The 55,166-nt window shown below is 64.1% G+C and carries 54 protein-coding genes, 4 tRNA genes, 1 pseudogene and 1 riboswitch (2 of these 60 cut by a window edge); of the genes and pseudogenes, 29 read left to right on the top strand and 30 right to left on the bottom strand.

Annotated elements, in window-relative coordinates; all coding sequences use genetic code 11:
• The 4 genes from modC to ALVIN_RS04400 form a co-directional block, all read right to left on the bottom strand.
• Positions 1-619: the 5' portion of a molybdenum ABC transporter ATP-binding protein gene (gene modC / locus ALVIN_RS04385; protein WP_012970107.1), read on the bottom strand. It extends 467 nt beyond the left edge of the window; 619 of the gene's 1,086 nt are visible here — the first part of the coding sequence; it begins with the start codon at positions 617-619; its stop codon lies off the left edge, out of view.
• A 4-nt stretch (positions 620-623) separates the two neighbouring features.
• Positions 624-1,301 carry a molybdate ABC transporter permease subunit gene (modB, locus tag ALVIN_RS04390; RefSeq protein WP_012970108.1) on the bottom strand — a complete coding sequence of 226 codons (678 nt, stop codon included), beginning with the start codon at positions 1,299-1,301 and terminating at the stop codon, positions 624-626.
• Between the two features lie 15 nt (positions 1,302-1,316).
• Positions 1,317-2,069, bottom strand: a complete 753-nt coding sequence (gene modA / locus ALVIN_RS04395; RefSeq protein ID WP_012970109.1) for a molybdate ABC transporter substrate-binding protein — start codon at positions 2,067-2,069, stop codon at positions 1,317-1,319.
• A 102-nt stretch (positions 2,070-2,171) separates the two neighbouring features.
• A complete protein-coding gene (locus ALVIN_RS04400) occupies positions 2,172-2,984 on the bottom strand; it encodes a TOBE domain-containing protein (protein WP_012970110.1) in 813 nt (270 codons plus the stop codon).
• A gap of 254 nt (positions 2,985-3,238) precedes the next feature.
• On the opposite strand from ALVIN_RS04400, the gene orn reads away from it, so the two are divergent.
• Entirely contained in the window at positions 3,239-3,787 is a 549-nt protein-coding gene (orn, locus tag ALVIN_RS04405) for an oligoribonuclease (protein WP_043795517.1), read from the top strand.
• Here the strand turns inward: orn and lnt are convergent.
• Entirely contained in the window at positions 3,757-5,301 is a 1,545-nt protein-coding gene (gene lnt / locus ALVIN_RS04410; protein ID WP_223295262.1) for an apolipoprotein N-acyltransferase, read from the bottom strand. The genes orn and lnt overlap by 31 nt on opposite strands.
• 112 nt (positions 5,302-5,413) lie before the next feature.
• A tRNA-Met gene (locus ALVIN_RS04415) sits at positions 5,414-5,495 on the bottom strand.
• A 153-nt stretch (positions 5,496-5,648) separates the two neighbouring features.
• On the opposite strand from ALVIN_RS04415, the gene ALVIN_RS04420 reads away from it, so the two are divergent.
• From ALVIN_RS04420 to ALVIN_RS16530, 12 genes are all read left to right on the top strand, one after another.
• Positions 5,649-6,734 (top strand): tyrosine-type recombinase/integrase, encoded by a 1,086-nt coding sequence (locus ALVIN_RS04420; protein WP_012970113.1) that lies wholly within the window; start codon positions 5,649-5,651, stop codon positions 6,732-6,734.
• A complete protein-coding gene (locus ALVIN_RS17515; protein ID WP_012970114.1) occupies positions 6,731-7,357 on the top strand; it encodes a hypothetical protein in 627 nt (208 codons plus the stop codon). Before ALVIN_RS04420 ends, ALVIN_RS17515 begins: the two co-directional genes overlap by 4 nt.
• A gap of 110 nt (positions 7,358-7,467) precedes the next feature.
• On the top strand, positions 7,468-7,728 hold the full coding sequence (locus tag ALVIN_RS04430) for a hypothetical protein (RefSeq protein ID WP_012970115.1): 261 nt from the start codon (positions 7,468-7,470) through the stop codon (positions 7,726-7,728).
• Positions 7,729-8,061: 333 nt separating this feature from the next.
• Positions 8,062-8,658, top strand: a complete 597-nt coding sequence (locus ALVIN_RS04435; protein WP_012970116.1) for a hypothetical protein — start codon at positions 8,062-8,064, stop codon at positions 8,656-8,658.
• A complete protein-coding gene (locus ALVIN_RS16525) occupies positions 8,658-11,630 on the top strand; it encodes a YfjI family protein (protein WP_012970117.1) in 2,973 nt (990 codons plus the stop codon). The genes ALVIN_RS04435 and ALVIN_RS16525 overlap by 1 nt, the downstream gene beginning before the upstream one ends.
• A 280-nt stretch (positions 11,631-11,910) precedes the next feature.
• Entirely contained in the window at positions 11,911-12,351 is a 441-nt protein-coding gene (locus tag ALVIN_RS04445; RefSeq protein WP_043795520.1) for a hypothetical protein, read from the top strand.
• Entirely contained in the window at positions 12,345-12,770 is a 426-nt protein-coding gene (locus ALVIN_RS04450; RefSeq protein WP_012970119.1) for a single-stranded DNA-binding protein, read from the top strand. The genes ALVIN_RS04445 and ALVIN_RS04450 overlap by 7 nt, the downstream gene beginning before the upstream one ends.
• Positions 12,751-12,951 carry a hypothetical protein gene (locus ALVIN_RS16970; RefSeq protein WP_148217457.1) on the top strand — a complete coding sequence of 67 codons (201 nt, stop codon included), beginning with the start codon at positions 12,751-12,753 and terminating at the stop codon, positions 12,949-12,951. Before ALVIN_RS04450 ends, ALVIN_RS16970 begins: the two co-directional genes overlap by 20 nt.
• A gap of 293 nt (positions 12,952-13,244) precedes the next feature.
• Positions 13,245-13,550: an HGGxSTG domain-containing protein gene (locus tag ALVIN_RS18275; protein WP_081442710.1), complete on the top strand. Its 306-nt coding sequence runs from the start codon at positions 13,245-13,247 to the stop codon at positions 13,548-13,550.
• A 398-nt stretch (positions 13,551-13,948) separates the two neighbouring features.
• Positions 13,949-14,143 (top strand): hypothetical protein, encoded by a 195-nt coding sequence (locus ALVIN_RS17520; protein WP_012970121.1) that lies wholly within the window; start codon positions 13,949-13,951, stop codon positions 14,141-14,143.
• The gene (locus tag ALVIN_RS04455) at positions 14,119-14,715 is read left to right on the top strand and encodes a hypothetical protein (protein WP_012970122.1); all 597 of its coding nucleotides are present in this window, start codon (positions 14,119-14,121) and stop codon (positions 14,713-14,715) included. Before ALVIN_RS17520 ends, ALVIN_RS04455 begins: the two co-directional genes overlap by 25 nt.
• Before the next feature lie 456 nt (positions 14,716-15,171).
• Positions 15,172-15,771 (top strand): hypothetical protein, encoded by a 600-nt coding sequence (locus tag ALVIN_RS16530; protein ID WP_012970123.1) that lies wholly within the window; start codon positions 15,172-15,174, stop codon positions 15,769-15,771.
• Between the two features lie 366 nt (positions 15,772-16,137).
• Here ALVIN_RS16530 and ALVIN_RS04465 read toward each other — a convergent pair.
• Positions 16,138-16,214: transfer RNA gene (locus ALVIN_RS04465), tRNA-Met, on the bottom strand.
• 247 nt (positions 16,215-16,461) lie between these two features.
• Between ALVIN_RS04465 and nifE the strand changes: the two genes are divergently transcribed.
• The 6 genes from nifE (at position 16,462) to fdxB (ending at position 20,955) form a co-directional block, all read left to right on the top strand.
• Entirely contained in the window at positions 16,462-17,916 is a 1,455-nt protein-coding gene (gene nifE / locus ALVIN_RS04470) for a nitrogenase iron-molybdenum cofactor biosynthesis protein NifE (protein ID WP_012970124.1), read from the top strand.
• The gene (gene nifN, locus ALVIN_RS04475) at positions 17,909-19,309 is read left to right on the top strand and encodes a nitrogenase iron-molybdenum cofactor biosynthesis protein NifN (protein WP_012970125.1); all 1,401 of its coding nucleotides are present in this window, start codon (positions 17,909-17,911) and stop codon (positions 19,307-19,309) included. Before nifE ends, nifN begins: the two co-directional genes overlap by 8 nt.
• Positions 19,310-19,343: 34 nt before the next feature.
• A complete protein-coding gene (locus tag ALVIN_RS04480) occupies positions 19,344-19,829 on the top strand; it encodes a NifB/NifX family molybdenum-iron cluster-binding protein (RefSeq protein ID WP_012970126.1) in 486 nt (161 codons plus the stop codon).
• 66 nt (positions 19,830-19,895) lie between these two features.
• Positions 19,896-20,363, top strand: coding sequence for a NifX-associated nitrogen fixation protein (locus ALVIN_RS04485; protein ID WP_012970127.1), 468 nt, complete (start codon positions 19,896-19,898; stop codon positions 20,361-20,363).
• A 16-nt stretch (positions 20,364-20,379) separates the two neighbouring features.
• Positions 20,380-20,589, top strand: a complete 210-nt coding sequence (locus tag ALVIN_RS04490) for a CCE_0567 family metalloprotein (RefSeq protein WP_012970128.1) — start codon at positions 20,380-20,382, stop codon at positions 20,587-20,589.
• Positions 20,590-20,646: 57 nt separating this feature from the next.
• The gene (gene fdxB / locus ALVIN_RS04495; RefSeq protein ID WP_012970129.1) at positions 20,647-20,955 is read left to right on the top strand and encodes a ferredoxin III, nif-specific; all 309 of its coding nucleotides are present in this window, start codon (positions 20,647-20,649) and stop codon (positions 20,953-20,955) included.
• 111 nt (positions 20,956-21,066) lie between these two features.
• Here the strand turns inward: fdxB and ALVIN_RS04500 are convergent.
• Both ALVIN_RS04500 and ALVIN_RS04505 read right to left on the bottom strand, forming a co-directional pair.
• Positions 21,067-21,142, bottom strand: a tRNA-Glu gene (locus ALVIN_RS04500).
• Positions 21,143-21,200: 58 nt separating this feature from the next.
• Positions 21,201-21,276, bottom strand: a tRNA-Ala gene (locus tag ALVIN_RS04505).
• A 181-nt stretch (positions 21,277-21,457) separates the two neighbouring features.
• Here ALVIN_RS04505 and htpX point away from each other — a divergent pair.
• Positions 21,458-22,342, top strand: coding sequence for a protease HtpX (htpX, locus tag ALVIN_RS04510; RefSeq protein ID WP_012970130.1), 885 nt, complete (start codon positions 21,458-21,460; stop codon positions 22,340-22,342).
• A 6-nt stretch (positions 22,343-22,348) separates the two neighbouring features.
• On the opposite strand, the gene ALVIN_RS04515 is transcribed toward htpX, so the two are convergent.
• The 7 genes from ALVIN_RS04515 to ALVIN_RS04545 all read right to left on the bottom strand — a co-directional run bounded on the left by ALVIN_RS04515 (position 22,349) and on the right by ALVIN_RS04545 (position 28,675).
• Positions 22,349-22,720 carry a diacylglycerol kinase gene (locus tag ALVIN_RS04515; RefSeq protein ID WP_012970131.1) on the bottom strand — a complete coding sequence of 124 codons (372 nt, stop codon included), beginning with the start codon at positions 22,718-22,720 and terminating at the stop codon, positions 22,349-22,351.
• Positions 22,713-24,182: an aminomethyl-transferring glycine dehydrogenase subunit GcvPB gene (gene gcvPB, locus ALVIN_RS04520; RefSeq protein WP_012970132.1), complete on the bottom strand. Its 1,470-nt coding sequence runs from the start codon at positions 24,180-24,182 to the stop codon at positions 22,713-22,715. Before gcvPB ends, ALVIN_RS04515 begins: the two co-directional genes overlap by 8 nt.
• A gap of 62 nt (positions 24,183-24,244) precedes the next feature.
• On the bottom strand, positions 24,245-24,742 hold the full coding sequence (gene tpx, locus ALVIN_RS04525; RefSeq protein WP_012970133.1) for a thiol peroxidase: 498 nt from the start codon (positions 24,740-24,742) through the stop codon (positions 24,245-24,247).
• Positions 24,743-24,799: 57 nt separating this feature from the next.
• Positions 24,800-26,179 carry an aminomethyl-transferring glycine dehydrogenase subunit GcvPA gene (gcvPA, locus tag ALVIN_RS04530; protein WP_012970134.1) on the bottom strand — a complete coding sequence of 460 codons (1,380 nt, stop codon included), beginning with the start codon at positions 26,177-26,179 and terminating at the stop codon, positions 24,800-24,802.
• Positions 26,180-26,227: 48 nt separating this feature from the next.
• Positions 26,228-26,620, bottom strand: a complete 393-nt coding sequence (gene gcvH, locus ALVIN_RS04535) for a glycine cleavage system protein GcvH (protein WP_012970135.1) — start codon at positions 26,618-26,620, stop codon at positions 26,228-26,230.
• A gap of 33 nt (positions 26,621-26,653) precedes the next feature.
• A complete protein-coding gene (gene gcvT / locus ALVIN_RS04540) occupies positions 26,654-27,748 on the bottom strand; it encodes a glycine cleavage system aminomethyltransferase GcvT (protein ID WP_012970136.1) in 1,095 nt (364 codons plus the stop codon).
• A gap of 192 nt (positions 27,749-27,940) precedes the next feature.
• A riboswitch (glycine riboswitch) is annotated at positions 27,941-28,031 on the bottom strand.
• A gap of 113 nt (positions 28,032-28,144) precedes the next feature.
• Positions 28,145-28,675, bottom strand: coding sequence for a zinc ribbon-containing protein (locus tag ALVIN_RS04545; RefSeq protein WP_012970137.1), 531 nt, complete (start codon positions 28,673-28,675; stop codon positions 28,145-28,147).
• A gap of 166 nt (positions 28,676-28,841) precedes the next feature.
• On the opposite strand from ALVIN_RS04545, the gene leuS reads away from it, so the two are divergent.
• Both leuS and ALVIN_RS04555 read left to right on the top strand, forming a co-directional pair.
• Complete coding sequence (gene leuS / locus ALVIN_RS04550) at positions 28,842-31,397, top strand: leucine--tRNA ligase (RefSeq protein WP_012970138.1); 2,556 nt, start codon at positions 28,842-28,844, stop codon at positions 31,395-31,397.
• A 25-nt stretch (positions 31,398-31,422) separates the two neighbouring features.
• Entirely contained in the window at positions 31,423-31,923 is a 501-nt protein-coding gene (locus ALVIN_RS04555; RefSeq protein ID WP_012970139.1) for an LPS-assembly lipoprotein LptE, read from the top strand.
• Here the strand turns inward: ALVIN_RS04555 and ALVIN_RS04560 are convergent.
• Entirely contained in the window at positions 31,920-32,732 is an 813-nt protein-coding gene (locus ALVIN_RS04560) for an inositol monophosphatase family protein (protein ID WP_012970140.1), read from the bottom strand. The two genes, ALVIN_RS04555 and ALVIN_RS04560, sit on opposite strands and share 4 nt — an antisense overlap.
• A gap of 101 nt (positions 32,733-32,833) precedes the next feature.
• On the opposite strand from ALVIN_RS04560, the gene ALVIN_RS04565 reads away from it, so the two are divergent.
• Both ALVIN_RS04565 and ychF read left to right on the top strand, forming a co-directional pair.
• Positions 32,834-34,354: a mannose-1-phosphate guanylyltransferase/mannose-6-phosphate isomerase gene (locus tag ALVIN_RS04565; protein WP_012970141.1), complete on the top strand. Its 1,521-nt coding sequence runs from the start codon at positions 32,834-32,836 to the stop codon at positions 34,352-34,354.
• A gap of 52 nt (positions 34,355-34,406) precedes the next feature.
• Positions 34,407-35,498 (top strand): redox-regulated ATPase YchF, encoded by a 1,092-nt coding sequence (ychF, locus tag ALVIN_RS04570; RefSeq protein ID WP_012970142.1) that lies wholly within the window; start codon positions 34,407-34,409, stop codon positions 35,496-35,498.
• A 58-nt stretch (positions 35,499-35,556) separates the two neighbouring features.
• Here the strand turns inward: ychF and ALVIN_RS04575 are convergent.
• Positions 35,557-36,303: pseudogene (locus tag ALVIN_RS04575) on the bottom strand (DesA family fatty acid desaturase); the annotation flags it as partial.
• Between the two features lie 228 nt (positions 36,304-36,531).
• Between ALVIN_RS04575 and ALVIN_RS04580 the strand changes: the two are divergent.
• Positions 36,532-36,798, top strand: coding sequence for a hypothetical protein (locus ALVIN_RS04580; RefSeq protein ID WP_012970144.1), 267 nt, complete (start codon positions 36,532-36,534; stop codon positions 36,796-36,798).
• Between the two features lie 64 nt (positions 36,799-36,862).
• On the opposite strand, the gene ALVIN_RS04585 is transcribed toward ALVIN_RS04580, so the two are convergent.
• The 3 genes from ALVIN_RS04585 to ALVIN_RS04595 form a co-directional block, all read right to left on the bottom strand.
• Complete coding sequence (locus ALVIN_RS04585) at positions 36,863-38,353, bottom strand: mechanosensitive ion channel family protein (protein WP_012970145.1); 1,491 nt, start codon at positions 38,351-38,353, stop codon at positions 36,863-36,865.
• Positions 38,354-38,411: 58 nt separating this feature from the next.
• A complete protein-coding gene (locus ALVIN_RS04590) occupies positions 38,412-38,996 on the bottom strand; it encodes a type 1 glutamine amidotransferase family protein (RefSeq protein ID WP_148217458.1) in 585 nt (194 codons plus the stop codon).
• Positions 38,997-39,110: 114 nt separating this feature from the next.
• Complete coding sequence (locus tag ALVIN_RS04595; protein ID WP_012970146.1) at positions 39,111-39,548, bottom strand: PRC-barrel domain-containing protein; 438 nt, start codon at positions 39,546-39,548, stop codon at positions 39,111-39,113.
• Between the two features lie 389 nt (positions 39,549-39,937).
• Between ALVIN_RS04595 and ALVIN_RS04600 the strand changes: the two genes are divergently transcribed.
• Together ALVIN_RS04600 and ALVIN_RS04605 are read left to right on the top strand one after the other, a co-directional pair.
• The gene (locus ALVIN_RS04600) at positions 39,938-40,570 is read left to right on the top strand and encodes a CBS domain-containing protein (protein WP_012970147.1); all 633 of its coding nucleotides are present in this window, start codon (positions 39,938-39,940) and stop codon (positions 40,568-40,570) included.
• Positions 40,567-41,115, top strand: coding sequence for an HPP family protein (locus tag ALVIN_RS04605; RefSeq protein ID WP_012970148.1), 549 nt, complete (start codon positions 40,567-40,569; stop codon positions 41,113-41,115). Before ALVIN_RS04600 ends, ALVIN_RS04605 begins: the two co-directional genes overlap by 4 nt.
• 1,188 nt (positions 41,116-42,303) lie before the next feature.
• Here ALVIN_RS04605 and ALVIN_RS04620 read toward each other — a convergent pair.
• Positions 42,304-44,559 carry a nitric-oxide reductase large subunit gene (locus ALVIN_RS04620; RefSeq protein WP_223295263.1) on the bottom strand — a complete coding sequence of 752 codons (2,256 nt, stop codon included), beginning with the start codon at positions 44,557-44,559 and terminating at the stop codon, positions 42,304-42,306.
• Between the two features lie 279 nt (positions 44,560-44,838).
• On the opposite strand from ALVIN_RS04620, the gene ALVIN_RS16980 reads away from it, so the two are divergent.
• Positions 44,839-45,000, top strand: a complete 162-nt coding sequence (locus ALVIN_RS16980) for a P-loop NTPase family protein (RefSeq protein WP_223295264.1) — start codon at positions 44,839-44,841, stop codon at positions 44,998-45,000.
• 80 nt (positions 45,001-45,080) lie between these two features.
• Complete coding sequence (locus tag ALVIN_RS04625) at positions 45,081-46,253, top strand: NnrS family protein (protein WP_012970152.1); 1,173 nt, start codon at positions 45,081-45,083, stop codon at positions 46,251-46,253.
• 68 nt (positions 46,254-46,321) lie between these two features.
• On the opposite strand, the gene ALVIN_RS04630 is transcribed toward ALVIN_RS04625, so the two are convergent.
• The 8 genes from ALVIN_RS04630 to ALVIN_RS04665 all read right to left on the bottom strand — a co-directional run.
• Positions 46,322-46,921, bottom strand: a complete 600-nt coding sequence (locus ALVIN_RS04630; RefSeq protein ID WP_012970153.1) for a chemotaxis protein CheB — start codon at positions 46,919-46,921, stop codon at positions 46,322-46,324.
• Between the two features lie 16 nt (positions 46,922-46,937).
• The gene (locus ALVIN_RS04635; protein ID WP_012970154.1) at positions 46,938-48,518 is read right to left on the bottom strand and encodes an HD domain-containing phosphohydrolase; all 1,581 of its coding nucleotides are present in this window, start codon (positions 48,516-48,518) and stop codon (positions 46,938-46,940) included.
• Positions 48,519-48,585: 67 nt separating this feature from the next.
• Positions 48,586-50,625: an Hsp70 family protein gene (locus ALVIN_RS04640; protein WP_012970155.1), complete on the bottom strand. Its 2,040-nt coding sequence runs from the start codon at positions 50,623-50,625 to the stop codon at positions 48,586-48,588.
• Positions 50,606-51,697, bottom strand: coding sequence for a hypothetical protein (locus ALVIN_RS04645; protein WP_012970156.1), 1,092 nt, complete (start codon positions 51,695-51,697; stop codon positions 50,606-50,608). The genes ALVIN_RS04640 and ALVIN_RS04645 overlap by 20 nt, the downstream gene beginning before the upstream one ends.
• Positions 51,698-51,859: 162 nt before the next feature.
• Positions 51,860-52,471 carry a hypothetical protein gene (locus ALVIN_RS04650; RefSeq protein ID WP_012970157.1) on the bottom strand — a complete coding sequence of 204 codons (612 nt, stop codon included), beginning with the start codon at positions 52,469-52,471 and terminating at the stop codon, positions 51,860-51,862.
• A gap of 225 nt (positions 52,472-52,696) precedes the next feature.
• Positions 52,697-53,446, bottom strand: a complete 750-nt coding sequence (locus ALVIN_RS04655) for an MBL fold metallo-hydrolase (RefSeq protein WP_012970158.1) — start codon at positions 53,444-53,446, stop codon at positions 52,697-52,699.
• A 12-nt stretch (positions 53,447-53,458) separates the two neighbouring features.
• The gene (locus ALVIN_RS04660; protein ID WP_012970159.1) at positions 53,459-54,667 is read right to left on the bottom strand and encodes a class I SAM-dependent methyltransferase; all 1,209 of its coding nucleotides are present in this window, start codon (positions 54,665-54,667) and stop codon (positions 53,459-53,461) included.
• Positions 54,668-54,857: 190 nt separating this feature from the next.
• Positions 54,858-55,166 carry the 3' portion of a hypothetical protein gene (locus ALVIN_RS04665; RefSeq protein ID WP_043795527.1) on the bottom strand. It continues 3 nt past the right edge of the window, so 309 of the gene's 312 nt are visible here — the last part of the coding sequence; its start codon lies beyond the right edge, outside the window; the stop codon is at positions 54,858-54,860.

A 55,166-nucleotide genomic window follows, 5' to 3' on the forward strand; every position in this document is an offset into this window, starting at 1 on the left:
ACACCACGGTATCGGCCAGCCGCGCGACCTCGTCGGGCGAGTGGCTGACATAGAGCACCGGGATCTCCAGCGCGTCGTGCAGCCGCTCCAGATAGGGCAGGATCTCCTGCTTGCGCTTGAGATCGAGTGCGGCCAGCGGCTCGTCCATCAGCAGCAGTCGCGGCTGGACCGCCAGGGCGCGCGCGATGGCCACACGCTGGCGCTCGCCGCCCGAGAGCTGATGCGGGCGCCGGTCGAGCAGATGACCGATGCCGAGCAGCGCGACGGCCTGCTCCAGCGCCGCGCCGTCCATGGCGTTGCCGACGCGCTTCATGCCGTATTCCAGATTGCCGCGCGCAGTCAGATGCGGGAAGAGACTCGCCTCCTGGAACACATAGCCCAGCGGGCGCTTGTGGGTCGGCAGAAAGATCCGGTCATCCTGCCAGACCTCGCCATTGACGCTCAGACGGCCATCCTGGATCCGGATCAGCCCGGCGATCAGACGCAGCAGGGTCGTCTTGCCCGAACCGGAATGCCCGAACAGAGCCGTGACCCCGCGTCCCGGCAGTTCGAGATCCACGTTCAGCGTGAATTCCGGATAGTCGAGCTGGAAGCGGGCCTGGATGTGATCGGTCTTCATGGGGTCAGAAACGGCGTTGGTTGGGTTTGATGGTATAGAGTGCCAGCAGCACCAGGAACGAGAAGATCACCATGCTACCGGCCAGCCAGTGCGCCTGACCGTACTCCATGGCCTCGACATAGTCGTAGATCTGCACCGAGACCACGCGCGTGGCGCCCGGTATGTTGCCGCCGATCATGAGCACCACGCCGAATTCGCCGACCGTGTGGGCGAACCCCAGGACGGCGGCGGTCATGAACCCAGGCCGCGCCAGGGGCACCACGACGCTGAAGAAGCGATCCCAGGGACCGGCGCGCAGGGTCGCGGCCACCTCCAGCGGGCGCTCGCCGAGCGCCTCGATGGCATTCTGGATCGGCTGCACCACGAAGGGCATCGAATAAAACACCGAGGCGATCACCAGCCCCCAGAAGGTGAAGGGCAGCAGGCCGATCCCGATCGCCTGGGTGAGCTGGCCCACGGGACCATTCGGCCCCATGGCCAGCAGCAGATAGAAGCCGAGCACCGTGGGCGGCAGCACCAGGGGCAGTGCCACCACGGCGCCGACCGGCCCCTTCCAGCGCGAGCGGGTGCGCGCCAGCCACCAGGCGATGGGCGTGCCGATGAGCAGCAGCAGGAGTGTGGTCAGGCCGGCCAGACGGAATGTCAGCCAGATCGCCTGGATGTCGGCATCAGAGAAGCCCATGGCGCGCCCGTCCGGTCAGATCTCGTAGCCGAAGGAGCGGATGATGGCCTTGACCTTGTCGCTCTTCAGATAGTCCATCAGGGCGCTCGCCGCTGCATTGCCCTCACCGGTCTTGAGGATCACCGCGTCCTGACGGATCGGCTCATGCATCTCGGCCGGGACGACCCAGCCCGAACCCCCGATGATCTTGCCGTCTTTGAACACCTGTGACAGGGCGACGAAGCCCAGCTCGGCGTTGCCGGTGCTGACGAACTGGTAGGTCTGAGCGATGTTCTCGCCTTGGACCAGTTTGGGCGCGAGCATCTGATCGACCTGGAGTCCCTTCATGACCTCGACGGCGGCGGCGCCATAGGGCGCGGTCTTGGGGTTAGCGATGGCGAGCTTGCGGAACTTGTTACGACCCAGCACCTTGGCGCCATCTTTGATGAGCGCGGGATCGGCACTCCACAGCACCAGGGTGCCCGTGGCATAGGTGAAACGGGTTCCGGGTAGCGTCATGCCCTCGTCTTCCAGTTTGGCGGGCGTGGTGTCATCGGCTGCCAGGAACGCTTGGAAGGGGGCGCCGTTCGTGATCTGGGCGTAGAACTTGCCTGTCGAGCCGTAGGCGGCCTCGGCCTTGTGGCCGGTGTCCTGAGCGAAGGCCTCGGCGATGACCTTCATGGGGGCGGTGAAATTGGCCGCGACCGCGACCTGAACGGTCTCGGCCTGCGCGGTACAGGCGCCGGCGAGCAGGGCTAGGGCGGTGAGTGTCTTGGGTATGGTTTTCATGCGGGTTCTCCTGATCTGCAATCTTTTGACACGGATGAAGGGACGGCTATATCAATAAAGATATAACGGCTGGCGCAACAACGAATCGTTACAGCCAACCGCTCAATCCTTGACGGCCAGGATGACGTGCGGCGCCTTGATCAGGGCGCAGGCACGCTCGCCCACCATCAGTCCCAGATCGGTGGTGCTCTCATTGGTGATCATGGCTGTGAGTCGGGTTCCGCCATCGAGTGCCAGCACCACCTCGGTGTTGACCGCCCCCGTGACGATGTGCTCGATGACGCCGCACAGCCGGTTGCGGGCCGAGGTCTTGAGTCCGCCGTCCTCGGTGGCGAGGATGACGAAGGACGCCTTGATGAGGGCGAAGGCCTCGGTGCCGACTGCCAGGCCCAGCGCGGCGACGCTATCGTTGGTGATGATGGCGACCAGTGGATCACCATTGATGTCGAGCGTGACCTCGGCATTGACCGCGCCGAGCTTGATCGCAGAGACGACCCCGCGCAGATGGTTGCGTGTGCTGACTTTCATGCTCAATGTTCCCAAAAGTGCGTGAAAACGATCGAAATCCTGAATGCCCGTGCTCAGGCGCTCCAGGAAGCGCCGGTGCTCGCGCTCGGCGGCCTCGTAGACCGCGATCAGGCGTCGTCCCTCCTCGGTGAGCTCGGTCCCGCCGCCATGCCGCCCGCCGACCTGACGCCGTACCAGCGGCTGGGGCGAGAGATTGTTCATGGCGTCGACCGCGTCCCAGGCCTGTTTGTAGGACATGCCCAGTGACTTGGCCGCGCGCGAGATCGAGCCGGTTTCCGCGATGCGGCGTAACAGATCGATTCGGCCATGGCCGGCGAAGCGCTGCTGATTCAGATCCAGTCGCAGCGCGCCGCTGGTCTCCAGACTCTGTTCGAGGCTGTGCGTCATGATGGTCGATCTCCGAGTGGGGTGTTATATCAGAGACAATATAACGCAGATCGTTGAGCAAGTTTGAGGCCAAGGTCAACGAGGCTTCGAGGGTATCGCGGAGTTCGGTCCCTTGGGGCGGCTTTCTGGGCCGGCGAGGCGTGTTGCGCGGGCCGTCGATGTTCGAACATGGTGCGCGCGGCACGTAGCTTGACCGACAATGATGCGACAATGTGCCGGACATCGAACCGAACCATCGCATGGGCCCGAAACATATGAGCAAGAGCGAGCACAACCTGATCTGGATCGACCTGGAGATGACCGGGCTGGACCCCGACCACGATCGCATCCTGGAGATCGCGACCCTGATCACCGACAGTCAGCTCCGGGTGCTGGCCGAGGGGCCGGTGATCGCGATCCATCAGGACGAGGCAATTCTGGCTGGTTTGGACGACTGGAATCGCGAGCATCACGGCGCCTCGGGGCTGCTCGATCGCGTCCGCGTCAGTGCGCAGCGTGAGGCTGAGGCCGAGGCGGCCACGCTCGCCTTTCTTGCAGAGTACGTTCCGGCCGGCGCTTCGCCGCTGTGCGGCAACAGCATCTGTCAGGATCGGCGCTTCCTGGCGCGCTGGATGCCGCGTCTGGAAGCCTATTGCCACTACCGCAATCTGGACGTGAGCACGCTCAAGATCCTCGCCCAGCGCTGGGCGCCTGAGGTGGCGAGCGGTTTCAAGAAGGCCTCACGGCATCTGGCGCTCGACGACATCCGCGAATCCGTCGACGAGCTGCGTCACTATCGCGCCCATTTGCTGAAGATCGACTGAAGCAGACGGCGAATGTTGTGCCGGCCGCCGAGCAGCAGCAGGGCCAGGGCCAGCCCGACTGCCGGCGCGTTACCGAACCGGCTGAAAGGCGTAGCACCCTGGCGCGGCTGGATCTCGGCCGTGACCGCACCGCGCACGAAGGCCGGCAGGGTGTCGATCAGGCGACCGCGATGGTCGATGATGGCCGAGATCCCGGTATTGGTGGCGCGCAGCAGATCGCGCCCGGTCTCCAGCGCCCGCATCCGTGCAATCTCCAGATGCTGCGGCGGGGCGAGTGAGTCGCCGAACCAGGCATCGTTGCTGACGTTGATCAGATAGGCGGCCTCGGGCAGCGCTTCGATCACCTCGGCCGGAAAGACATCCTCGTAGCAGATCGACACCCCGGCCCGGTGTGCGCCCACGCTCAGCAGCGGGCGGCGGTCGTCGCCGGGGCTGAAGTCCGACATCGGGATCTCGAACAGCCGCACCAGCGGCCCGAGCCAGGACTTGAAGGGCAGAAACTCACCGAACGGCACCAGATGACGCTTGGCGTAGAGATCCTCCTGACTCCCGATCGCCAGCAGTCCATTGAAATAGCGTCCGCTCTCCAGATCCATCACCGGCAACCCGAGCACGAGTTCAGCGCCCTCGGCGCGCACCTGCTCGGTGAGCGGGTCGAGCAGGGGTGCGCGAACTTGGTGCAGAAAATCGGGCAGGGCGGTCTCGGGCCAGACGATCAGATCCGAGTCCAGGTGCTCCAGGGTCAGATCGACATAGGTCTCGCCGATCATCAGGCTCGCCTCGGGGTCCCATTTGATCGCCTGCGGAATGTTGGCCTGGAGCACGCTGGCGCGCAGCGGCGGGCCGGACGGCTCGGTCCAGTCGACAGCGCTCAGTCCGGCCCCACCGATCCAGATGGCCGCCAGCGCGATCCCGGCGCCGATCCGCGCGCGGTGACGCCAGCGGATCGCACACCACAGCAGCCCGCCCGAGAGTGCGACCAGCAGGCTGAGGCCATGCACGCCTAGGATCGGCGCATAGCCGGCCAGCGGTCCGGCGATCTGACCATAACCCAGACTGAGCCAGGGGAAGCCGGTGAACAGCCAGCCGCGCACCCATTCGAGCAGGACTGTGCTCCCTGGGAGCAGGATCAGCGGAGCGACCCAGGCCGGCCCTGGGTCCAGGCGCCGGACCAGCCAGCCGGCCGCGCCGCTGTAGAGCGCCATGACCGCGATGAACAGCGCCGTGAGCAGATGCGCGACCCAGGCGTCCATGTTGCCGAATTCATTGAGGCTGATCCGGATCCAGAACACGCCGAAGCCGAACAGGCCCGCGCCGAACAGCCAGCCGCGCCAGAAGGCGCTTCGTGGACTGGCGGTGACGAGCGACTGATGGAAAATCGCCATGGCCAACATGGCGACCGGAAACAGCGAGAAGGGTGCGAAGCTGAGCACCATCAGCACGCCTGCGCCGAGCGCCAGCATGGCGGGCGGGATCGGGAGGCGTGCGAGACCCGCCTTGGGTAGAGACATCATGGGGATCGCCATCGGACGGATTTGGAGGCGCCGTTTCTATCAGTCGCGCGTCCGATGGTCAAACGAAAGAGCCGATATTAACGCTTGCTGATATCGGCTTTTATGAATTCGATGGTGGCTATGCCCTGACTCGAACAGGGGACCCTCGCATTATGAGTGCGATGCTCTGCCAGCAAAAAAGCGACTTGAGAGCCTGTTTTATCTTCTAGGTACCAATTCAGGTACCAGTGCACTGTAACGTGTGCTAATGTTTGGCCATGCGTAACCACGCCAGTTGACGCACAAACGAAACCCCGAAGGGATGCAGCCCACCGGGGTTCCTGCCGCCAACAGCTATCGGGGTAGCCATGGCCACGATCACCAAACTACAGCGCCCGTCCGGGACTGTCTACAAGGCTCGCGTCCGCCTGATCGGGCAGGACGGGGAAACCTCCCGCACCTTCAAGACCCGCACCGCCGCCGAACGATGGGCGCGGAAGTTCGAGGCCGCTGCCCTGGAGGATCGCGCGGGGCTTATCATGGAAGGGCAGAAACACACCCTCAAAGACGCGATCAAGCGTTACCGAACCGAGATCCTGCCTGACCATACTGCCACCACGCGCCCCACATATGCGCAACGCCTGGATTACTGGTGCGCTGAGCTGGGGCACCTTCGCCTATCCGATGTAACGCCTGCCAAGATTGCCGGATGTCGGGATGAATTGCTGACCTCCAAGGCGCCAGCAACCGTGCATGGCTATCTCGCCGTCCTGGCGTCTGTACTCACGACCTGCGTCAAGCGTTGGCATTGGGTCAAAGAGTCACCGATGGCCCATGTGGATAAGCCGTCAGTGGCCAATGGCCGGACGCGGTTTCTCTCTCAGGACGAACTGAGCCGCTTGCTCGAAGCCTGTCGAGCGTCTGAGAGTCCCGACCTGTACTTGGCTGTGGTGCTGGCCATCACCACCGGGGCGCGTCGAGGCGAGTTGCTGGGACTGCGCTGGCGTGATGTGGATCTGGTCAAGGACGTGCTGTATCTGCGCGTGGACAACGAGACCACCACCAAGGGCGGGGTTCGTGCCGTGCGCATTGCGTCCCAAGTCAAGCCGATCCTGGAGGCCCGGCAAGCCGGGTATCGGCGGGGCAAGGTTGCCGACATCACCGGGGCTGCCCTGGTGTTCCCAAGTCGAGTCAGCACGCGCCAGCCGGTAGACCTTCGGACGCCGTTCAGGACCGCCTTGAGGCGAGCCGGTATCGAGGGGTTTCGTTGGCATGATCTCAGGCATTCGGCCGCGTCCTTCATGGCGGCGCATGGCGCCAGTCTCGTCGAGATTGGCGCGGTTTTGGGGCATCGATCCGCGCAGACCACGAAGCGATACGCACACCTTGCCGAGCAAGCCGCCCATGAGCTTGTCCAGGGGACGGCGGATAAGGTGTTGGGGGGGATGGAATGAGCAAGATCCCCGAAGAATACCGAGACCTGTCTTGGTATTGGGCAGGTACAGCCGCCAAGATCGCCGCTGCACTCTGCCATGGTATGCCTTTCAAACGGCGTAATAGCCTATTGTTGGAACCGGGCTACGTCGATGAATGGTTAGATATTAAAACTGAACTGCACAGAGAAATTATAGCTACGGGTAAGACAAGACTAGATGAAACTGGAACATCAATAGAGGACTGGATTAGCGGTCACGATTTATCCGAATTCCTCGCGCAGAAAGGCGCATCGGAGAGAATAGGGGGAAATTTTGAGCGTCCTCCTCCTCCCTATGAGCACCCAAGCTGGTGTCCGTTGGGGCTAGGCGACGATCCCCTGAATGAAGCTGATACTGAAGAAACCCCTAAACCGCGTCCAGGCCGCGCACCTGAAATAGCCATGCTCGAAGCTGAATGCACCGCTTGGGCATGGTTTCACAAGAACTACGAAGCGATACAAGCAAGGGAGAAAACCGAAGCGCAAGGTATCGAGTTCGCTATTCAAAAGCATTACCCTGAAGCTAACCGAGACAAACAGGGCGCAAAACGGGAAACCTTGAAGCGCCGTATCTCGGAGCGTAGAAAGCAATTGAATCAATGACTTGTGCGGGGCGAATCGTCGCGGTATTTCTGCCCGTCGCGCCCCTGATTTCGTCTCGCTAATCTCGCAACCACGCCAATCAAGGCGCATCCAACCATGTGAGGTTAGCCATGCCAGCCATCGCGCACCGCGATACCACCGCATCCGCCAATTCATCCACCGCCCCAAGTCAATGGCGCTCAATCGGTGCCTTGGCTGAACGGTTGAATGCTGGCGCCAAGCGTCCAACCTTCACCGAGTATTCACTTCGCCATTACATCCGCAACGCGCACCGTAATGGGCTGGCGCCAGCCGTCAAGCGGCTGGGGCGAAAGATCCTGGTCAATGAAGACGCCTTCATTGCATGGCTCAATTCGCGCGAAGCCGCCTGACAGGGAGTCGTCACGATGTCGAGAAGATCGCAGAAGATCCGCGCCGAGCGGCGCATGAAGGAGGCCCGGAAGTGGGCCATAAACAGCAACGCCCGAGCGGGGACCAGTCGCTCGGGCATTGCAAAGGGATCTGAAATCGGCGTAGAGTTTAAACCGTCCGTCAGGCGGGTCTCAAGCGCCTGACGGCAAAGCTCCGACTGCTGTAACAGCCTGAGCACCGGCAGGACAAGTATATCCCAAGGCCCAAGGCCCGCGCACGTCTGCGCGTCCCCGTGCCTGCCGTTTGCCCGCCTGTACGCAGTTGGTCATCCATCCTTTTCGGAGACCAACAGCATGAAACCGCAAGACCACACCCACGGCGAACAGCTCGCCACCACCGCCACCACCTTCTACTCACTCCCTGTCTGCGGAAGTGACCTGTTCAGCGTCGCGCCCGGCGTGCCTGCTGAGATTGCACTCGAACACGCTGCCAGCGTGCTTGATGCCGCGATCGATACGTTCAGCGAGGCGCTGTGCAACATGCCAGCCTGTGACGAGAGCGCCAAGCTCTGGAGCGCGTTCTACAACCTCCCCGCTGTGCTGGGTCTGGTGCAGTCGGTCCTGCCGCTCAGTTCGTGCGCCACGGCGCCTGCTGACGGGTTCGGCTACTACATCGCGCCCGCCGACCACAAGGCACCGGGACCGTTTACTTGGTTCGTGGTGAACCACGCCAACGAATGCGTCGTCGAGTACGGCACCGCTGACACCTGGAGTGATGCCGATCAGATCGCGTGCAACACGATCGAGCGTCTGGAGCAGGAGCCAGCTCCCGAACCCGCCAAGGCCGACCCCGAGACGCTGCGCCGCGTCTGGATCGACATGGCCAAGATGGCGGCTGATGAGCTGGCCAAGCTGGACCGCGCTGGCGAGACCGGGGAGGGCGAGCAGTAATGACCCACGCGCCCCCCAGTGGGGCGCCTTCGGGCGCTCCCCACATCACCCCCGCCAACCTGCCGCCTGAGGTCCGTGCTTCGATCGAGGCCCAGGCGCCCGGCGAGCTGGTGGAACTGACCGATGAGCTGGCCGCGCCGGTCGTAGCCAAGGTCCAAGCTGAGAATGCCGCGAAGCGCCAGCGTCGCGGTATTCGGCTGAAGACCGACGAGCCAGCCCCGTTCGAGATCACCGACGCCACCAACGAAGCCGCTGAGGTCGCCGCCGATCTGGCCATCATGGCGGAAGCCGAGCAGGAGCGCGAAGGCGGCGATCTGGCGTGCTTCTCCCCCGACGAGGGGGAAACCGCCAACGGCGGGTATTCCAACGACATACCCATCGCCGAGGGAGTCACGACCGATGTGACCCCGCCCGAGTCGATTCGGGATCGACTTGGCGAAGAACCGGCCCGCTTCCCAATCGCGCTGGCCGATACCGTCACCGGCCCCATCACCCGCCGTCGCGAAGTGACCTGGAGCGAACTGGCCAAGCGGCTCAAGAGCGTCGAGGTCGGGGCCAAGGATGGTCCGCTGTGGCTCGCTGGCGACCATGCCCCCGGCCCGCGCGGCAATGAGCACGTCCGCTCAGTCTCCGTGCTGGCGCTGGATGTGGAGGCCAAGACCGCGCGGAACCCCGAGACCGGCATCAAGACCGTCATCGGCCCGGAGCCGCCCACGCTTCAGGAAATGGCCGCCGAGATCGAGCTGTGCGGTTGGCGCGCGATCCTGCACACGACGCACAGCCACCTGGACCCCGGCATCCAACCGCCCGGCGTGGCCCATCATCGATACCGGCTGGTGCTGGCATTGGATCGCCCGCTCCAGCCCGGCGAGCTGGATGTGTTCGGGCGCCATGTGGCCAGTGTGCTGGGGATCAGTGATTGCTTCGATCCTTCGACACTGAAGCCGAGCCAACCGCTCTATCTTCCCCGCGCTCCCCAAGAGCGGCTGATCTATTTTGGGCATGTCGCCATCGAGGGCGACCCGCTGCCCGTCGAGTCCCTGCTGAATGCGGCGCGCGCCGCACAGGACGCCCTCCGCGCCGCTGCCGGTAAACGCCAAGGCCCACAGACCGCCAGCGTCATCGATACCTTCAACGCGGCCCACGATGTCCGGGAGCTGCTGCGTCATCACGGGTACATCCCGAAGCGCGGCAACCGCTGGATGCACCCGGAATCCACCACCGGCATGGCTGGCGTGCGGCTGCTGCCCGAGTCAGACCCGCCGCGCGTCTTCTCCAGTCACGGCTGCTGTCCGCTCAATGATGGCCATGCACACGATGCCTTCTCGGTCTGGTGCATCCTGGCGCATGGTGGCGACACCAAGGCCGCTGTTCGAGAGGCCGCCCGGCTGCTGGGGATGGAGGGCGAACGTCAGACAAGCGAGCGCCAGCGTCAAGAAAACCGCGAACCGGGCGGGGCTGCTAATCCTGCTAATTCTGCGAATCGCCCGGCGGCGCAATGGCCGGAGCCGGAGCCGCTGCGCGCACCGATGGCCGAGGCCGAGCCGTACCCGGTCAATGCGCTGGGTGACGTGCTCGGAACGGCGGCAATCGCTCTACATGAAAGCGTCAAGGCACCGCTGGCGCTGTGCGCGCAGAGCGTCTTGGCCGCTGCCTCGTTCGCGGCGCAAGCGCATTTCGATGCTCACATGCCGTGGGGCGAAATCAAGCCGCTCTCGCTGGCCATGCTGACCGTTGGCGAATCCGGCGAACGCAAGTCTGGTGTCGATGACTTGGTTCTCGGAGCGGCCAAGGCCCAAGAGCGTGCGGAGATGTCGGCGTATGAAGCCGACATGGAGAGCTTCGAGTCTGAAATGGCGGCCTGGAAAGCCGCATCCGAGCAGGCCAAGAAACGCGCGTCGGGCAAGGACAAGGGCAATCTCGAAGACTTCCGCCGCGCGGCGGCTGAGGTTGGCGCGCAACCCGTCGCGCCCGTGCTGCCGCTGCGCTTCGTCACCGATCCAACGGTCGAGGGACTGTACAAGCTGCTGGCCATCGGACAACCCAGCGTGGCGCTGTTTTCCGATGAGGGCGGATTGCTGATCGGCGGTCATGCGCTCAACTCCGACAACGCGCTCAAGACGCTGGCGCGCTGGTGCAAGCTGTGGGATGGCTCGCCCTTCGACCGCGTTCGGGCTGGCGATGGGTCCGGCATCCTCTACGGGCGGCGCATGGCTCTGCACCAACTGGCCCAACCGGACATCATGAGCACGCTTCTGAGCGACCCGACCGCCAACGGACAGGGGTTCCTGGCGCGCTGTCTGGTCGCCTGGCCGCAATCGACGATCGGCACCCGGCATATCGAGCAGTACGAATGGGCTGGGGATCGACCCGAGATCCGGCGTCTGTTCGGCAAGCTCAAGACGCTGTTCGAGACGCCTCCGCGCACCAAGGACCAGCGCGGGCAGGTTCTCGACCCGCAACCGTTGCCGCTGTCACCGGACGCCAAGGCGATGGCCGTTCAAGCGGGTAATCAGTTCGAGTCGCTGATGGCGCCCGGAGCGCCGCTGTGTGAGATCCGCGACCGTGGGTCGAAGGCGATGGACAACGCCATCCGCATCGCGGGCGTGCTGACCGTCATCGAGCAGGGATTGGCCGCGCGCGAAATCTCAGCCGACCACTTCGCCCGCGCCTTGACGCTCATTCAGTGGTACTTGGCTGAAGCTCTGCGCATTCGCGGCGCGGCTGCCATCCCCCAGGCCGTGACGGACGCCGAGGCGCTGTTGGCGTGGATCAGGGAACGAAGGATCAGTCTGTTCCGGTCGGCGCCTGTGTTGACCCGTGGCCCGGCCCAACTGCGAAACAAGGTCCGGTTCACGGCGGCTGTCGCCGAGCTGGTCGGCAACGGCTATCTGGTCGAGGCACCGCCCGGAACCGAGGTCGAGGGCGTCAAGGCCAAGCTGGCGTGGAGGGTCCATCCCCATGTTCTTTGATCCGGCCGCCTTGCTGCCCTCTGCTAATTCTGCGAATCCTGCTAATCCGGCACCGCAACCCGTAATCGCAAACACGATTACAGCGCCCGCAATTAGCAGATTTGCAGGATTAGCAGGGGAGTCTGCCGCCGATGGCGCACTCACGATTAGCAGATTCGCAGAATTAGCAGCCACCACTGCCGCCAACGATGATCCTGATCGTCATAGCCGCTGGATCGTCCGGCACCCGGACGGGCGGCGCGAATCGATCTGGTATGACCCGCCCAAGACTGCCGCCGAGGTGATAGCCATCTATCCGGGAGCCGAGATCGAGCGCGAGCCGGACCCTGGACCGGCCCCGAGTCTGCCTCCTGACGTGCTCGAAGTCGTTTACGCCTATCTGCGCGCAGTCGGCGAGACGGATCTTGCAGCCGGACAGGCGTTCATCGAGGCCGTGGCGCGCGACCCGGAGCAACTGCGCGGACTCTATGAGGACGTGGTGAAGATGGGACTGGCCGACTGGCCGGACGATCAGGCCACGGAGCCGGACAGCGGCATCGAGATCACCGCCCAGGCTGTCTGTGCCCGCTGTGCCCACTGGACGCCAGACCGGATCAATCCCCCTGGTGGTCTCGGACACTGCACCATCGCCGCGCCTGCCTCCAAGCGCCCCGGGTCACTCTGGCCGTGGCCCGATGCCGAAATTCACTGCACCCGTTTTCAGGAGATCACCCCATGCTGATCAGCAACATCTACGGCAGGTTGGCTGCCGATCCGACCGAGAAGACCACGCGCACCGGAAATCCTATGGCCCTGGCGTCCGTGGCTGTGGATGTCACTGGCCAGCGTACCGAGGATGGCGACTCGGAAACGCTGTGGGTCTCACTGATGGCCTTCGGGCACCAGTGCGAGGCGCTGCTGAGAGCCGAGAAGGGGCAGATGGTCGCCGCCATCGGCAAGCTGACCCGAGGCCGGTACACCGGCAAGGACGGTACCGAACGCGAGTCCTGGACCTTGCTGGCCGAATCGGTCGTGACCGCCAAGAGTGCGCGCCCTGGTGGTGGTCGCCAGCGTCCGAATGGGGATGACCGCCAACGCGATCAGGCACCGACCCAGCGCCAGCCACCGGCCCATGACTTCCATGACTCCATCCCATTCTGAGCCGGACACCGAGGCGACAAATCACGATGCGCGGCTGGAAGCCTTCGAGGAACGCGCCGCGATCCTGGAGTTCGACGCCGGACTGACCCGCACCGAAGCTGAGCGACGCGCGCGAGCCGCCTATGGGCTGGCGCCCGATCCCAACCATTCCCGACCCAGTGACCGGAGAACACGCCGATGATTGACCGCCCGGACTGGAGCAGCGAGGGGCGCTTGAGATCGCCTTGCAGCGACGCACACGGATCAGGCAGGCACTCGCACAGGCCAAGGCGCGCGGATTCGCTGTAGAGCATCTGAGGTCGGATCTCACCGCTATCGAGGGCGAGGTGAGGGCGCTTCAGGCACGCCAACCCCGTGAGACGATGGAAAAAGCTACAGCGCCGAGGCCGACACCAAGTCCGTGAGAACAACAAGATCAGGGCAAGGTTTCGCACCAAGCCCATGAGCGGTTAGGAATTGATAAGGGCGCAGCGAATGACGACAGACAGAGAAATCTGCGGCGCTAGAACCCGAGCGGGCGGACGATGCAAGCGGCGCGATCTCTACGCTTCCGGCCGATGCGCCTTGCATGGCGGCAAGTCCACCGGCCCGAGGACGCCCGAGGGCAAGGACGCGGCTCGCGAGAACCTGAAGAAAGCACGGGCAGCCCTGGCCAGTCCCGAGCACTATGCAACCAGATCGCGGCGCAGCGCCAAGGCCAATCGTCGCCGTCCTCTGGCGTGGCTGGATCGACGGATCTCGGATGATGATTTCGAGCGAGACCCGTCACGAAGCCCATAACGCGCGCGCGAAGCGTTGGGGGTATTATCTCGGCTTTTCGCGGCATTATTGAGACGCACTCCGCGCGCGCGAAGCGTTGGGCTTTTCATTGCGTCTTCCAGGCGCGCTAAGGCCGCCGTTTGAAACGCGACCTCTGACGGTAAAGCGAAAACCGCGCCATGATCAAAACCCTGAACGCTGCCGCCAAACTTATCTAAAGGGGGTGCTACCGGGCCACGGATGGAGCCTGCCCCCCGCTTGCGTTTCCGCCGCTCTGGACCTAATCTTTGCCGTGAAACAAAAAAATCAACTGTTGTCAAGTTGTCAACCGCTATATGTTGTGTGTTGCCGACCAGCAACGCACTATGGAGATCGCGCCGCGAGTGTCGCGTGCCAACCCTACACGCGCGAGGCCCATCATGAACCGTTCAGAAGCCGCCCAAAACATCCTGGAGATGCGCCGATTTAAGCGCGAGGTCACCGCCTCACCCGAAGCAGCCCGCCAAGCCCTAAAAGAGGCCGGGATCATGACTGAAGACGGACGCATCGCCGATCCATACAAATCCCTGTTTAAACGTCGATCCACCGGATGTACGGAAGAAGTCCAGGTCTAGTGTTCGGGTTTCATGCCACGAAGGCTGAAACCGCTAAGGCGCTCGTCGAGACCTCCGGCAGCGCCTTCAAGCCCAGCGCAAACAACTACGACTGGCTTGGGCATGGCATGTATTTTTGGGAGAATAGCCCGCACCGAGCCGAGCGTTTTGCGCGGGATCGCCGCATTCCCAATGCTGTTGTGATTGGTGCGGTGCTGGACTTGGGACATTGCCTCGATCTGACCGACAGCGAATCCCTGTCCTATCTGTCGACAGCTTATCACGCCCTCAAGGCGACCCTGGAAGCTGCCGGTGAGCCACTCCCCAATAACACCTCGCCCAAGTTTTGCTGTAGCCATGATCTGCTAATTCGTGAGCTGGATTGTGCCGTGATCAATTTTCTTCACGCTCAGCGTCGGCGTGACATGAAGAAAAAGCAGCAAGCTTACGATTCTGTGCGCGGTGTCTTCTGGGAAGGTGAGGATCTGTATCCTGGCGCTGGCTTCAAGGAAAAGAATCACATTCAGCTCTGCATCCGCAACCCGAATTGCATCAAGGGGTTCTTCTATCCTAGGCAGCAAGTGCCTTGGTAAAGGTGCCTGCAAGTAGACGCCACAATCCCGACTGCGCCTTTGAGCAGATCACCTAATCGGCTCAATTTCATGTTTTTTGAGCCGTCCCTCTGGCCACTCTGACCCCAGGCCACGCCTGCGCCCTGCTTGATGCCCTGCCGGCTGGCGACATTAGTGCCCGGCAAGCGGCACTGCAAAATACAGCACCCGAACCCGAGAAAACCTGAGATCGCGCCGAGAAGCACCGCGCTCGGCGCTTACCAAAACTCACTTTCGGCTGCGCATGTCCAAGGTACTTCCGAGGCGAACCCCGCGCGGGGACGTTTCGCACCCCGCTGTTCGGCTGTTTTCGCGCTCGCCTAGGGTTGTTTATTCGGTTGGGCTGCAAACCGCGCCGTGGCTGGCTTTCGCTCGATTGGGCAAGTAGTCACCCGGTAAACTTCACAAGGGATTTAGGCAAACCGTGACGAGGTGAACATGGGCGGATTCGGTTCAGGATTCCGGGGTACGGCCAAGGCGACGACCCGAGACCGGCACCGCCTGAGTGTCAAGGACTGGGGGAATCTGCCCCCTGGTGCGCGGGCGATCTGGAACATCACACGCGGCGGCTGGCAGGACTTGGGATCTGTCCATGTGTGCGTGGAGGCGGACGCCCTGGCGTTGACCTACACCCCGCCGAACGGTAGTCCCATCGAGCAATGGATAGACATCGAGCGCGCCCCCTGTCGGTTCAGCGGTTCGCGTCCGTGGTTCCTGTGCCCCTGGTGCGGGCGGCGCTGTGGGGCGCTCTACCGAGGACGCGGCGGGTTCTACTGTCGGGAGTGCGCGGGACTGAACTACCAAAGCACGCGCGAACCCCCCGATACGCGAGCGGTTCACAAGGCCGACCGTATCCGAGCGCGGCTTGGCTGGCCAGCCGGTATCGCATTCGGCCATGGCCCCAAGCCCAAGGGGATGCACTGGCGGACCTTCTGGCGACTAGTGGCGGAGCACGACCGACACGCCCACGCCTTCATGGAGGGAAGCATGGCGCGACTGGACAAGGCCCATGAGCGGCTGTTGCGGTGCGGCAGGTGATGACATGAGCCGGAAGAAAGCCGGTCCCCTGTCTGTGGCGCTGTTCGCGTGGTGACATCGAAAAGCAGCGAGCGCCAGCGACCCGATGGACGGATCGGACGGAAGCCGCTTGAGGTATCCAGGTACCACAAGGTACCAGTTCCGCCGCCGTGTTGGATCGGCTGGCGCTTGTGGATACTTCGAGAGCAGGATGGGTCGGGCAGGCACCATGCGGTACCAGTCGCAAGCCTGGACCGGCTGCAACGCCAGCAATGACGCGGACTAGATCAAAGGGGTAGGTACCAAATGAGGTACCACTACAGGACGAAATTGAGGCGTTTCGAGGCGACTTGACGCGCATCCATGCGCCGTAAGTCTTTGAATTTATGGTGGCTATGCCCTGACTCGAACAGGGGACCCTCGCATTATGAGTGCGATGCTCTAACCAACTGAGCTACATAGCCAGATGAGACGCGCAATGATAGCGGCCATCGGGCCGTTCGTCAAACAGGATCGAAGCGCGGCCGATGTCGTGGTTGCGACAAGGCGGCCGATTGTCGCGACCCCGACAGCCGGCGTCGCCCGGCTGCGACGGCTGTAACAGTCGTCTCGGTGCCGTCACCCCAATCGAATCAAGCCTCTAACGGCTCCTGTCATGCAAGGCATGATTCGTGCTTTAAGGCTCTCGTAACGCCTCATTGGGAGCCACGCATGAAGCCAAAAGACCTCTCCGCCCTGCTCGACGAGCCGGCCTGCGCGCACAACGCCAAGTCTAAATCGGGCTGCGCCAAGCCCAAGCCGGGCGCGACGGCGGGTGGCTGCGCCTTCGATGGGGCGCAGATCGCCATGCTGCCGATCGGGGATGTCGCCCATATCGTCCATGGCTCCATCGCCTGTGCCGGCAATTCCTGGGACAACCGCGGCACGCGCTCCAGCGGTCCACGGCTCTACAAGATCGGTATGACCACGGATCTGACCGAGCAGGACATCATCATGGGGCGCGGTGAGAAGCGCCTGTTCCACTCGATCAAGCAGGCGGTCGACAGCTATCAGCCAGCCGCCGTCTTCGTCTACAACACCTGTGTTCCGGCCCTGACCGGCGACGACGTCGAGGCTGTCTGCCGGGCCGCCGAGCAGCGCTGGGGCACGCCCGTGATCCCGATCGATGCCGCCGGCTTCTATGGAGCCAAGAATCTCGGCAGCCGCATCTCGGGCGAGACCATGGTCAAGCGTGTCTGCGGCGGACGCGAACCCGATCCCATCCCCGAAGGCATCGAACGTCCCGGCTTCAAGGTCCACGACATCTGTCTGATCGGCGAGTACAACATTGCCGGTGAACTCTGGCATGTGCTGCCGCTGTTCGACGAACTGGGCCTGCGCGTGCTCTGCACCCTTTCGGGCGACGCACGCTTCCGCGAGGTGCAGACCATGCACCGCTCCGAGGTCAACATGATGGTCTGCTCGCGCGCCCTGGTGAATGTGGCGCGGCGGCTCAAGGAGACCTATGGCACGCCCTGGTTTGAGGGTAGTTTCTATGGGGTGCGCGATGTGTCGCAGGCGTTGCGCGATTTCGCCCGGATCATCGACGACCCGGATCTGACCGCCCGCACCGAGGTCGTGATCGCGCGCGAAGAGGCCAAGGCCGAGGCCGCGCTCGCCCCTTGGCGTGAGCGGCTCCAGGGTCGCAAGGTGCTGCTCTATACCGGCGGGGTCAAATCCTGGTCGGTGATCTCGGCGCTCCAGGATCTGGGCATGACCGTGGTGGCGAGCGGGACGCGCAAGTCGACCGAGGAGGACAAGGCGCGCATCCGCGAACTCATGGGCGAAGACGCGGTGATGATCGAGGAGGGCAACCCGCGCACCCTGATCGACATGGTGCACGATCAGGGCGTCGACATTCTGATCGCCGGTGGCCGCAATCTCTACACGGCGCTCAAGGCGCGTCTTCCCTTCCTGGACATCAATCAGGAGCGCGAATTCGGCTATGCCGGTTACGCGGGCATGGAGGAACTGGCGCGCCAGCTCTGTCTGACCATCGAGAGTCCGATCTGGGAGGCCGTGCGTCGTCCGCCGCCCTGGGCGCGGTCGGCGGCGACGACGCGATCGCCTGCCGTCACGACCCCCATGGTTTCCGAATCCACCGCGCTGGAGGTGCGTCATGCCTGAGATCGTCAAACGCAGCAAGGCGCTCTGTGTCAGTCCGCTCAAGGCCAGCTCGACCGTGGGCGCGGCGCTCGCCTTCCTCGGCTTCGACCGCACCATCCCGATGATGCACGGCTCGCAGGGCTGCACCGCCTTCGGCAAGATCTTCTTCGTGCGTCACTTCCGCGAGCCGATCCCGCTCCAGACCACGGCCATCGACCATGTGAGCGCGGTCATGGGCAGTCAGGAGCTGGTGGTCGAGGGTTTGCGCACCCTGTGCGAGAAGCATCGGCCCGACCTGATCGGACTGCCGACCACCGGACTGGTCGAGACCCAGGGCGCCGATATCCGCATGGCGGTCAACGCCTTTCGCGAGGCGCATCCCGAATTCGCCGCCATTCCGGTGGTTCCGGTCTCCACACCCGATTTCAGCGGCGCCATGGAGTCGGGCTATGCCGCTGCCGTCAAGGCCATCATCGAAGAACTGGTGCCGAGCGCCGACGAGGCCGGCACTCAGCCGGGCCGACGCCGGCGTCAGATCAACGTGCTGGCCGGCTCGCACCTGACGCCCGGCGATCTGGAGCATCTGAAGGAGCTGATCGAGAGTTTCGGTCTGCGTCCGCTGGTGCTGCCCGACCTGTCCGACTCGCTCGACGGCCATCTGCCTGAGCGCGACTACAACCCGCTGACCATCGGCGGCACCCTGGTCGAGGAACTCAAGACGCTCGGTGAGGCGCTGGCGACCCTGGTCATCGGTGATTCGATGCACGCAGCCGCCGATGCGCTCCAGGCAAAAACCGGCGTGCCCGATCATCGCTTCACCCATCTCATGGGAATCGAGGCTGTCGACAGGTTGATTCTGACCCTCTCTGAGCTGGCCGCCGCACCCGTGCCGCCGCGTATCGAGCGCCAGCGTCAGCAGCTCCAGGACGCGATGCTCGACTGTCATTTCATGCTCGGGATGGCGCGGCTGGCCATCGCTGCCGAGCCGGATCTGCTGGTGGGCCTGACGCAGATGCTGGCCGGTGTCGGCGGCGAGACGGTCGCGGCGGTCAGCCCGATCAATGCGCCCGTGCTCCAGCAGGCCCAGTGCACCCAGGTCAAGATCGGCGACCTGGAAGACCTGGAGCTGGCCGTGCGCGCCAACCGTGCCGAGGTCGTCATCACCAACTCGCACGGCGTCCACACCGCCGAGCGGCTGGGGCTGCCGCTGCTGCGCGCCGGATTCCCGCAATACGACCGTGTCGGCGGCTACACCCGCACCTGGATCGGCTACTCGGGCACGCGCGCCACGATCTTCGACCTGGCCAACCTGATCCTGAGTCTGGAGAAGGGCGAGATCCATCCCTATCGCTCCAAGCTCAAATCCTGGCCGGACGAAGCGCCGCATCAGCCCCCAATCAAACACGCCGCGTAACGACCACCCACGCCACCAGGACAGGACCAGCCCCATGCCACTGCAACGACGTCTGCGCCTCCTGAGTGACCCGAACGAGACCAAACCCATGAACACGGCGATCCGGGTCGCCTTCGCGACCTCCAATCTCAAGGAGGTCGACCAGCACTTCGGCGCGGCTGAGTCCTTCGCCATCCACGCGATCGACGCCGAGACGGCCAGTCTGCTGGAAGTCGTCCAGTTCGGCCCCGCCGATATGGACGGCAACGAGGACAAGCTCGACGCCAAGATCGCCGCGCTCGACGGCTGCGTCGCCGTCTACTGTCAGGCCATCGGTACCTCGGCGGTCGACCGGCTGCGTCCGCACGGCATCCAGCCGATCAAGGTCGCCGCCCGCACTCCACTGAATCAGTTGATCCGCGCCCTCCAGGACGAACTGCGCGACGGCCCGAGCGCCTGGCTCGCGCGCGCCATCGAGCGCCTGAATCCGGAGCGCGCCAATCGCTTCGATGTCATGGAGTCTGAGGGGTGGACCGAATGATCAGACAGCGCTCCGCACGCCTCGACACGATCCAAACCCTTTCAACCCTTTCAAAAGGTCATGGTCATGAGTGATACCGAGAACATCCAAAACGAAGGACTCCTGCGATCGGTCTTCATCGTCGAGATGGACCGCCAGATGCGCGCCATCGACTCCTATGGTCAATACGACAAGCTCTCGACCGCCGAACTCCTCGATCCCTTCGTGCTGACCAAGGAGAAGAAGCAGGAGATTCCGATCATCGGCGATCCCGACGAGCTGGTGGTGGCGCGGGTCAAGGCGTTCTACAACGCGATTTCGGCCCTGATCGAGTCCGAATGCGGACTCATGGCCGTGCCGCTGATCAATCTCACCCATGAAGGCTTCGGGCGGGCGCTCATCACCGTCGGCAAGCTGGTGGTGATGGACCGCACCCTGCGCGATGTCCACCGCTTCGGCTTCCCGAGCCTGTCGAAGATGAAGGACGAGGCCGACAAAATCCTCTCGGTCGCGCTCGAACTCATCGGCGAGCATTCCAAGGTTGCGGGTCTCTGACCCCAGGGGCGTGCGCATGACACCCGAGGAACTCAAATCACTGGAAAAGGCGGTCAGCAAGGCCAAACGCATCGCCAGCGAGCGCGCGAGCGAACTGCACGATCTGGTCGAGGACCGCTTGCCCGCCGCCTATGAGGAACTGCCGGCGATCGCCCAGGCGACCTACGACGCCTGTCGCGCCTGGGCCGAGGCCAATACCCGGCTCAAAGCCGCTGCGGCTGGTTAGAGAATACGCGGGTGCGTCTGGCGCGCCCGGCTGAACTTCGATATTGGAGAACCCAACATGTCTGTCATCACAGGAATCACGCGCGGCGGAGCGTCCTGGACCCCGTCATTCGTCGTCGCGCTCAATCAGCAGAAATGCATCGGCTGCGGCCGTTGCTACAAGGTCTGTCCGCGCGACGTCTTCGAGCTGATCGATCGCGACGATCTGGATCTGGATGACATGGACGACGATGATGCCTTCGATGACGAGGCGCCCGGCATGGTCATGAACCTCAAGGACGTGCTCGACTGCATCGGCTGTGAGTCCTGCTCGCGCGTCTGCCCCAAGAGCTGTCTGTCGCACGAACCGCAGACGCTCGCGGCCTGAGCGAGACGGCTGAGGGCATCGCTGAAGCGACCGGGTCGCCGGTCGCTTGAGTCTATTTTCGAGCAGGCATGAAAAAAGGGCTTGGATTTTCATCCAAGCCCTTTTTATAGTTGGCGTCCCCACGGGGGTTCGAACCCCGGTTACCGCCGTGAAAGGGCGGTGTCCTAGGCCACTAGACGATGGGGACAGTGACTTTTTTCTAACCGATTCGACGAACTGGACAGGATCATCGAACCTTTTGAATTTGGTGGAGCCAGGCGGGATCGAACCGCCGACCTCAACACTGCCAGTGTTGCGCTCTCCCAGCTGAGCTATGGCCCCAGTGCTCTGAGACCGCAAATGATATAGATGCCCTCCGGGCTTGTCCAGCACTTTTTTACATTTTTTTGTTCGAACTCTGTCCCCATCTCGGGCCTCAGTAGGCCATTGGCCTGTGCCCCAATGTTGTCTTCGCTCTAAAAGACTTATTATTCAAATGGTTGTTTGAGAGGTTCATCTCGACATGATGCGTATCCTACTGTTCCTGGCCACCAACGTCGCGGTGCTGATCGTCATCAGCGTCGTCTTCCGCCTGCTCGGACTCGACAGCCTGCTGCTGGAGAGCGGCGGCATCGACATGGGCGCACTCCTGATCATGGCGACCATCATCGGGTTCAGCGGCTCACTGATCTCGCTGTTTTTGTCCAAGACCCTGGCCAAGCACGGCATGGGCGTCCATGTCATCGAGCAGCCATCCAACCGGCTCGAACAATGGCTGATGGAGACGGTCGCGCGTCAGGCCGAGCAGGCCGGTATCGGCATGCCCGAGGTCGGGATCTTCGAGTCGCCCGATCCCAACGCCTTCGCCACCGGCTGGAATCGCAACGACGCCCTGGTGGCCGTCAGCACGGGTCTGCTGCATCATATGCGCGAAGACGAGGTCGAGGCCGTCATCGGCCATGAGATCAGCCATGTGGCCAATGGCGACATGGTGACGCTCGCGCTCATCCAGGGGGTGGTCAACACCTTCGTCGTCTTCCTCTCGCGCATCGTCGGCCATGTGGTCGACCGCGTGATCCTGAAGAACGAGCAGGGCTATGGGGTGGGGTACTTCGTGGCCTCGATCGTCGCCGAGCTGATGCTCTCGGTGCTGGCGACCATGATCGTGATGTGGTTCTCGCGCTATCGCGAGTATCGGGCCGATGCCGGCGGGGCGAGCCTGACCAGCCGGCATCAGATGGCTGGAGCGCTACGGGCGCTCCAGCGCGTGCACGAGCCGCAAGACCTGCCGTCCGGCGAGTTCGCCGCCTTCGGCGTCTCGGGCCGGATCGGCGAGGGCTTCATGGCGCTCTTCCGCAGTCACCCGCCGCTGGAAAAGCGCATCGCGGCGCTGGAGTCGTCGTACTGATCGGCCTCACAGCCACTTGGGCAGCAGGATCAGCGCCCAGACCACCAGACAGAAGGCGATGCTGGAGAAGACGGCCGCCGAGGCGATGTCCTTGGCGCGCCCGGAGAGTTCGTGACGCTCCAGGCCGACACGATCGACATTGGCCTCGATGGCCGAGTTGAGCAGTTCGACGATGGGGACGATCAACAGGCTTCCGACCAACATGGCGCGCTCGACCGGCGTCTCGCCGAGCCAGATTCCGAGCGGAACCAGCGGGATCAGCAGAAAGATCTCCTGCCGAAACGCCTCCTCCAGCTCGAAGCAGGCCCGAAATCCCTTCATCGAATAGCCGAAGGCGCGTACCACGCGCCGCCAGCCACGCACGTTGTGGTTAGCCATGCGCGCCCTCGCCGACACCCGGCGTCCAGGCCAGATCCAGTTGGCGCGCCGCGCGCACGTCGTCGAGTCGGCGTACCGGCAGGCTGTGGGGCGCGCCCTTGACCAGTTCGGGGTTCTCCTGCGCCTCGCTCCGAATGGCGGTCATGGCCGCGACGAAGCCGTCGAGATCCTCCTTGCTCTCGGTCTCGGTCGGCTCGATCAGCAGACACTCGGGCACCAGCAGCGGGAAATAGGTGGTCGGAGCGTGATAGCCGTAGTCGAGCAACCGCTTGGCGAAATCCATGGTGTTCACGCCGAACTCGCGCGCTTCGCGCTTGAGGGTGACGATGAACTCGTGGCTGGCGCGCCGCTCGGGATAGGCGGCCTCGAACCCGGCCTCCTGGAGCTGCGCCAGCAGATAGTTGGCGTTGAGCGTAGCGAACTCGGCCACCCGGCCCATGCCCTCGCGTCCGATCAGCCGCGCATAGACATAGGCGCGCAGCAGGATGCCCATGTTGCCGCCGAAGGCCGTCAGCCGGCCGATGCTCTCGGGGCGGTCGAACTCGGTCAGCCAGCGGTATTCCTCACCCTCGTGTGCGACCAGCGGCACCGGCAGATAGGGTTCCAGACGCTTGGAGACGCCCACAGGCCCCGCGCCCGGACCGCCGCCGCCGTGCGGGGTCGAGAAGGTCTTGTGCAGGTTCATGTGGATGACGTCGAAGCCCATGTCGCCGGGGCGCACCTGACCGAGGATGGCGTTGAGGTTGGCCCCATCGTAATAGAGCAGACCGCCGGCCTCGTGCACCGCCTGGGCGATCGCCTGGATGTTGCGATCGAAGACGCCGACCGTGCTCGGGTTGGTGAGCATGATGCCGGCGGTTTGCGGACCGACCGCCGCGCGCAGGGCGTCGAGGTCGACGTCGCCATCCGGTCCGGTCGGGATCTCGCGCAGCTTGAAGCCGCACATCACCGCCGAGGCCGGGTTGGTGCCGTGCGCGGCGTCCGGGACCAGGATCTCGGTGCGGGCGTGATCGCCGCGCGCCTGATGATAGGCGCGAATCATAGCCACCCCGGCGAACTCGCCCTGCGCACCGGCCGAGGGCGCGAGCGAGACGGCGTGCATGCCGGTCACGGCCTTGAGGATCTCTTGCAGCTCGAACAGACAGGCCAGGATGCCCTGACCGTGGCTCGCCGGCGCGAGCGGATGACGCCCCAGGAAGCCGGGCAGCATCGCCAGACTGTTACAGGCTCGGGGGTTGTACTTCATGGTACAGGAGCCGAGCGGATAGAAATGGGTGTCGATCGAGAAGTTCTGCTGCGACAGCCGCGTGTAGTGGCGCACCGCCTGCATCTCGGAGACCTCCGGCAGCGCGGGCCGGGCGCGGCGGCGCAGTCCCTCTGGGATGTCGGCGACCTCTGGTGCCTGGAGTGGCGCTTGCGCCGTGGCGCGGCGGCCGGTTCTGGATTGCTCTTGGATCAGCATGGCGAGGCGATCTTGAATGGACTGGGGTGAGTCCCCCGAAGTATTCGGGGGACGGACGGGGCTCAGAGGGCGGCCAGAGCGGCCTCGTAATCGGGTTCTTCGGTGATCTCGGGAACGAGCTGGGTGTAGACCACCGTGTTGTCGGCGTCGAGCACCACGACCGCGCGTGCCGTGATGCCGGCGAGCGGACCGTCCTCGATCAGGACGCCATAGTCCTTGGCGAAGTGGCGCGAGCGCATCATGGACAGACCGATGACGTTGTCGATGCCTTCGGCGCCGCAGAAGCGCCCCATGGCGAAGGGCAGATCGGCCGAGATGACTAGGGCCACGGCATCGGACTTGGCCGCCATGGCGGCGTTGAACGTCTTGGTCGAGGTCGCGCAGACCGGCGTGTCCAGGCTCGGGACGATGTTGAGCAGTTTCTTCTTACCGGCGAAATCGGCCAGCGAGCGGTCGGCCAGATCCTTGTCGACGAGCTGGAAGTCGGGCGCAACGCTGCCGACGGCCGGCAGTTCGCCGCTGAGGGTGACGGGATTGCCTTGCAGTGCGGTTTGAGCCATCTCTTGGGTCTCCAGGTGTGTGGATGAGGTCGTCTGTCGTGGCGGTTGGCCAAAATCTCAGTTGGCCGACGTGGCGATGAGCCGTGCCAGGGTGTCGGCATAACGGCGCAGTTCGTCCTCGGTACGCACTTCGGTTGCGCAGACCAGCAGCGCCGGGGCGAGTTCCGGATAGTCCGGCCCGAGATCGAAGCCGCCCAGAATATCCTCGGTGGCCAGCGAACGCAGCAGATCGGCCGTCGGCGCCGGCAGACGCAGCGCCAGTTCATGGAAGACCGGACGCTCGAACAGCGGCTCGACTCCGGAGATGGCGCCGAGCAACTCGCCCAGCCGGCGCGTGTTGGCATGACAGCTCGCCGCCACCCGCTCCAGTCCCTCGGCCCCCAGCAAAGCCATGTGGATGGTCGCCGCCGTCACCAGCAGTCCCTGGTTGGTGCAGATGTTGGAGGTCGCCTTGCCGCGCCGGATGTGCTGCTCGCGCGCCTGGAGCGTGAGCGTGAAGCCCGGCTTGCCGTCCAGATCCAGCGTCCGCCCAACGATGCGGCCGGGGAGCTGGCGCACATGCTCCTGCTTGCAGCACAGAAAACCGGCATAGGGACCGCCCGAGGATAGCGGCATCCCCAGCGGCTGGGCCTCGCCACAGGCAATGTCGACGCCCTTCGCACCCCACTCGCCCGGCGGGGAGAGCAGAGCGAGCGCGACCGGATTGACCACGGCGATCGCCAGCGCCTTGTGCGCGTGCGCCCAGTCGGTCAGTTCATCGACGGTTTCCAGGATACCGAAGAAGTTGGGCTGATTGATGACGACGGCGGCGCACTCCCCGGCGCCAATCGCCGCCTCCAGCCGCTCGATCGGCGTGTACCCGCCGCGCGGATCGAAATCCACGTCCACCAGCTCGATGCCCTGCGGCTCGACGATCGCGCGCAGCGTGCGCCGATAGGCCGGATGCAGCGCGCGCGGCACCAGGACGCGCTGCGACTTGGTCTGACGATTGGCGCGCACCGCCATCAGCACCGCCTCGGCCAGCGCCGAGGCGCCGTCGTAGAGCGAGGCATTGGAGACGTCCAGCCCAGTGAGCGCCGTCATCATCGACTGGAACTCATAGAGCAACTGGAGCGTGCCCTGGCTGGCCTCGGCCTGATAGGGCGTATAGGCGCTGTAGAACTCGCCACGGGTGGCGATCTGCCAGACGGCGGCCGGGATGTGGTGCTCGTAGGCGCCGGCGCCGATGAAGCACAGCGGCCGGCCGTCGGCGCGCGCGCGCGACTGCATCAGGCGCGTGATCTCCATTTCGGAGAGGGCGCCCGGAATGGCGTCGAGCGCCTGCGCGCCGACGCGCAGCCCGGCCGGGATCTCGTCGAAGAGGGCCTCGATGGAGTCGACCCCGATGGTCGCGAGCATCGCGGCGATGTCGTCTGGCGTGTGAGGAATGAAAGGCATGCGAGTTCGACCGCTTGGGTTGGACGCTGAGGGCGGTTGGGGTCGGAATCAGGACTCGTCGGCGACGACCTGCTCGTAGGCGGCGGCATCCAGCAGACCGTCGAGCACGCCCATGTCGGCCGGGGTCAGACGGAAGATCCAGCCGTCCCCGTAGGGGCTGGTGTTGATGGCGTCCGGCGTGTCGGCCAGTGCCGCGTTGCCCTCGACGATCTCGCCGGCGATGGGCGAGTAGATGTCGGAGGCGGCCTTGACCGACTCGACCACGGCGCAGGCGTCCTCGGCGGCGACGGTGCGCCCGTTCTCGGGTACCTCGACGAACACGATATCGCCGAGTGCGTCCTGAGCGTGGTCGGTGATGCCGACGGTGACGGTGCCGTCACCGTTGTCGCGCACCCATTCGTGAGTCTTGGTGTATTTCAGGTCAGCGGGCAGGTTGCTCATGGAAAGCGTCCTCGAATTCAGGATGGATCAGGTTCAGGGTTCGATCAGAATGCGGCCATGCCGGACGAACGGCGGCTTGACGATCCGCGCCGGCACGGGCTTGCCGCGGATCTCGACCTCGCAGGTTTCGCCGAGACCGGGCGCCACGCGCGCCAGCGCGATCGAGCGTTGCAGTGTCGGCGAGAAGCCGCCGGAGGTGATTTCGCCGACTTCGCGCCCGTTGCTGAGCACGGTCTGGTGAGCGCGGATCACGCCGCGCCCGGTCAGCAGCAGACCGACGAATTCGCGCCGCTCGGGACTCGCGCGCAACTCGTCCAACGCGGCGCGGCCGATGAAATCGCGTTCGACCGGTTCCCAGGCGATGGTCCACTCCAGGCCGGATTCGAGCGGACCGACGTCCTCGCCCATGTCCTGGCCATAGAGATTCATCCCGGCCTCCAGGCGCAGGGTGTCGCGCGCGCCCAGACCGCAGGGCCGGACACCGGCGTCCAGCAGCACCGACCAGAGATCGACGGCGTGATCGGCGGGCAACAGGATCTCGAAGCCGTCTTCGCCGGTATAGCCGGTGCGGGCGATGAACCAGCCGCCGCATTCGGTGGCGTGGAAGGGCGCCAGTTCCAGGGCGGAGTCGGCCATCTCGCGCGGCAGACAGGTCGCGGTCAGCTCACGCGCCTGAGGGCCTTGCACCGCGATCATGGCCAGATCGTCGCGGCGGCGAATCTCGACGTCGAAGCCGGTGCGGTGGCTCTCCAGCCAGGTCAGATCCTTGTCGGCCGTGCCGGCATTGACCACCAGCCGATAGTGCCCGGCGGGTCCGCGCAGATAGACGATGAGATCGTCGACCACGCCGCCCGAGTCGTTGAGCATGCAGGAATAGAGCGCCTTGCCGACGGTCTTGAGTTTGGCCACGTCGTTGGCGAGCAGGCGGCGCAGAAAGGCTTGGGCGTCCGGTCCCTCGATGTCGACCGGGCACATGTGCGAGACGTCGAACATCCCGGCGTGCTCGCGCACGGCGTCGTGTTCCTCGATCTGGGAGCCATAGTGCAGCGGCATGTCCCAGCCGCCGAAGGGCACGAGCCGCGCGCCAAGACGCGCATGCTCAGCATAGAGTGGGGTACGCAGGGCCATGCGGCTCTCCTCGTAGAATGCAGGGGCTGCCTTGGCCAGACGGCACAGGCAACACGACAACGGCGAGAATGTGTGATCCCCGCTCGTCGCCCCTCTGTCCTAGACCTGAGAGTTTGCGCCCGGATGTGTGACATCCGGGCGGCCCCGTCGGTGGGCGCGGATCTCGATCCGCGCCGCTCTCCAGAGTCGGTCGTTATTCCCGCGGTCCTTCTGCCTGAGCGATTCCGGGCGGTGTTGCGCCTTCGGCGCCGGCCGGGCGGCCGGTCTCTCCCACGGGACATGACACGAAGCCGGCACTATAAGCGCGAGCCGGCCGGATTACCAGTCGTCCCGCGAGGCGATTCGCCCTGGCGGAGCGGCGGGTGCGGCCGGCGTCGCTCAAGGCCGCGCGCGCCGTCAGCTCTTGTCTTCGGTACGGCGGCGAAACCGGGTACTGCCGCAGTCGGCGCAGGGCGGGATGCGTCCGGCCTTGACGAAATGGGTTTCGGCGCCGCACTGGTCGCAGACCAGGGTGCCGGGGCCGGTGATCTCGCCAGCCTGATAGAGGCTCATCTGACGCGCGGTCTCGGCCCACTGGGCCAGTTGCAGGCTGGTCTGGTCGGCGACCAGCTTGAACATGTCGAACATGCGCTTTTCCATCAGCTCCAGATCGAAGCGCCACCAGTCGCGGATGTCCTGCCCGGTGTCGGCGATGTACTTGGCCGCGTCCTCGATGTCGCGCTTGACGTAGTCCGAAACCTTCTCGGCTTCCTCGCGCGTCAGCTCGCCGAGCTCGACCATGCGCTCGCGCGTCTTGTCGACGATCTCGCGAAACAGGGGGGCCGATTCCTGCTGCGCCTTCTCGATCGCCTCGTGGGTCTGTTTGAGCATGCGCTCATAGGCGTCGACCAGCTTGTCGGTGGTGTCGTGCTTGTGTTCTTCGCTCATGGCGTGGCTCTTCGTTGGCTTGGGGAATGTTGACGTGCTCGGAATTAGGATAGCAAAAGCCCATGCGGTATCCTTGCGCGATCGAATCCGCAGGGCGTTTGGCGTCCTTCGGATTCCAATCTTTGGTTTCGAACCTTCACCCTCTTCGTCAGGACCATCAGCACCCATGCAGACCGACTATGATCCGCGCGCCATCGAGGCGGCGGCCCAAGGCTATTGGGAAGACCATCGATCCTTCAAGGCCGTCGAGGATCCGTCCCGCGAGAAGTTCTACTGTCTCTCCATGTTCCCCTATCCCTCGGGTCGGCTGCACATGGGGCATGTGCGCAACTACACCATCGGGGATGTGATCGCGCGCTATCAGCGGATGCTTGGCAAGAACGTGCTCCAGCCGATGGGTTGGGACGCCTTCGGTCTGCCGGCTGAGAACGCGGCCATCCAGCACGGCATTCCGCCCTCGCAGTGGACGCGCTCCAACATCGAATACATGAAGGGCCAGCTCAAGAGCCTGGGCTTCGGCTATGACTGGGAGCGCGAGCTGGCGACCTGCGATCCGGATTACTACCGCTGGGAGCAGTGGCTGTTCACGCGCATGGTGGAGAAGGGGCTGGCCTATCGCGCCAAGGCGACGGTCAACTGGGATCCCATCGATCAGACGGTGCTGGCCAACGAGCAGGTCATCGACGGACGCGGCTGGCGTTCGGGCGCGCTGGTCGAGAAGCGCGAGATCGAACAGTGGTCGGTGCGCATCACCGATTACGCGCAGGAACTGCTGGACGCGCTCGACGGACTGGACGGCTGGCCGGAGCGCGTGCGCACCATGCAGCGCAACTGGATCGGGCGCTCCGAGGGCGTGCACATGGAGTTCGGCGTGGCCGGCTCCGACGAGACGCTCGGCATCTACACCACCCGTCCCGATACCGTCATGGGCGTGACCTATGTCGCGGTGGCTGCCGAGCATCCGCTCGCGCACCGCGCGGCCGAGAACAATCCGGCGCTTGCGGCCTTCATTGATGAGTGTCGCAAAGGCGGCACCACTGAGGCCGAGCTGGAAACGATGGAGAAGAAGGGCCATCCGCTCGGTCTCGACGCCATCCATCCGATCACCGGCGAGGCCGTGCCCATCTATGCCGCCAACTTCGTGCTCATGGGCTATGGCACAGGCGCGGTGATGGCGGTGCCGGCGCACGATCAGCGTGACTGGGAGTTCGCCGAGCGTTACGGCATCGCCAGAAAGGCCGTCATCCGCTCGTCCGACGGCAGTCCGTGTGGCATCGAGCAGGCGGCCTACACCGAGAAGGGCGTGCTCTTCGACTCCGGTCCCTTCGATGGCCTGACCTCGGAGCAAGCCTTCGACGCCATCGCCGACTGGCTCGCCGAGCGCGGCAAGGGCGAGAAGACCGTCAACTTCCGTCTGCGCGACTGGGGCGTGTCGCGTCAGCGCTACTGGGGCTGTCCGATCCCGATGGTCCAGACTGCCGATGGCGGCATCCGTCCCGAGACCGATCTGCCCGTGCGGCTGCCCGAGGATCTCGTCGTCGACGGTTCCGGCTCGCCGCTCAAGAAGATGCCCGAGTTCTACCAGCTCGCCGGCGGCGAGACGCGCGAGACCGACACCTTCGACACCTTCTTCGAGTCGAGCTGGTATTACGCCCGCTACTGCTCGCCCGACTGCGACACGGCCATGCTCGACGAGCGCGCCCGCTACTGGCTGCCGGTCGATCAGTACATCGGCGGCATCGAGCACGCCATCCTGCATCTGCTCTATGCGCGCTTCTTCCACAAGTTGATGCGCGACGAGGGGCTGGTCGACTGTGACGAGCCTTTCACCAATCTGCTCACCCAGGGCATGGTGGTCGCCGAGACCTGGTATCGCGAGGACGCCGAGGGCCGCAAGCAGTGGTTCAACCCGGCGGACGTGGAGGTCGAGCGCGACGCCAAGGGCAAGCTGATCGGCGGCCGGCTCAAGTCCGACGGTCAGCCGGTCCGGTTCGGCGGCATCGAGAAGATGTCCAAGTCCAAGAACAACGGCGTCGACCCGCAGGCCCTGACCGAGCGCTACGGCGCCGACACGGTGCGCCTCTACACCATGTTCACCTCGCCGCCGGATCAGTCGCTCGAATGGAACGACGAGGGTGTCGAAGGGGCGTTTCGCTTCATTCGCCGGCTGTGGGCCTTGGCAGTCACTGAGGCCGAGGCGATCCGTGCCGCATCCATGCCGGACGAACTGGACGAACCGGCCCAGACCGCCCGCCGCGAGATCCACGGCGCGCTCAAAAAGGCGCTCTACGATTACGAACGCCAGCAGTTCAACACCGTGGTCTCGGGCTGCATGACCATGGTCAACACGCTCTACCGGCTGGAGTCCTCGACCGCGCGGGCGGCGGTGATCCGCGAGGGCGTCGGCATCGTACTGCGGTTGCTCGCGCCCATTGCGCCCCATGTGACCCATCATCTGTGGCGCGAACTGGGCTTCGGTGACGACATCCTGAACGCCGACTGGCCTCGGGTCGACGAGGACGCGCTCAAGCAGGACAGCCTCGACTACGTGGTCCAGGTCAACGGCAAGGTGCGCGGCAGCGTCAAGGTACCCGCCGACGCCGATCAGGCGACGGTTCAGGCCGCCGCATTGGCTAACGAACAGATCGCCAAGTTCATCGACGGTAAGCCGATCCGCAAGGCGATCCTGGTGCCGGGCAAGCTGCTCAATCTGGTCGTTTGAGGCGAGAGCCTGGAGGTCGATCGATATGGCGTGGACGCGAATGGCCTTGTGTGGGCTGCTGGCGCTGGTTCTGGTGCTTCAGGTCGGTTGCGGTTTTCGGCTGCGCGGCAGCGTCGAGATCCCGCCCGAATACAACCCGATGCTGATTCAGGCGCCTAGTGGTTCAGCGGTCGAGCGTGCCATGCGCGACCTGCTGGTCGGCAGTCAGGTCCGGCTGACGGCCAACCCGGCCGAGGCCAGGCTGACGCTGCGCATCCTGTCGGAGAACCGCTCTGAGCGGGTGGCGGCGGTCGACCTGAACGGCAAGACGCTCGCCTATGAGCTGCATTATCTGGTCGACTTCGATGCCGTCGGATCGGACGGCCAGACCCGAGTGCCGCGCCAGACGCTCGACCTGACCCGCACCTTCGACAACCCGGACGTCGAGGTGCTGGGCAAACAGCTCGAACAGGCGATGATCTATGATGACTTCGCGGTCGAGGCCGCCGACCGCATCCTGATGCGGTTGCGCGCGGTCCTGCGCTAACTGGCGGCTACATCCAGTTTCAGACAGGCGCGCCAGGCGTCGAGTAGCTCGGCATTGGCGGCGGCGATGGCCAGCCGGGGTTCCAGAGTGATCGCCGGACTGGGTTCGAGACTGTCCGGGATCAGATGCATGGCCGCCGCGCCGGCCTCATCGGCGATCAGGCGTCCGGCGGCATAGTCCCACAGCTTCTGGCCGCCGTGCAGATAGAGCTGAAAGCGTCCGGCCGCCAGCCAGCACCATTCGAGCGCGACCGACCCGAGATAGCGCTGCGAGCTGAAACAGGTCTGGCGGGTGACGGCTCGCAGCAGTTCGGGCGGGAGCCGCTTGAGATCGACCATCGCCAGACAGTCGCGGATCGATCGACTTGGCGCGAAAGGCTGAATCGGCTGGTCGTTCAGCCAAGCCCCCTGGCCTCGGGCAGCGACGAAGCACTCGTCGCGCACCGGGTCGAGGATAGCGCCGAGTACCGGTCGCCCGCTCTCGATCAGCGCCAGCGAGATCGAGAAGGCCGGAAAGCCGGCCGCATAGTTGCTGGTGCCGTCCAGCGGGTCGACCACCCACAGGGCGCTGTCGGCGTTTTGGAGCATTCGCTCCTGCTCGGCGGATGTCATTTCCTCACCGAGCAGCGGGATGCCGGGGAAATCGCGCGCGAGCGCTTCAGAGAGGTAGCGTTGGGCCGCTAGGTCGGACTCGGTGACGAAGCTGCCGTCGGCCTTGTGGCTCGCCGCTATTCCATGCCAGTTGGGCAGGATGGCGGTCGCGGCCGTGTCGCGTAGCAGACGGGCGAGGTGGGTCGGTTCGGCTGTCATCGTTCGCGGGCCTATTGGGTCAGGTGCTCTACACATCGCGCGCCGGACGCGCTTTAATTCACGTTTTCGTTTCTCGATTCCAAGATATGGAGCCTGTCGCGATGCCCTTACAACCCGTCATTCTCTCCGGTGGATCCGGTACGCGACTGTGGCCGCTCTCGCGTGAAGCCTATCCCAAGCAGTTCCTGCCGCTCACCAGTCAGCATACCATGCTGCAGGAGACGGTCGGTCGGCTCGACGGTCTGGCCGAGGAGCATCCGCGCCAGGCCATCGCCGTGCGCGATCCGCTGGTGGTCTGTAACGATGCGCATCGCTTCCTGGTCGCCGAGCAGTTGCGGCTGATGGGGCGACGGGCCGCCGCCATCGTGCTCGAACCCAAGGGGCGCAACACCGCACCGGCGCTGACGCTGGCCGCGCTTGTGGCCAATCAGTCGGACGCGGATCCGGTGATGCTGGTGATGCCGGCCGATCACAACATCCGCGACGAACCCGGTTTTCGCACCGCTGTCGCCGATGCCCATGCGCTGGCGCGCGACGGTGCCGTTGTCACCTTCGGCATCGTGCCGAGCAAGCCCGAGACCGGCTATGGCTACATCCGTCAGGGTGCGCCCTGCGAGCCGGCCGATCTGCATGGTGCGGCTTACGCACTCGACGGCTTCGTCGAGAAACCCGATGGCGAGACCGCCCAGCGTTATCTGGCCTCGGGCGACTATCTGTGGAACAGCGGCCTCTTCGTGCTGCGCGCCTCGGTCTGGCTGACCCTCATCGAACGCTTCCGGCCCGACATCGCTCAGGCCGTGACCCTGGCATTCGAGAGTGCCGCGAGCGATGGCGACTTCCTGCGTCTCGACAGCGCGCTGTTTGCGGCCTGCCCGAGCGATTCGATCGACTACGCGGTCATGGAGGCGCTGGCGCGCGCGGCCCGCAGCGGGGAGGCGAGCGATCTGCCGCCGGCGATCGTGATTCCGCTCAACGTCGGCTGGTCGGATGTCGGCGCCTGGTCGGCGCTGTGGGAGGTGCGCGAGCAGGACGCCAGCGGCAATGTGCTCGATGGCGATGCCTTCGTCCACAATGCCCATGACAATCTGCTGGTGGCCAAGCACCGCATGGTGGCGGCCATCGGTGTCGATAACCTGATCGTGGTCGAAACCCCGGACGCCGTGCTGGTCGCGACCAAGGAGGCGGCGCAGGACGTCAAGGCCGTCACTCAGTTCCTCCAGCGCGAGCAGCGCGACGAATACATCCATCATCAGCGCGTGCATCGACCTTGGGGGGCCTATGAGTCGATCGGGCGGGGATCGCGCTATCAGGTCAAGCGCCTGACCGTGAAGCCGGGCGAGTCGCTGTCGTTGCAGATGCATCATCATCGCGCTGAGCACTGGATCGTCGTCTCCGGCACCGCGCGCGTGACCTGTGACGACAAGAGCTTTCTGCTCACTGAGAACCAGTCGACCTATATCCCGGTCGGCACCACGCATCGGCTGGAAAATCCGGGCCGCATCCCGCTCGAACTGATCGAGGTCCAGTCCGGCAGCTATCTGGGCGAGGACGATATCGTGCGCTTCGAGGATCGCTACAATCGCGATCCGGTCGAGCCGCACCCGACCGACAAAACCTGTTGAGGCGCTCAGCGTCTCCCGCTCTTCATCACCACTTCACAACGCGGTTTCAATCATGGGATTCAAATGCGGCATCGTCGGCCTGCCCAACGTCGGCAAGTCGACTCTCTTCAATGCCCTGACCAAGGCGGCCATCGCGGCCGAGAACTACCCTTTCTGCACCATCGATCCCAATGTCGGCGTGGTGCCGCTGCCCGACCCCCGGCTCGATGTCATCGCCAGCATCACCAAGCCGCAGAAGGTGCTGCCGACCTCGATGCAGTTCGTCGACATCGCCGGACTGGTGGCCGGCGCGTCCAAGGGCGAGGGGCTGGGCAACAAGTTTCTGGCCAACATCCGCGAGACCGATGCCATCGCCCATGTAGTGCGCTGCTTCGAGAACGATGACGTGGTGCATGTGGCCGGCAAGGTCGATCCGCTCGGCGACATCGAGGTCATCAACACCGAGCTGGCGCTGGCCGATCTCGAATCGGTCGGCAAGGCGCTCGACCGCGCTCAACGTGCGGCCAGGACCGGCGACAAGCAGATCCTCAAGCGCAAGGAGATCCTGGAACGCGCGCAGGCCCAGCTCGACGCCGGTCAGCCGGTGCGCGCCCTGGGTCTTGATGAAGACGAACTGGACGAACTGCGCGATCTGTTCCTTCTGACCGCCAAGCCGACCATGTACATCGCCAATGTGTCCGAGGACGGGTTCGAGAACAACCCGCTGCTCGACCGGGTGCGGGCGCTGGCCGAATCCGAGGGGGCCGTGGTGGTGCCGGTGTGCGCGGCGATCGAAGCCGAGATCCTCGAACTCGACGATGAGGCGCGCGATGAGTTCCTGGCCGATCTCGGGCTGGAGGAGCCGGGTTTGAACCGCGTGGTGCGGGCCGGTTATCGGCTACTGGGTCTGGAGACCTATTTCACCGCCGGTCCCAAGGAGGTGCGCGCCTGGACCATCCCCAAGCAGTCCAGGGCGCCGCAAGCGGCCGGCGTCATCCACTCCGACTTCGAGCGCGGCTTCATCCGCGCCGAGGTGATCGCCTATGAGGACTTCGTTGCCTGCAAGGGCGAGCAGGGGGCCAAAGAGGCCGGCAAGCTGCGCTCGGAAGGCAAGGAGTATGTCGTCCAGGATGGCGATGTCATCCACTTCCGGTTCAACGTCTGAGGTTTGGGCAGGGTTTGGCGGGAGTTGGAAACATGGTGGCGATGTAGCGATCTCAGCGCATCCTGGGCGCCACCCGCCGAACCCTGGCCAGTCCGAGTGCTTCCAGCAGGCGGATATACAGCCAGCCGATATCGATTTCCCACCATTCGTTCGAGAGCCTCGCCGAGGTGGCGTAGGCATGATGGTTGTTGTGCAACTCCTCGCCGCCGATCAGGATGCCCCAGGGCACGATGTTCCTGGAGGCGTCATTGGGCGCAAAGCGGCGATAGCCCCAGTAATGGCCGATGCCATTGATGACCCCGGCGGCGAAGAACGGAACCCATAGCATCTGGACCGCCCAGATGGTGATCCCGATGGGACCGAACAGGATCAGATCGATCATCAGCATCAGCGCGACGCCAAGTCCGCTGTGCCGCGCATAGAGGTGACGCTCGAGTGCATCGTTGGGTACGCCGCGCCCGTAGCGCTCCAGCGTATCCGTCACGGCGGCTTCGCGGCGATAGAGATCGACGCCATCGAACAGGACTTTGTTGATCCCGTAGACCTGCGGGCTGTGCGGATCGTCCGGGGTCTCGCACTTGGCATGATGTTTACGATGGATAGCGACCCATTCGCGCGTGATGAGTCCCGTGGTGAGCCACAGCCAGGCACGGAAGAAATGGCCGGCGAGCGGATGCAGATCCAGAGCATGGTGCGCCTGATGACGGTGCAGGTAGATGGTGACGGAAACGATGGTCACATGGGTCAAGGCCAGGATGACCAGCACGTATCCCCACCAGGGCAGTTCGATGAGACCAAGCGGCATGGGGGCGGACTCCAAGTTGGAATAGACCTAGCTTGGTCGCCCCAGCCGCCGGCGTCGGTACGGTACCGCACATTCGGTGCGTCATGAATGCGCGGCAGCGTACAGAACGATTCGGCGCGCCGGTCTACAGTGAAACCGGATTGCCGCACCGAATAGATCCGCTGGATTTTCGGCGTTCGACATCAATCAGCCGTGACACCTTCCCCCATCGCCATCAAGGAACAGAATATGAATCCTCTCAACGTGACGGTGATCGCCGCTTCAATCGGCCTGATTTTCAGTGCCTGCATCAGCGCGCAAGCCCTATCGGAGACCACGACAGCACCGACGGTCGCCGGCGGGATGGAGCGATCCGCAGAAAGGCAAGCGAGCCAGGAAGCACTCGGTCAAACACGCGATACAAATTACGAGATGGCAAAGGACGACTGCAAGGTTCTGGAAAGCGGTGACCAGGAGCACTGTGAGGACGAGGCCCAAAAGCAGTACAGCAAATAGCCGGGGAGGCAGGATGAAAATTCAGACGCCGGCACACGGGAGCGATCCGGCGCTGAGTCATGCGCTAGGTCGGTTGATGCCTTCGCGCCCCGGAGTCCGCCGTGTCGGACGTCGTCACCGGCAACAGATTTTCCCCGTCCTTGAGCGGCCCGGCCTCGCGTGCCTGCTCCTCGATGACGATCGATTCGCTGTATAAACCCGCTTCCGCTTTTGTCGACACGACTTCCAGCTCGGCGTGCCGCGATTCCGCGGGTAGCCGTTTTTCCAGCGAGGGGCTTGGCACATCCGTCGCTTTCCGGGGGAGCACGGTGACGGGGATGCCTTGCGGGAAGACCACCTCGCGGGCCTCGTCGGGCATCGAGATGCCCTGGTTCTGAAACGCGCGCTTCACCAGCCGGATGACCGAGGAGCGTACCTTCTGCAAACTGTGCTCGCGTCCATTGAGCCAAAAGTAGAGGCGCAGGTTGACGGTGGCGCCGCCGAGGCTGTCGGCCAGGACCGATGGCTCCGGATCGTTCAGGACGGCTGGATGGTCCGACAGAACCTTGCGTGCAATCTCCTGGGCCTCGGCGATCGCGTCGTCGTAGCCGATGCCGACCATAAAGTCGGCGCGCCGGTTGGGACTGGTCGTGAAGTTGCTGACGATGGCCTTGTAAACGGTGGCGTTTGGAATCTGCGCAAGAGTGCCGTCGAGCGTCATCAGGACGGTGGTGCGCATGTTGAGCTGCTGCACATAGCCGGTCACGCCGGAGATCTCGACCAGATCGCCGGTCTCGAACGGCTGCTGGATGCTCAGAAAGATGCTGGACAGAAAGTTCTCGGTGATATCGCGAAAGGCGATACCCAGGATCAGGCCGATCAGACCGGTACCGCCGACCAGCGTCAAGGCGAGTTGCGTCAGGCCGGAGACCCGCAGAATCAGATAGACGCCGGAGAGGACAACGAGTCCGCCGGCCGCCCGCGCGATCACCGTTTGCAGCAGTTTCGTCTGAATCCTGTGACGGAGCAGGACACGGACGATTCGTATCGCCAACAGCGCCGCCCCCACCGACAGCGCCAGGATCAGCAGCCCGAACAGCACGAACGGCATGGCGCGGATGAAGTCGCGCCAGAGTGCGGAGAGTCCGCTGGAGGCCTGGCGAAAATCCCAGACCGAGGGTTCCGGTACTTCGAGTCGGTTGGCAACGGCGACGACGTCCTGAGTATTGCGCGCGAGATCGCCCGCCCATTGTTTCAGCTCATCGGACTCCACCAGACCATTGAGAAAGACGACGCCTTCCTCGACCCTGACCTGCGGGTCGGTGAACCAGTCGGTCGCGTGCAGCACGGTCTGAAGTCGCCGGCGGATTTGTTCGTCCTGCGCGACGGGTGCGACGTCCACCTTGGCGGCGACCGGGGACAGCTCTTCCCTGGTGGGGGTGATGAGTTTCTGCGGCGCGTCGCCCTCGTCGACGGGTTCCTGTGCCACGACCGGGTTTATCACTCCACAGCACAGGGAGGCGAGCAAGATCGCCCGCGCACAGGCCCCGACACGGCGGCAGCGCCATGGTCGCATGTGCTCGCCCCCCATTGGATGCGGTGGATCCAATCAGGTTTGCACCTGTAGGTTCAGGTCAAGCCAACGTCCGCACCGTCTTCTCGCGTTCCCACTGCCGGGTCTTGGCCGCCGCGAGAAAGGCGTCGACGTCATCGGCGGCCACCACGCCCGTATCAGGTCGAATGCCGGCGGCCTGGATGAGCACCTGCCCGCCGCGATCAACCGCCAACGCCTTGATGTGCCAGAAGGCGTCGCGCACGAAATCGATGGCGGCCGACTCGGTCGACAGTCGCTTGGCGCCGTCCTCCGAGAGCAGAATCGCCACGGCGTCGAACATCACCGAGGGCATACCCGCGAGCTGACCGTCAACCGCCAGCAGTACGCCATCGGCCAGCTTGGCGGCGCCGACCTTGGGCGCAATGAGCTTGACGCTCATGCCGGCTGCTTTCGCTGCCATCATCAACGTCTCGACGGCGGCGGGGTCGGAGCCATCGGCCATCAGGATGCCGACCACCCGCCCGGCGAGGCTGTCCTTCATCTTGCCGATGATCTGCAACCTGGACGAAGGCGGAAGATCCTGTACTTCACCGCCGGCGCCCACCGGGTGCGCACCCGGCAGCGCCGGCTCAGATGAATCGCTCGTTGATAATCGCGTGCTCATGTTTGGACTCCTGGAGATGTCACAGGGGGCTGCCATTCAGCCGACAGCCACCGAAAAGCGCACGGCCTCATCCAAGCCGAAACAGTGCTTGGATGAGGCCGTGGAAAACGTGCGTTAGAGGCGCGCTACATCCGCTGCGCGTTCCGTACCGTAATAGGCATGGATGTCTTTCTCCCATTCCGGATCGGCCATGTCGGGCCACTGATCCTTGTCAAATCCGGGGGCGTTTTCCAGGTGTTCCTTGTCGACATTCAGCACAAAGCACTTGTTCTCGGTATCGAGCGTCAAGGCGCTCCAGGGCACGGCGAAGAGTTTTTCTCCCATACCGAGAAACCCACCGAAGGACATGACCGCATACGCGACCTGGCCATTGCGCATGTTCAACATGATCTCTTTGATGTCGCCGAGCTTTTCGTCGCTTTGGTTATGGACGTCATTGCCCACGAGGGTATCGGCCCCCATCAACTCTGGCCCCGGCCCGGCACTGGAATCTGCATCTGCATGGGATTCGCGCTTGTACATGCCATAGGTATCGCGCTCTGTGTAGTTCATATTCGTCTCCAAAAATCATTTGAATGAATGAGAAACAGACACATCATTGAATTCATCAACACCTGATGGCCGTAGCCGGCAGACGTGCTGCGCTTCCTTGACATTCAGTGCGGTCTTTGACGTATTCTTGAGGCATTGGTGTCTTCAGAGACTGTGGTGTGTCGTGACATGAACATGGAATGAGATATTCCATGTCATAGTTCCCACCATACAGCCCACGACGCCTCCGCTCGGTGCGGCAGCGCACTTAAGGAACGGTCCTTCGCTTCGCACTCCATGGCCGGCAACGCCTGACGTGCCCCTGGATTTGATCTGCATCAAGGCGTCAAACGCCGTGCGCGGGTGCAATGAGCCAACTGGCGAACCCATCGCCCTGGAGGATTTTGGCCATGACCCAGCGCCCGTCCCTCGAGTCGTCGGAGCCGTCGTCCGCTCAGGACGCCCTCGCCGAGATCGAGCTCACCGACGACGACATCCTGGAGGCGATGCGCGAGATCCCCGGCTATCTCGACATCACCACCATGGATTTCCGCGCCGTCTACCGTCTGGCCCATCGTCACGCGATCGACCGGCTGTTCAGCGGGATCACCGCCGGACGGCTGATGCGCCGCGAAGTCAGCCCGCTGACGCCCGAGACACCGCTCGCCGAGGCCATCCCGAGCTTCGTGCGCCAGGGGCTGAAATCGCTGCCGGTGGCGGACGGGCAGCAGCGCGTGCTGGGCATCCTGACCGAGACCGATGTGATGCGCCGGCTGGGGGCCGAGACCTTTCTCGGTCTGCTGGCGCGGGTGATCGCGGGCGAGCCGTGCATCGAGCCGGAACAGCACCATCGCCCGGTCAGCGAGTTCATGACCTCGCCCGTGGTCAGCGTGCCGCCGGACGCAGGACTGCGCGAGCTGATTGCCGCCTTCGCCGGCCATCCCGGCCGCGCCATGCCGGTGATTTCGACTGATGGGCGTCTGGCTGGACTGCTGCTGCGCAAGGTCTTTCTGACCGCCTATCGCCCGGATCACCGGCCATGAGACTCATGGGCTATGTGCGCAAGATGCGCGGCAGCGTCCATGGCAGCCCGCCCCGCGTCAGCCTGCCGGAAGTGCTCTGGTCGTGGACGGGGGCCTTTCTGGGGATCGCCGCCGTCGCCTGGCTCAATCAGCGGTTCTTCGTCGGAACCGATCTGACGCTTGCCATCGGTTCGCTCGGCGCTTCGGCGGTGCTGGTCTTCGGCGCGGTGCGCAGCCCGCTGGCCCAGCCGCGCAATCTGGTCGGCGGGCATGTGCTCTCGGCGCTGGTGGGCGTGACCTGCTGGCAGTGGCTGGGCGGCGAGCCCTGGCTGGCGCAGTCGGTGGCGGTCGCGACCGCCATCGCCCTGATGCACCTGACCCGCACCCTGCACCCGCCGGGCGGGGCGACGGCGCTCATCGCCGTCATCGGCTCCGATCAGGTGCATGCCATGGGCTATCTCTTCGTGCTGTTCCCGGCCACGCTCGGGCCGCTGGTGCTGCTGGTCGTGGCGCTGCTGTTCAACAATCTCCCCGCCGCCCGGCGCTATCCCGAGTTCTGGCTGTAGACGGCGTTTAAGGTGCTCATGGCTTGCCTCATCTCGTGGGTGTGCATCCAGGACGGCAGCGCGGCAGATGGCGTTTGAGGAAGTGGATCAACAGCGCGCGGTTGGACTCGGCTCCCAGCACGGCCTTGAAGACGCCGTCGATCTTGGGATCAAGGGGATGACGCAGGGCGGCGAGCGTCTAGCCAGGATAGGCGGTGCGGACACTCCCAGCAGATTGTCGCGCCCAACGAAAAACGCCCCCGGTTTCCCGAGAGCGTTCTAGTCTGAAATCCAGGTCAGATGCAGCGGCGGTTTCTTCCGGAACCTTTGCCTACGTTTCTCAAGGACCACGGCTGGACTTGCACCAACTAGCCGACTTGCATGCCGGTCACGCGTGGAATGCGCTGCGCTTGTCCCTACAAACTTGGATTTGCGCCTACTGGCGACCGCCGGTGCCGGCTCCCGTGCCGCCGCTTCCCCCCATGCCTCCACCCATTTCCATCGAGCCGCTCGCTCCGGCAGCGCCCGATCCCGAAACGCCGCCCGATCCCATACCGCCGCCCGACTCCATAGCGCCGCCGGCTCGCATAGAGCCGTCGGCGCCCATCGTCCCACCGGCCCCGGATTGGGCGTCGAAGGTTTGCCCTGGCCCTTGCGGGGGAGCGCCCTCACCCTGGCGCTGTTGCCCGACACCCTGAGGCGCCTGGGCGGCCTGGGGAGCCTGCTGCGGCGCCGGGGCCATACCCGAACCCTGACCAGGGCCGTATCCGTAACCCGGAGGAGGGCCGTAGCCGTACCCAGGCGCACCGCCACTCTGCGCAAACGCTGCCGGAGCCGCGATACCCGAAAGGAGGACGGCGATGGCTAGCGAAAGTTTCCGGGTCGCCCGAGACGGCGTGTTCAGGACTGAGGCCATCGCCGTCGTGTTTTCGACAGGATCCGGGTCAATCGGGTTAAACCCTGGCAGAACACTCTCAACTCGGCCTGTCGACTTCTTCGGAAAGCCGGAAACCGCTGTAATTAACGTCATCATATTCATTGCCTCTTGTTATGAAACTGCAAACAAGCACCAAATAAACTCAATCTTGGGGAGCTTCGTTGATGTCCAAATTCAGCTTAGCGACGAAATCCAGCGACTGTCTGTGCGGCACCGAACCCATGCTCAATCTGTTGACCGGGTCACGACGGCTAGAGCAGGTCGAGGCGTTGCTATCGCAGCGACGGCGAGACGGCCGGCCCGGTTGAGCCGGTGAGAGTGACACGACGACGCCACAGATCGCGATAGGCCGCCAGAAGCCCGATGACGAGCGGCAGCACGCCGAACAGGATGAAGACCGAATCGCCCCAGATCCGCAGCCACTCGACGTAGCGGGCGAGCGAGGTGGCCGTGTAGTTGAGCGAGCGGGCGTGCCAGTAGCCGTTCTCCAGCACGTCTCGCAGTTGCAGCACACCGCCCGGCAGCAGACTGAGCAGGATCATCAGGGCCAGACCAATGTTCAGCCCCCAGAAGCTCACTTTCAGGCAGGTTTGGACCAGGGGCCAGCGCTCGTCGCTGGTGATTTCGCGCAGCAGATAGGCCATGAGTCCGACCGCCAGCATGCCGAAGACGCCGACGAAGGCGGCATGGGCATGATTGATGGTGAGGGTGGTGCCGACCTCGTAGTAGCTCACGATCGGCATGTTGATGAGGAAGCCGAAGACCCCAGCGCCGGTGAAGTTCCAGAAGCCGACCGCCATCAGGAAGAAGAAGGTCCAGCGGTGCGGATACGCCGGACCGCCGCCCCGGCTCACACGGTAGAAATCCCAGGCATCCAGCGTCAGCAGGGTCAGCGGGACGACCTCCAGCGCCGAGAAGGTGGCCCCGAGCGCCATCGCCAGTTCGGTCTGGCCGGTGAAATACCAGTGGTGAGCGGTGCCGATCAGACCGCCGCCGAAGTAGAGGATGGCGTCGAGATAGATGACCCGGATCGCCGTGATGCGCCGCACCAGGCCGAGCTGATAGAAGATGACCGCGACGATCACGGTCACGAAGAATTCGAAAAAACCCTCGACCCAGAGATGGATCAGCCAGAACCGCCACATGTCGACGACCGAAAAATGCGTCGTGCTGCCGAAAAAGAACGCCGGAAGATAGAAAAACGGAATCGAGAAGGCAGCGATCAGGAAGAAGTTGACGAAGGTGCGCAGCTCGGGATTGGCCCGCGCCGGTTTCACCGCGCGCAGCACCAGCCAGAACCAGAAGAACAGACCCGCCGCCAGCAGTATCTGCCAGAAGCGCCCGATCTCCAGATACTCCCAGCCCTGATTGCCGAGCCAGAACCACCATCCGCCGAGCAGATCATTGATGCCGAGCCACTGACCGAGCAGGCTGCCGACGACCACCGCGACCAGTGCCCAGAAGAGTGTGTCGATCAGCCGGCGTTGATGGGTCGGATCGCCGCCGCCGAGCGCCGATGCCATGAACAGCGCGCCGCCGACATAGGCGGTGGCGACCCAGAAGATCGCCAGTTGCAGATGCCAGATGCGCAACAGGTTGCTCGGCCAGAGGGTCGAGAGATCGAGTCCGTAAAAGTTCCCCGGCTCGGCGCGGTAGTGCGCGATGCCGCCGCCGATCAGCACCTGCGCCAAAAAGAGCAGGCCGGCGATGACCATGAATTTGAGCGTCGCCGACTGGGCCGGCGTGATGGCGATCGGCGTGATCGCCGGCAGCTTGGGGGGAGGGGGCCTGTCGTCCCCGTGCCAGCCGAGGTAGGAGAATTTCCCGAACGCCAGCAGCACGATCGCGATGCCGCCGAGCAGGAAGATCACACTGATGGCGCTCCACAAGAGCGCGCCTGCGGTCGGATGATTGCCGACGAACGGGTCATATGGAAAGTTGTTGGTATAGGAGTGCGTGGCGCCCGGCCGCTGGGCGGCGGCCGCCCAGGCGGTCCAACTGAAAAAGGCGGTGAGCCGGCGCAGCTCGGTGGGATCGGTCACGGCCTCGCGGGTGAGTCCGCCGTTGCTGGCCGGCTCCTGGAAGTAGGCGGTCCAGGCGGCGATCTGGGCGTCGAACGCCGCCTGGCTAGCGGCCGGCAGGATTAAGATTCCGGTGGCCGGGTCGTAGCCGTTGCGCTTGAATTCGGCGGCGACCGAGCCGTCGATGCCGGCCCGCTCGTCGGCGCTCAACGCGGCGTAGGCGGTCTGAAAACGGCTCTGCGCCAGATGCTCGGCATGATGCAGGGCGAGGCCGTGCAGCGTCTGCGCCGAGAAGTCCGGCCCCAGCATGCCGCCGTGGCCCCAGATCGTGCCGTTGTCCATCAAGCCGTATTTGAGAAAGACCTCCTGACCGGCGGCGACGTCCTCGGCGGTGAAGACGACCGCGCCCTTGGGATCGACGGCCTGCGCCGGGATCGGCGGCGCGTCCTCATAAGTCTTCAGCGAGAGCAGGATCAGGAGGGAGAAGCCGACGATCATCACGATCATCAGTGACCGCGGCCACCACGGCGAAAGCGACTCGGTTGGTGTGGTCGTTGGATCGGACATCGTCAGTTTCCTCCTCTAAACCGCCGTCGAATACCGTTTCTAGACTCAGCGGACGCCCTGGCCAAACACAGACCTTGGCCTCAGTCGCCGCGTGTGCTTTCGTCAAATCACAATTCACTGACAGGCTGATCGAAACAGCCATTGCCATCTGTTCGCTAACGCACATACAGCGAATTCTGTGTCTATGTGCGCTATCGCACTGGCAGGCCTTGAGTTGCAATGGTATTTCTCCACCGCATGGCGCGTCAGTACCAGACCGCCGTCATCGTGGTGACGCATGACGAGAAGATCATCCCGACCTTTGAGCGCGTCTATCACATCCGCGACGGGCGCACACACGAGGAGGCTGGGGAGGGGCGGGGGTTGGAGTCAATGGCTTGACCCGCATCAAGGCCCGCAGACAGCACGGTCGCTAGCCTGCACCCAAGCTTCGCTGCAACCGCCAACCGGCCCGGATTCGCATGACCCTCACCGCCCGCCTCAACGCCGCCCCCGTTCTCGCGCTCGGGTTCCGTCCCTTCTTTCTCGCCGCCGGTCTGTCGGCGATCCTCTCCGTCGCTGTCTGGCTGGCGATCCTGAGCGGTCGCTGGCCCCAGCCGGGCCATCTCGCCGGCACCGCCTGGCACGCGCACGAGATGCTGTTCGGCTATCTCGCAGCGGTGATCGCCGGCTTTCTGCTCACCGCCGTGCGCAACTGGACCGGGATGCCGACCGCAACCGGCGCCCGGCTGGCCGCGCTGGTCGGACTCTGGCTGGCCGGACGGCTTGCGCCCTGGCTCGGGCTGCCGCCGCTGCTGGTGGTGCTGCTCGATCTGGCGTTTTTTCCGGCGCTGGCGCTCGCACTCTGGCACCCGCTCTGGCACGGCCCCAATCCGGTCAACCGGGTCTTCTTGCTGGTCTTCGCCGGGATGACGGCCGCCGGCGCGATGGTCCATCTGGAGGCACTCGGGCTGCTCGTCGGCGGCACCACGCGCGGTCATCGTCTGATGCTCGATCTGATCGTGCTGGTGATGCTGCTGGTCTCCGGGCGGGTCATGCCCTTCTTCATCAAAAGCGCCCTCGCCAACGCGCAACCCCGCGTGTTTCCGCGGCTGGAGCGACTGGTCTTTGCGGTCGCCGCCGGGCTGTTGATCGTCGATTTCGTCCAGCCGCTCGGGCCGGTCGCGGGCGCTCTGGCGCTGACCCTGGGTCTGCTGCAACTGGCGCGGCTGATCGGCTGGCACAACCGGCGGATCTGGACCACGCCCATGCTGACCGTGCTCTACGCCGGCCTGCTCTGGCTCGCGCTCGGTCTGATCCTGGACGGGCTGCCGGCCTTCACCGGCATGACGCCGCGCGCGGCCCTGCACAGCCTGACCGTGGGCGCAATCGGGGTGTTGACGCTGGGCATGATGGCGCGGGTGGCGGTGGGTCATACGGGGCGGCCGATGCAGGCCGTGCCGCTGACGCTACTCGCCTTCATCCTCATCAATCTCGCGGCGGTGCTGCGCGGACTCGCGCCCCTGCTTGCACCCGCCGGCTATCAGACCTGGCTGACGACCAGCGGGCTGTGCTGGATGCTGGCCTTCGGACTCTTTCTCTGGGTGCATGCCCCCATGCTATGGCGCCCGCGACCCGATGGCCGACCGGGTTGAGGCGCGGAGCCGGCGCAGTTCGGTGAGCAATGACGGAAGATCGGTCGATCCGGGCTGCCGGTCAGCGTTCAGTGGTTCTGTGTGTTGGACTCGCCGGCAATACCGACGATTTTTAGCGCGATCTCTTCGGGTGAAAGTACAAAATCGATACACCCGCTGGCGATGGCGCTCTCCGGCATGTCCGGCTGCGTGGCGGTTGCGAGCGTCTGCGCAATGGTGATGCCTCCCACGTCCTTGATTCCGCAGAGCGCCGCCGCCCCATCGCCATCGTAGCCTGAGACGATGACGGCGATCAGCGTGCCGTCCCAATACTGGGTGAGTGAACGCAGAAAGACCGTGATCACGTCCGGCCATCCCCGCGGCTTCGAGATCGGCTTGAGACGAAACTCGTCATCGCAAATGTGCAAATCCCGCTGTGACGGGATGATGAACACATGGTTCGGCTGAATCAGCAGGTGTTCCGTGATCAACTCGACCGGCATCCGGGTGTAATTCGGGAGAATTTCGTGCAGGCGGGTGTCGACGGTTCGCAGATGATTCACGATGACGATGGCCGCCCCTGTGTCGCTCGGCAGATGCCGGAGTAACCGGATATAGGCATCGAGACCGCCGGCCGATCCACCCACGCACACAATCGGAAAATCGGTTTCAAATCGCTTGGCTTTCATGGACTCGTTACCTTTCCTAAGCCTCAATACGGTATCCCCGATCCCGGAAGACACGCAGACAGGCATCCACCACGTCGGCATCGAAGGTGAGGCCGCGATGCGTGGTGATTTCGTCCAGAGCCGCTTCAAGACCCAGGGCGGATCGGTAGGGCCGGTGCGAGGCCATCGCCTCCACCACGTCGGCGACGGCGAGGATTTTGGACTCCAGCAGGATGGCATCCCCCGTCAGGCCCAGCGGATAGCCGGAACCGTCGATCCGCTCGTGATGTTGCGCAATGATGGTGGCGATCGGCCAGGGGAAGATGACCTTTTTGAGGATCTCGAACCCGATGGTCGGATGTTCCTTGATCAGTCCGAATTCCATCGCACTCAGGCGCCGGGGCTTGGCCAGGATCTCAGCCGGAATGCTGATTTTGCCCAGATCATGAATCGTCGCCGCGAGATGAAGACCACGCAGGCGATCGACCGATAAGCCGAGTTCAGTAGCAATGCGGGTGCAGAGGTTCGCGACCCGGCGTTGATGGCCCGCCGTGTAGGCGTCGCGCTCTTCGATGGTGTCGGCAATGACCTGGATGGTTTGCTCCAGGCTGATTTGCAGGTTCTGCTCATACTGCATCTTGGCCGCCGCCGTGCGCAGGGCGGCGATTCCAAAGGCCAGGTCGGCCGCCATTTCCTGCAACAGTGTCCGTTCAGGGTCGGACCAGGCATCACGCCGCTCGCTGTACAGGATCAAGCAGGCCATTGCCCCGCTGGGAAGCGCAAAGGGCACGGCTATGACGGAATGATAACCACGCGCCAACGCCTCGGCCCGCCAGGGCGTCATCACCGGGTCCGTGGAAATGTCCTCTGAGAATTGGACGTGTCCCGACCGAAGTGCGCGTCCGATCGGGTCATCGCCCGGCGTTGTTTCCGCCCAGGTCAGGGGGGCGGCCGCTGAATCGCCGGCCTTGTGGCCATAGAGCGCAACCGTTTGGAGGCTTTGATCTTTCTCCGTGTGTGCAAAACCAACGTAGGCCATGCGGTAGCCGCCGGTTTCGACGGCGATCCGGCAATATTCGGTCAGTAACGTGGCTTCCGACTTTGAACTGAGCAACGCCACATTACTCTCACTGAGCATTTTGAGTGCCCGCGTCGTCGTGCTTAACGCGATCTCCGCCAGATGTCGCGTCGTGTTGTCGCGGATATTGCACTGGATGACATCCGTTCCTGCACACTCGTAGATGTTGCTGACATACTCGACGGAAATCCGGCGTCCGTCCTTACGCTCCAGCGGCAGGTTGTCGTATCGAACACAGCGGGTCGCCCTCAGTTCGATAAACACGTCGATGCTCAGTGCGGTGTCCTTGAAGGCACCGATCTCCCAGAGCTTCTTGCCCAGGAATTCGTCATACGAATAACCGAGCAAGTCGATCAGGAAGGGATTGACATCCTCGATCTGCGCCGTCTCGGCATTGAGCAGCAGGATGCCGTCCTGCGCGGTTTCAAACAGGCGCCGATAACGCGCTTCCGACACGCGCAGGGCGTGATCCGTTGTCGAGGGGTCGACCCTGTCTTCTGCGGAATCCGTGTGAGAGCGCTTCTGTGGACGAGTCGTCATATTTCGAACCTTTCCCGTTACATCCAGCCGTTCGGTCGTCTCGTGATACGCCGCTACGGCGTCCGGTTCACCAAAGCTGGTTGATCGCCGACAGACTGGCGATGTCCTGCTCGACCCGCGCGCTGATCTGGCCCTCCAATCCTTGCCGGGCCTGCTCCGATTGGGCGCTGACCTTGTCCACCACCTGATCCTTGAGATCGTCGCGCAGGTGGGCGATCTTGCTGTCCGAGAGTACGCGCGCGATCAGCCAGAGCGGCGCACCCTCCCACTGCTCGGCCCGGTGCGTGGCCTCGTCCGTCCCGTAGCGTACCGCCAGGAAGGCGGCGATCAGGCCGACCAGGGCGCCGATCAGCAGCCCGTAGGGGCCGGACATGACCAGCGCCGTACCGGCGCCGCCGCTGATGGCCGCCGCCAGGACGGTCACGATGGTCGTGGACAGCGCCAGGACGACGCCCGTGATCTCGCCATAGACATCCAGGTTCGCCAGCCGCAAGCCATCGGCCATGTCCACCGGCGTCCCGGCGTGGGTGAGTCCCTGATCGACGGTGAGCCGGTGATGTCGGTACCAGTCCTGCATCAGCTCGGTGGTGTCGGCGGCGACGCCGTTGAGCACCCGGGCGAGCTGGGTCGTGACGATGGCTTCGAGTTGCGGCCGGAAGGCGGCGGCATCCTCCGCGATCCTGGACTTGAGATCGACGACTGATCCGCCCTCCTGACGAAAGCGGCGCAGAATGGGTTCGATGCGCTCGTCGAACAGACCGACGGCCACCTGTTCGGCGATGCGGTTCGCCGCCTCGTCCATCCGCCGCTCGATCAGGGGGGCAATGCGGGCGCCGATGAACTCCGGCAGTTCGCGGCGCAGATCGATCTGGGTCGCCGCCAGCCGTCGTTGCAGCGCCGGGACGATGGCCAGTCCCTGGGACACGGTCACATAGGGGCGGTCGCTGTGAACCAGACGCGGCAACTGCTCGATGTGTCTTGGATCGATCTGTTTCAGCTCTTCGGTGACGATGTCGGCGACGAAGGGCCAGGCGCTGCTGCCTCCGGTCAGGATCACGCAGGCCAGATCCTGATGACGCACCTGCTCATGGGCCAGCCCCTGACGCAGGGTCTGGCGAAACCAGTCGAGCAGATCCAGCCCCTGTGCGAATGAATCCAGATGCGCGCCGGCTGGCGGGTTCATCGCGCGCAGATACTGTGCAAAGGTCGCCGATGGCCGGTAGCGGCGTGCGCGGGCCAGGAAGGCGTCCCAGGTCATGTCATGGAGACGCCCATAGTCGCCCACGTTCCTGCGATAGACCGTCGTCGGGTCGAGCGCCATGGCGAGGGAGAATTTCTCTTTCACCTCGCGGCAGCGCACTGCCTGTACGAAAAATTCGGCCCGCTCGCGGCGCATGGCGGCGACGGCCTCCGGATTCTGTTCGATGAACCACTGGTAAAAGAGGTCGTCGAACAGGCGTCCGCCCAGATGCATGTCGCCCCAGGAGTGCCGGATCTCGCCGCGCACGACGAGCGCGAAGTCGCAGGTGCCGCCGCCGAAATCGACCACCAGCGCGCCCTTGAGCGCCTCGATCGGGGTGATGTCCTTGCGCTGGAGATGGAAGTAGAGCGCGCCCTTGGGTTCGTCCACCGTCTTGACGTCACCGAAGCCCGCTTCCTGGGCAATCGCGCGCAGCGCCTCCCGATAGGTCGCGGACGCCTCGCTCGGAACCCCGAAGATGACCTGACGCTGCAAGGGCGCGATGTCCTTGTTCTGGCGTCGGGCGAGCGCCAGCAGACCGACCAGAAAGTCGCGCGCATAGCGGCGCGCCTCGGCGCTGCTGACCAGATCCGGTTTGAACTGGGCGCGGATGCGGTAGTCGTCATGCTCGGTGCCGGCGTCGCCGAACTCCTCCAGCGCCACATGGCCGATCAGCGACTCCTTGTCCGCGCGGTAGAGGAGGGCGGTGGCGATGCCGTCGCGGCCGTCGCCGAAATCCACGCCGACCGGATCTTCCCGGTCGCCCGGACACTTGGTGACATAGGTGTTGGAGGTGCCGAAATCGATGGCCAGAACCGGCTTGGGCTCCGCCGGCCTGGGCGCGGTGCTATCGCTGTTTGCGAACACGGCCTTTCTCCAGTACGCGGCCATTCTGGATCACCGGCGCGTCCTCGACGATGACGGTGTCGCCGTCCTCGATCAGACCGAACGGCCGATACTGTTCCTCCAGCTCCCGGCTCCAGCGCAGGTGCGGGCGCTCCGCGCGGTCGGACTGCGTGAAGCTGGGCGGCGTCGACAGGCCCTCCAGACCCATCCGGCGCGCTTCCAGCAGCAGCGACTCGGCGGCAGCGGGCAGATTTCCGACGTCGGAACGGTGGAGATCCTGGATCGCCCGCGCGAGACCGGCGTCCAGCACCGCGTCACCAGGGGGCGTCACCGGCCCGGCGGACAGACAGCCGAGCAGGATCGAGGAGACATCGACCCACTGACGGATCAGATCGCGGATCGACGCGCGATAGGCGCGGGCATCGTATTGGGCGCCGCCACGGGTGAAGGCCAGCAGGGAGACCGCGCCGGCGTAGATCAGGAGTCGCCGCAGCAGGCCGATGCCGGCCAGCCGGCCCCAGAGGGCGCCCAGCCCGAACGATGCCGCGCCCAGCAGATCCGCCGCCAAGGCCACGCCGAGCAGGGTCTTGAGTCCATTGCGCAGGATCTTGCTCTCCTTGAGCCGACCGACTGCGTACATGGCCAGTGCCGCGCCGCCGGGGCCGCCGATGAGCATGCCCAGGCCGCGCACACCCAGAGTCAGGTGCAGCAAGCCGCCCAGAAGCGCCATGCCGAGCAGGCTGCCGATGGCGGCGGCAATGGCCAGCCGCTGGGCGGGCAGGCCGGGAGCCGAGACGGGGAGTGGGAGCGTCCAGGCGGGGTTGAGACTGAGCCAGCGGCTGCGCAGGGCCTCGCGGGCGCCAGCCTCGGTCGGCGCGGAGGGCAGGGAATCCAGCACCGCGTCGGCGGTCAGAGCGGTGAAGACCTCATCACAGGCACGGGCGGCGGCCCGATCCACCTGCGCCCGATCCGGAGACGCGGTCGATCCGAGGACAGCGATGAAGCGCGCCGTGCCCTGCTCGGTGATCTGCTCGCGCAGGGTTTGGCTCCCCGCCATCCAGGCGCGGATCGACTCTTCGAGAACGATGGACATAATGAACCCTCTGCGCGGCAGCCTGACGTCCAAGGCGCACCACCTGCCTTACAGGCACGTCGCGTCAGTGCGGTTATGTGTAAATCCAGCGCCCTCTATCAAAAACCCGGATGGGTAGAGACCACCCATCCGTTTGTCGTTATTTCGTTAGACAGCGAGCGGCTACTGGTCGTACTTCGCTTTAGCGGCATCGAGGCAACGCGACTTGGCGTCACCTGCCATGGCGTCACACTTTTCCTTCGCGACGGCATAATCCGCATCGACGATATCCGTTGCCGCGTCCTGACGCGCTTCAGTGCGATCCTCTTTCGCTTTCATGCCAGCTTCGCTCGATGTCTCGTAGGCGGACTTGTTTGCCTTCCAGGTTTTCATCTGCACCTCGGCATCCGCTTTGGCTCGGGTCTCGGCGGCCTTCGCTTCCTTCACGCAAACGTCTTGCGCATTGCCGGACTGGTCATCGCATTTTTCCTTGGCGACGGCGTAATCGGCTTCGGCCTTGGCAATGAGTACGTCGTAGTGGTTCTTGGCGCTGGGTTCTGCACGCGCTTCGAGTTCGGCCTTGGCGATCTTTTCATTGCCCTTGGCTTCAGCGATGCAGACATCTTTCTTGTTTCCTGAATGTGCATCACAGTTCGCTTTGTCGGATTTGTAGGCTGCCGCGATGCGATCCTTCTCCGCTTCATAGTCACTCTTCGACAGACTCTGTGCCATGGCGCCGGCGCTGAAAACAAGGCCGATGGCGACAGCGACAGCAGTCATATTCAAGTGTTTCATGGGTCATTCCTGATTGAGTTGAGTGAAATTTAATGAAGACAGGGCAGACCGCGATGCATTGTTCCTGAATATAACGAAGCGTGATCCGTTTCAATTCCTATCGAAGCCTAAAACAGAGCTTACTGAAACATTCAAGCAACATCCGTTCGGTAGCGTACATAAGTTTCAAGTCCCCGCGCCTGTTGCGGAATGCGCACGAACAGGACCGCTGCGCCAAAACGCACCTCACCCCTGCCGACTGTCACGCATCTGCCGGCAATACTGCTGAAGATCTTCCGGCACGTCGGTGGGGCAGACGCCGCATTCCCGGTTTCCCGGCACCGCATAGTCGATGAAGGTCGGATAGGCCAGATCCAGCGCGCTCATGAGCGCGACGAAGTCGGCGAGCGAGCGGTCGCCGCCGAGACGCGGGTTGCGTGCTTTCTCCTGTCCGATGCTCGACACCTGGCGTCCTTCGTAATCATGGGCCGGATACACCAGGGTTCCATCGGGGAGTGAAAACAGGGTTTCGCGCACGCTGTGATAGAGCGCCGGCGCATCGCCATTCTGGAAGTCAGTGCGGCCACAGCCGTCGATCAGAAGTGCATCGCCGGTCAAGACGCGGTCGCCGAGGCGATAGGCATGATGGCCGTCGGTGTGTCCGGGGGTGAAGAGCGGATCGATCCGCAGGCCGCCGACCGCCAGCGGCGTACCTTCCTGCACCGGCACGTCGATGCAGGGCAGGGCGTCGATGGCCGGATGCGCGATCCGGCTCCCGGACTCGCGCTTGAGCGTCAGCGCAGCCGTGATGTGATCGGCGTGGATGTGGGTGTCGAGCGTATAGACCAGCTTCAGCCCGAGTTCGGCGATGGCCGCCAGATCGCGCGGCCAGGTGGGCAGCACCGGATCGATCAGGATCGCCTGACCGGTCTCCTCGCAGCCGAGCAGATAGGTGTAGGTGCTGGAAATCGGTTCGAACAGTTGTCTGAACAGCATGTGATGCTCCTGTTAATGTTCGCTGCCGGTCGTCGACGACCTGAGTGTCGGCACGCCGTCAGCGGGTCGCTCCAGAACGACCCGGAAGGCGTCGGCGCCGCGACTGAGAAAGGCTTGAGCCGAACCCCAGAGATAGAGTCGAAAGCGACGGTAGAGCGGTTCGCCCCAGCGGGCGATGATGTCCTCCCGCGCCGAGTCCAGGTTCTGTGCCCAGGCCTGACAGGTGAGGAAATAGTTATGGCGATCATTGTGAACCGCCAGCACGTCCAGCGGACTCTTCGACACCGCGCGCAGGAAGTCGTGCAGGCAGAAGAAGGCATGATCCGCCGGAAAGATGTAGCGGGCAATGAAGCTGGGCTTGTCATATTTGTTGCGGGTCGCGCTGGCGTCGAGATAGACGCGCCCGCCCGGTTTCAGCAAACGCCGGATCTGCCGCAGCACCGCCGGATAATCGGGAAGATGTTCCATCACGCCCAGAATGACGATTGCGTCATAGGGTTGCGGCGAGGCGTAGGCCAGAAAGTCCTGGTTCACCACCCGGCAGGGCAGTTGGCGTCGGTCGATCAAGTTGGTCAGGAAGGCCGCCGACTCGCGGGAGATCGTCAGTGAGGTGACCTGAATGCCGCGCAGTCCGGCCTGTTCGGTGAAGCTCCCCCAACCGCCGCCGACATCCAGTACGCGCTCCCCCGGCTTGAGGCGACAGGCCTCGATGGCGAAGTCGAGCTTGCGGCGCTGCGCCGTCTCCAGTGCTTCATCATCCTGCTCGAATATGGCGTGTGAATAACAGCGGGTCGGATCCAGGAACCGGAGATAGAAGTCGCTGGCCTCGTCGTAATGGGCGGCGATGGCGTGCCGGTCGGTCGAGAGCCGTCCGACGAACCAGGGGGCGATCCGTCGCCACAGATCGTGCAATGGATGACGGTCGTTCAAGCCGGGCCGGAGACTGGCGAACCCGAGCATGTCGCCCTGCACATCCAGACTTCCGTTCATGTAGGCTTCGCAGATGCGCAGCTCATCGAGCCGGCGCAGCGCGCTCAGGCCCTGACGATCCTTCACGACGATCTTCACCACCGGCTCGTCGTCGCCGAAGCGATAGGTACGCCCGCCCCACAGGCTGATTTCCAATGGGATGTCGACCTGATCGCCGAAGATGCGCTTCTGAATCAGATGAGAGAGTCGATCAGGGGCCGAAGCCCCGAAAACGGTTGCTGCTTGGCTCATCTCAATGGTACCTCCGCCTGTGCGTGTTTTAAGCCACACCTGACACCTGTAGCCAAACGCCGACCGTGCGTTGGTCGCCAAGGGGGGTGTTTGGTCACATCACAAGTCCGTGTCAGCCTGACCGAAACCGCCATGACCGTCTGTTCGATGACGCACACACCTGGGGCAGGATTCTGATGCAAAGATTGCGCTAGCGTGCCTGAACCGCCCCGGCTACGAACCGAAGCAGGCGCATGGCCTGAGCGAACTTGGTCTCGAAGCCAATGGCGCGTCCGTGCAAGCGCTGACGGCCCAGACGCAGGGTGACCAGTAGATACCAGGCAAAGGCCCAGGGAATACAGGCCCAGCGTCCATGAATGCGCTTGAGTAGCCCGAGCAAAAGAATCGTCTGTGCCCACGGATAGGAGGAGTGATTGGGTTTGGCGGCGCGATCAAAGGTGGTCTGACACCCAAAGATCTCGGGCTGGAGGAGCCGGGTCTGAACCGCTTCACAGGTTGG

The organism is Allochromatium vinosum DSM 180 (assembly GCF_000025485.1).
GTDB classification, from domain to species: domain Bacteria; phylum Pseudomonadota; class Gammaproteobacteria; order Chromatiales; family Chromatiaceae; genus Thermochromatium; species Thermochromatium vinosum.

Excerpts from the sequence above, each read along its gene's own strand:
- modB (WP_012970108.1), bottom strand. The coding sequence starts at position 1,301 with ATGGGCTTCTCTGATGCCGACATCCAGGCGATCTGGCTGACATTCCGT.
- modA (WP_012970109.1), bottom strand. The coding sequence starts at position 2,069 with ATGAAAACCATACCCAAGACACTCACCGCCCTAGCCCTGCTCGCCGGC.
- ALVIN_RS04400 (WP_012970110.1), bottom strand. The coding sequence starts at position 2,984 with ATGACGCACAGCCTCGAACAGAGTCTGGAGACCAGCGGCGCGCTGCGA.
- orn (WP_043795517.1), top strand. The coding sequence starts at position 3,239 with ATGAGCAAGAGCGAGCACAACCTGATCTGGATCGACCTGGAGATGACC.
- lnt (WP_223295262.1), bottom strand. The coding sequence starts at position 5,301 with ATGATGTCTCTACCCAAGGCGGGTCTCGCACGCCTCCCGATCCCGCCC.
- ALVIN_RS04420 (WP_012970113.1), top strand. The coding sequence starts at position 5,649 with ATGGCCACGATCACCAAACTACAGCGCCCGTCCGGGACTGTCTACAAG.
- ALVIN_RS17515 (WP_012970114.1), top strand. The coding sequence starts at position 6,731 with ATGAGCAAGATCCCCGAAGAATACCGAGACCTGTCTTGGTATTGGGCA.
- ALVIN_RS04430 (WP_012970115.1), top strand. The coding sequence starts at position 7,468 with ATGCCAGCCATCGCGCACCGCGATACCACCGCATCCGCCAATTCATCC.
- ALVIN_RS04435 (WP_012970116.1), top strand. The coding sequence starts at position 8,062 with ATGAAACCGCAAGACCACACCCACGGCGAACAGCTCGCCACCACCGCC.
- ALVIN_RS16525 (WP_012970117.1), top strand. The coding sequence starts at position 8,658 with ATGACCCACGCGCCCCCCAGTGGGGCGCCTTCGGGCGCTCCCCACATC.
- ALVIN_RS04450 (WP_012970119.1), top strand. The coding sequence starts at position 12,345 with ATGCTGATCAGCAACATCTACGGCAGGTTGGCTGCCGATCCGACCGAG.
- ALVIN_RS16970 (WP_148217457.1), top strand. The coding sequence starts at position 12,751 with ATGACTCCATCCCATTCTGAGCCGGACACCGAGGCGACAAATCACGAT.
- ALVIN_RS18275 (WP_081442710.1), top strand. The coding sequence starts at position 13,245 with ATGACGACAGACAGAGAAATCTGCGGCGCTAGAACCCGAGCGGGCGGA.
- ALVIN_RS17520 (WP_012970121.1), top strand. The coding sequence starts at position 13,949 with ATGAACCGTTCAGAAGCCGCCCAAAACATCCTGGAGATGCGCCGATTT.
- ALVIN_RS04455 (WP_012970122.1), top strand. The coding sequence starts at position 14,119 with ATGTACGGAAGAAGTCCAGGTCTAGTGTTCGGGTTTCATGCCACGAAG.
- ALVIN_RS16530 (WP_012970123.1), top strand. The coding sequence starts at position 15,172 with ATGGGCGGATTCGGTTCAGGATTCCGGGGTACGGCCAAGGCGACGACC.
- nifE (WP_012970124.1), top strand. The coding sequence starts at position 16,462 with ATGAAGCCAAAAGACCTCTCCGCCCTGCTCGACGAGCCGGCCTGCGCG.
- nifN (WP_012970125.1), top strand. The coding sequence starts at position 17,909 with ATGCCTGAGATCGTCAAACGCAGCAAGGCGCTCTGTGTCAGTCCGCTC.
- ALVIN_RS04480 (WP_012970126.1), top strand. The coding sequence starts at position 19,344 with ATGCCACTGCAACGACGTCTGCGCCTCCTGAGTGACCCGAACGAGACC.
- ALVIN_RS04485 (WP_012970127.1), top strand. The coding sequence starts at position 19,896 with ATGAGTGATACCGAGAACATCCAAAACGAAGGACTCCTGCGATCGGTC.
- ALVIN_RS04490 (WP_012970128.1), top strand. The coding sequence starts at position 20,380 with ATGACACCCGAGGAACTCAAATCACTGGAAAAGGCGGTCAGCAAGGCC.
- fdxB (WP_012970129.1), top strand. The coding sequence starts at position 20,647 with ATGTCTGTCATCACAGGAATCACGCGCGGCGGAGCGTCCTGGACCCCG.
- htpX (WP_012970130.1), top strand. The coding sequence starts at position 21,458 with ATGATGCGTATCCTACTGTTCCTGGCCACCAACGTCGCGGTGCTGATC.
- ALVIN_RS04515 (WP_012970131.1), bottom strand. The coding sequence starts at position 22,720 with ATGGCTAACCACAACGTGCGTGGCTGGCGGCGCGTGGTACGCGCCTTC.
- gcvPB (WP_012970132.1), bottom strand. The coding sequence starts at position 24,182 with ATGCTGATCCAAGAGCAATCCAGAACCGGCCGCCGCGCCACGGCGCAA.
- tpx (WP_012970133.1), bottom strand. The coding sequence starts at position 24,742 with ATGGCTCAAACCGCACTGCAAGGCAATCCCGTCACCCTCAGCGGCGAA.
- gcvPA (WP_012970134.1), bottom strand. The coding sequence starts at position 26,179 with ATGCCTTTCATTCCTCACACGCCAGACGACATCGCCGCGATGCTCGCG.
- gcvH (WP_012970135.1), bottom strand. The coding sequence starts at position 26,620 with ATGAGCAACCTGCCCGCTGACCTGAAATACACCAAGACTCACGAATGG.
- gcvT (WP_012970136.1), bottom strand. The coding sequence starts at position 27,748 with ATGGCCCTGCGTACCCCACTCTATGCTGAGCATGCGCGTCTTGGCGCG.
- ALVIN_RS04545 (WP_012970137.1), bottom strand. The coding sequence starts at position 28,675 with ATGAGCGAAGAACACAAGCACGACACCACCGACAAGCTGGTCGACGCC.
- leuS (WP_012970138.1), top strand. The coding sequence starts at position 28,842 with ATGCAGACCGACTATGATCCGCGCGCCATCGAGGCGGCGGCCCAAGGC.
- ALVIN_RS04555 (WP_012970139.1), top strand. The coding sequence starts at position 31,423 with ATGGCGTGGACGCGAATGGCCTTGTGTGGGCTGCTGGCGCTGGTTCTG.
- ALVIN_RS04560 (WP_012970140.1), bottom strand. The coding sequence starts at position 32,732 with ATGACAGCCGAACCGACCCACCTCGCCCGTCTGCTACGCGACACGGCC.
- ALVIN_RS04565 (WP_012970141.1), top strand. The coding sequence starts at position 32,834 with ATGCCCTTACAACCCGTCATTCTCTCCGGTGGATCCGGTACGCGACTG.
- ychF (WP_012970142.1), top strand. The coding sequence starts at position 34,407 with ATGGGATTCAAATGCGGCATCGTCGGCCTGCCCAACGTCGGCAAGTCG.
- ALVIN_RS04580 (WP_012970144.1), top strand. The coding sequence starts at position 36,532 with ATGAATCCTCTCAACGTGACGGTGATCGCCGCTTCAATCGGCCTGATT.
- ALVIN_RS04585 (WP_012970145.1), bottom strand. The coding sequence starts at position 38,353 with ATGCGACCATGGCGCTGCCGCCGTGTCGGGGCCTGTGCGCGGGCGATC.
- ALVIN_RS04590 (WP_148217458.1), bottom strand. The coding sequence starts at position 38,996 with ATGAGCACGCGATTATCAACGAGCGATTCATCTGAGCCGGCGCTGCCG.
- ALVIN_RS04595 (WP_012970146.1), bottom strand. The coding sequence starts at position 39,548 with ATGAACTACACAGAGCGCGATACCTATGGCATGTACAAGCGCGAATCC.
- ALVIN_RS04600 (WP_012970147.1), top strand. The coding sequence starts at position 39,938 with ATGACCCAGCGCCCGTCCCTCGAGTCGTCGGAGCCGTCGTCCGCTCAG.
- ALVIN_RS04605 (WP_012970148.1), top strand. The coding sequence starts at position 40,567 with ATGAGACTCATGGGCTATGTGCGCAAGATGCGCGGCAGCGTCCATGGC.
- ALVIN_RS04620 (WP_223295263.1), bottom strand. The coding sequence starts at position 44,559 with ATGATCGTGATGATCGTCGGCTTCTCCCTCCTGATCCTGCTCTCGCTG.
- ALVIN_RS16980 (WP_223295264.1), top strand. The coding sequence starts at position 44,839 with ATGGTATTTCTCCACCGCATGGCGCGTCAGTACCAGACCGCCGTCATC.
- ALVIN_RS04625 (WP_012970152.1), top strand. The coding sequence starts at position 45,081 with ATGACCCTCACCGCCCGCCTCAACGCCGCCCCCGTTCTCGCGCTCGGG.
- ALVIN_RS04630 (WP_012970153.1), bottom strand. The coding sequence starts at position 46,921 with ATGAAAGCCAAGCGATTTGAAACCGATTTTCCGATTGTGTGCGTGGGT.
- ALVIN_RS04635 (WP_012970154.1), bottom strand. The coding sequence starts at position 48,518 with ATGACGACTCGTCCACAGAAGCGCTCTCACACGGATTCCGCAGAAGAC.
- ALVIN_RS04645 (WP_012970156.1), bottom strand. The coding sequence starts at position 51,697 with ATGTCCATCGTTCTCGAAGAGTCGATCCGCGCCTGGATGGCGGGGAGC.
- ALVIN_RS04650 (WP_012970157.1), bottom strand. The coding sequence starts at position 52,471 with ATGAAACACTTGAATATGACTGCTGTCGCTGTCGCCATCGGCCTTGTT.
- ALVIN_RS04655 (WP_012970158.1), bottom strand. The coding sequence starts at position 53,446 with ATGCTGTTCAGACAACTGTTCGAACCGATTTCCAGCACCTACACCTAT.
- ALVIN_RS04660 (WP_012970159.1), bottom strand. The coding sequence starts at position 54,667 with ATGAGCCAAGCAGCAACCGTTTTCGGGGCTTCGGCCCCTGATCGACTC.